The 57,671-nt window shown below is 35.7% G+C and carries 41 protein-coding genes, 1 tRNA gene, 1 other RNA gene and 1 riboswitch (2 of these 44 cut by a window edge); of the genes, 10 read left to right on the forward strand and 33 right to left on the reverse strand.

All coding sequences use genetic code 11. From position 1 onward, the window contains the following. Positions 1–577: the start of a hydroxylamine reductase gene (hcp, locus tag G600_RS0105550; protein ID WP_027431058.1), read on the reverse strand. It extends 1,058 nt beyond the left edge of the window; 577 of the gene's 1,635 nt are visible here — the first part of the coding sequence; its start codon is at positions 575–577; the stop codon falls past the left edge of the window. A 159-nt stretch (positions 578–736) separates the two neighbouring features. Between hcp and G600_RS0105555 the strand changes: the two genes are divergently transcribed. Continuing rightward, on the forward strand, positions 737–1,396 hold the full coding sequence (locus G600_RS0105555) for a Crp/Fnr family transcriptional regulator (RefSeq protein ID WP_027431059.1): 660 nt from the start codon (positions 737–739) through the stop codon (positions 1,394–1,396). A gap of 126 nt (positions 1,397–1,522) precedes the next feature. On the opposite strand, the gene G600_RS0105560 is transcribed toward G600_RS0105555, so the two are convergent. The 6 genes from G600_RS0105560 to G600_RS0105585 form a co-directional block, all read right to left on the reverse strand. Further along, positions 1,523–2,365: an SDR family oxidoreductase gene (locus tag G600_RS0105560; RefSeq protein WP_034245687.1), complete on the reverse strand. Its 843-nt coding sequence runs from the start codon at positions 2,363–2,365 to the stop codon at positions 1,523–1,525. 29 nt (positions 2,366–2,394) lie between these two features. Beyond that, the gene (gene uxuA, locus G600_RS0105565) at positions 2,395–3,444 is read right to left on the reverse strand and encodes a mannonate dehydratase (protein ID WP_027431061.1); all 1,050 of its coding nucleotides are present in this window, start codon (positions 3,442–3,444) and stop codon (positions 2,395–2,397) included. Between the two features lie 41 nt (positions 3,445–3,485). Continuing rightward, complete coding sequence (locus tag G600_RS0105570; protein WP_027431062.1) at positions 3,486–4,322, reverse strand: HAD family hydrolase; 837 nt, start codon at positions 4,320–4,322, stop codon at positions 3,486–3,488. Positions 4,323–4,343: 21 nt separating this feature from the next. Next, positions 4,344–6,086, reverse strand: a complete 1,743-nt coding sequence (locus tag G600_RS0105575; protein ID WP_027431063.1) for a glycoside hydrolase family 3 protein — start codon at positions 6,084–6,086, stop codon at positions 4,344–4,346. 75 nt (positions 6,087–6,161) lie between these two features. Continuing rightward, a complete protein-coding gene (locus G600_RS13860) occupies positions 6,162–6,548 on the reverse strand; it encodes an NINE protein (RefSeq protein ID WP_034245690.1) in 387 nt (128 codons plus the stop codon). A 21-nt stretch (positions 6,549–6,569) separates the two neighbouring features. Next, positions 6,570–8,039 carry an MFS transporter gene (locus tag G600_RS0105585; RefSeq protein WP_027431064.1) on the reverse strand — a complete coding sequence of 490 codons (1,470 nt, stop codon included), beginning with the start codon at positions 8,037–8,039 and terminating at the stop codon, positions 6,570–6,572. Between the two features lie 202 nt (positions 8,040–8,241). Between G600_RS0105585 and G600_RS0105590 the strand changes: the two genes are divergently transcribed. Further along, positions 8,242–9,468, forward strand: coding sequence for an AraC family transcriptional regulator (locus G600_RS0105590; protein WP_027431065.1), 1,227 nt, complete (start codon positions 8,242–8,244; stop codon positions 9,466–9,468). A gap of 111 nt (positions 9,469–9,579) precedes the next feature. Here G600_RS0105590 and G600_RS0105595 read toward each other — a convergent pair whose 3' ends face one another. Together G600_RS0105595 and G600_RS0105600 are read right to left on the reverse strand one after the other, a co-directional pair. After that, positions 9,580–10,392, reverse strand: coding sequence for a class I SAM-dependent methyltransferase (locus G600_RS0105595; RefSeq protein WP_027431066.1), 813 nt, complete (start codon positions 10,390–10,392; stop codon positions 9,580–9,582). Positions 10,393–10,518: 126 nt separating this feature from the next. Then, positions 10,519–11,727, reverse strand: coding sequence for an iron-containing alcohol dehydrogenase (locus G600_RS0105600; RefSeq protein WP_027431067.1), 1,209 nt, complete (start codon positions 11,725–11,727; stop codon positions 10,519–10,521). A gap of 292 nt (positions 11,728–12,019) precedes the next feature. On the opposite strand from G600_RS0105600, the gene G600_RS15010 reads away from it, so the two are divergent. Further along, positions 12,020–14,143, forward strand: a complete 2,124-nt coding sequence (locus tag G600_RS15010; protein ID WP_051195382.1) for a glycosyltransferase family protein — start codon at positions 12,020–12,022, stop codon at positions 14,141–14,143. A 64-nt stretch (positions 14,144–14,207) separates the two neighbouring features. Here the strand turns inward: G600_RS15010 and tkt are convergent, their stop codons facing one another. The 9 genes from tkt to ffs all read right to left on the reverse strand — a co-directional run bounded on the left by tkt (position 14,208) and on the right by ffs (position 29,035). Next, positions 14,208–16,202, reverse strand: a complete 1,995-nt coding sequence (tkt, locus tag G600_RS0105610; protein WP_027431068.1) for a transketolase — start codon at positions 16,200–16,202, stop codon at positions 14,208–14,210. A gap of 184 nt (positions 16,203–16,386) precedes the next feature. Next, on the reverse strand, positions 16,387–19,047 hold the full coding sequence (locus G600_RS0105615) for a hypothetical protein (RefSeq protein WP_027431069.1): 2,661 nt from the start codon (positions 19,045–19,047) through the stop codon (positions 16,387–16,389). Positions 19,048–19,229: 182 nt separating this feature from the next. Continuing rightward, a complete protein-coding gene (locus tag G600_RS0105620; protein ID WP_027431070.1) occupies positions 19,230–23,666 on the reverse strand; it encodes a coiled-coil domain-containing protein in 4,437 nt (1,478 codons plus the stop codon). Positions 23,667–23,669: 3 nt separating this feature from the next. After that, positions 23,670–24,374, reverse strand: a complete 705-nt coding sequence (locus G600_RS0105625) for a DUF6063 family protein (protein WP_027431071.1) — start codon at positions 24,372–24,374, stop codon at positions 23,670–23,672. Positions 24,375–24,402: 28 nt separating this feature from the next. Continuing rightward, the gene (locus tag G600_RS0105630) at positions 24,403–25,917 is read right to left on the reverse strand and encodes a hypothetical protein (RefSeq protein ID WP_027431072.1); all 1,515 of its coding nucleotides are present in this window, start codon (positions 25,915–25,917) and stop codon (positions 24,403–24,405) included. Positions 25,918–26,040: 123 nt separating this feature from the next. Next, positions 26,041–26,637: a recombination mediator RecR gene (recR, locus tag G600_RS0105635; protein ID WP_027431073.1), complete on the reverse strand. Its 597-nt coding sequence runs from the start codon at positions 26,635–26,637 to the stop codon at positions 26,041–26,043. Then, positions 26,637–26,987, reverse strand: a complete 351-nt coding sequence (locus G600_RS0105640; protein ID WP_027431074.1) for a YbaB/EbfC family nucleoid-associated protein — start codon at positions 26,985–26,987, stop codon at positions 26,637–26,639. Before G600_RS0105640 ends, recR begins: the two co-directional genes overlap by 1 nt. Then, positions 26,987–28,603, reverse strand: coding sequence for a DNA polymerase III subunit gamma/tau (dnaX, locus tag G600_RS0105645; protein ID WP_027431075.1), 1,617 nt, complete (start codon positions 28,601–28,603; stop codon positions 26,987–26,989). The genes G600_RS0105640 and dnaX overlap by 1 nt, the downstream gene beginning before the upstream one ends. Positions 28,604–28,770: 167 nt before the next feature. Further along, an RNA gene (gene ffs / locus G600_RS15420) (signal recognition particle sRNA large type) lies at positions 28,771–29,035 on the reverse strand. A 92-nt stretch (positions 29,036–29,127) separates the two neighbouring features. Between ffs and tadA the strand changes: the two genes are divergently transcribed. From tadA to rsmA, 3 genes are all read left to right on the forward strand, one after another. After that, entirely contained in the window at positions 29,128–29,643 is a 516-nt protein-coding gene (gene tadA / locus G600_RS0105650; protein ID WP_034245693.1) for a tRNA adenosine(34) deaminase TadA, read from the forward strand. Further along, complete coding sequence (locus G600_RS0105655; protein WP_027431077.1) at positions 29,634–30,179, forward strand: GNAT family N-acetyltransferase; 546 nt, start codon at positions 29,634–29,636, stop codon at positions 30,177–30,179. Before tadA ends, G600_RS0105655 begins: the two co-directional genes overlap by 10 nt. A gap of 74 nt (positions 30,180–30,253) precedes the next feature. Then, positions 30,254–31,132 carry a 16S rRNA (adenine(1518)-N(6)/adenine(1519)-N(6))-dimethyltransferase RsmA gene (gene rsmA, locus G600_RS0105660; protein WP_242826357.1) on the forward strand — a complete coding sequence of 293 codons (879 nt, stop codon included), beginning with the start codon at positions 30,254–30,256 and terminating at the stop codon, positions 31,130–31,132. 134 nt (positions 31,133–31,266) lie between these two features. On the opposite strand, the gene metG is transcribed toward rsmA, so the two are convergent. The 5 genes from metG to G600_RS0105685 all read right to left on the reverse strand — a co-directional run bounded on the left by metG (position 31,267) and on the right by G600_RS0105685 (position 37,501). Then, complete coding sequence (gene metG / locus G600_RS0105665; protein ID WP_027431079.1) at positions 31,267–33,270, reverse strand: methionine--tRNA ligase; 2,004 nt, start codon at positions 33,268–33,270, stop codon at positions 31,267–31,269. A gap of 240 nt (positions 33,271–33,510) precedes the next feature. Beyond that, positions 33,511–35,373 (reverse strand): DUF885 domain-containing protein, encoded by a 1,863-nt coding sequence (locus G600_RS0105670; protein WP_027431080.1) that lies wholly within the window; start codon positions 35,371–35,373, stop codon positions 33,511–33,513. 145 nt (positions 35,374–35,518) lie between these two features. Continuing rightward, a complete protein-coding gene (locus G600_RS13870; protein WP_034245696.1) occupies positions 35,519–36,268 on the reverse strand; it encodes a J domain-containing protein in 750 nt (249 codons plus the stop codon). Between the two features lie 30 nt (positions 36,269–36,298). Further along, on the reverse strand, positions 36,299–37,174 hold the full coding sequence (locus G600_RS0105680; protein WP_027431081.1) for a DUF5685 family protein: 876 nt from the start codon (positions 37,172–37,174) through the stop codon (positions 36,299–36,301). 254 nt (positions 37,175–37,428) lie between these two features. Then, positions 37,429–37,501, reverse strand: a tRNA-Lys gene (locus tag G600_RS0105685). A 491-nt stretch (positions 37,502–37,992) separates the two neighbouring features. On the opposite strand from G600_RS0105685, the gene G600_RS0105690 reads away from it, so the two are divergent. After that, positions 37,993–39,438: an AI-2E family transporter gene (locus G600_RS0105690; protein ID WP_051195383.1), complete on the forward strand. Its 1,446-nt coding sequence runs from the start codon at positions 37,993–37,995 to the stop codon at positions 39,436–39,438. A gap of 113 nt (positions 39,439–39,551) precedes the next feature. On the opposite strand, the gene trmB is transcribed toward G600_RS0105690, so the two are convergent. Then, positions 39,552–40,190, reverse strand: a complete 639-nt coding sequence (gene trmB / locus G600_RS0105695; RefSeq protein WP_027431083.1) for a tRNA (guanosine(46)-N7)-methyltransferase TrmB — start codon at positions 40,188–40,190, stop codon at positions 39,552–39,554. 187 nt (positions 40,191–40,377) lie between these two features. Between trmB and G600_RS13875 the strand changes: the two genes are divergently transcribed. Then, positions 40,378–41,772, forward strand: a complete 1,395-nt coding sequence (locus G600_RS13875) for a D-alanyl-D-alanine carboxypeptidase family protein (RefSeq protein ID WP_051195384.1) — start codon at positions 40,378–40,380, stop codon at positions 41,770–41,772. Between the two features lie 290 nt (positions 41,773–42,062). On the opposite strand, the gene G600_RS0105705 is transcribed toward G600_RS13875, so the two are convergent. The 4 genes from G600_RS0105705 to glgB all read right to left on the reverse strand — a co-directional run bounded on the left by G600_RS0105705 (position 42,063) and on the right by glgB (position 49,481). Next, positions 42,063–42,527 carry a flagellar export chaperone FliS gene (locus G600_RS0105705; protein ID WP_027431084.1) on the reverse strand — a complete coding sequence of 155 codons (465 nt, stop codon included), beginning with the start codon at positions 42,525–42,527 and terminating at the stop codon, positions 42,063–42,065. Positions 42,528–42,572: 45 nt separating this feature from the next. Continuing rightward, on the reverse strand, positions 42,573–44,138 hold the full coding sequence (locus G600_RS0105710; RefSeq protein ID WP_027431085.1) for a flagellin N-terminal helical domain-containing protein: 1,566 nt from the start codon (positions 44,136–44,138) through the stop codon (positions 42,573–42,575). 154 nt (positions 44,139–44,292) lie between these two features. Beyond that, a complete protein-coding gene (locus tag G600_RS0105715; RefSeq protein ID WP_027431086.1) occupies positions 44,293–47,400 on the reverse strand; it encodes a DUF6240 domain-containing protein in 3,108 nt (1,035 codons plus the stop codon). Between the two features lie 80 nt (positions 47,401–47,480). Beyond that, entirely contained in the window at positions 47,481–49,481 is a 2,001-nt protein-coding gene (gene glgB, locus G600_RS0105720; protein WP_081669423.1) for a 1,4-alpha-glucan branching protein GlgB, read from the reverse strand. A gap of 237 nt (positions 49,482–49,718) precedes the next feature. Here glgB and G600_RS0105725 point away from each other — a divergent pair, with 237 nt between their 5' ends. Further along, the gene (locus G600_RS0105725; protein ID WP_027431088.1) at positions 49,719–50,687 is read left to right on the forward strand and encodes an MraY family glycosyltransferase; all 969 of its coding nucleotides are present in this window, start codon (positions 49,719–49,721) and stop codon (positions 50,685–50,687) included. Positions 50,688–50,744: 57 nt separating this feature from the next. Here the strand turns inward: G600_RS0105725 and G600_RS0105730 are convergent, their stop codons facing one another. Beyond that, complete coding sequence (locus tag G600_RS0105730) at positions 50,745–51,725, reverse strand: 3'-5' exonuclease (protein ID WP_027431089.1); 981 nt, start codon at positions 51,723–51,725, stop codon at positions 50,745–50,747. A 126-nt stretch (positions 51,726–51,851) separates the two neighbouring features. After that, a riboswitch (cobalamin riboswitch) is annotated at positions 51,852–52,062 on the forward strand. Positions 52,063–52,141: 79 nt separating this feature from the next. Here G600_RS0105730 and G600_RS0105735 point away from each other — a divergent pair. After that, the gene (locus G600_RS0105735) at positions 52,142–53,383 is read left to right on the forward strand and encodes a hypothetical protein (protein ID WP_027431090.1); all 1,242 of its coding nucleotides are present in this window, start codon (positions 52,142–52,144) and stop codon (positions 53,381–53,383) included. Between the two features lie 128 nt (positions 53,384–53,511). Here G600_RS0105735 and G600_RS0105740 read toward each other — a convergent pair whose 3' ends face one another. The 4 genes in view from G600_RS0105740 to G600_RS0105755 are tightly spaced (at most 12 nt apart) and all read right to left on the reverse strand, a layout consistent with a single transcriptional unit that may run on beyond the window. Continuing rightward, a complete protein-coding gene (locus G600_RS0105740) occupies positions 53,512–54,360 on the reverse strand; it encodes an ECF transporter S component (protein ID WP_034245702.1) in 849 nt (282 codons plus the stop codon). Position 54,361: 1 nt separating this feature from the next. Then, positions 54,362–56,113 (reverse strand): ABC transporter ATP-binding protein, encoded by a 1,752-nt coding sequence (locus G600_RS0105745; protein WP_051195386.1) that lies wholly within the window; start codon positions 56,111–56,113, stop codon positions 54,362–54,364. After that, positions 56,106–56,999, reverse strand: coding sequence for an energy-coupling factor transporter transmembrane component T (locus G600_RS0105750; RefSeq protein WP_027431093.1), 894 nt, complete (start codon positions 56,997–56,999; stop codon positions 56,106–56,108). The genes G600_RS0105745 and G600_RS0105750 overlap by 8 nt, the downstream gene beginning before the upstream one ends. A 12-nt stretch (positions 57,000–57,011) precedes the next feature. Further along, a protein-coding gene (locus tag G600_RS0105755) for a DUF4430 domain-containing protein (RefSeq protein ID WP_027431094.1) crosses the window boundary here: on the reverse strand, positions 57,012–57,671 show its 3' portion. 195 nt of this gene lie beyond the right edge of the window; 660 of the gene's 855 nt are visible here — the last part of the coding sequence; its start codon lies beyond the right edge, outside the window; the stop codon is at positions 57,012–57,014.

Genomic DNA, 57,671 nt, shown 5'->3' on the forward strand with positions numbered 1-57,671 from the left:
CGATTAAATCCTCAAGGCTTAAGCTATCATCAAGTGTCTTTGCAAGAGCGCTTTGTAAAAATGCATCAATCTCCTCATTGTCTCTTAAAAGTGCATTAGCGTGCTTAAGGTAAGCTGCAAGTCCCTTTAAACCGTAAGTAATAAGCTCTCTCATACTTCTAATATCTTCATCCTTTGTTTCAAGGATGCCAACTGTAACCGCCTTAATAGCGTAATCCTTAGGCTCGCCATTCCATCTAGCGGCCCCGAAAAGATTTTCCTTATTATCTAACTTCTTTAAAAGCTCTTCCTTTAATTCAAGAGTATGCTTAATTCTATCTGTTAATGAGTCCTTATCAAAGTTAGCATTAGTAATTGTTGCAAAGAGGTTCTGAGTGATATAGTGATTAACCTCAATATCAACATCCTTGCCTTCCTTTCTTAGACTTGTTGTTACATTAGAAATTCCCTTAGTAACATATATTAGTAAATCCTGCATTGCTGCAACTTCAGGCTTCTTACCACATACACCAGATACTCTACATCCAGTGCCACATGCTGTTTCCTGACACTGATAACAAAACATATTATTGTCCATAATAGACCTCCTTATAATTTCCAAATTCTTTTTCCTTGTTTTTACTATATCACTATAGTAGACTTTAAATTAGAAATATGTGGCTAAAACAACATTTTAAAAAATTCTAAAATTTATCCCTAAATTAATAGGAAACTATTTATTGGAATAGGAGACTTTATGAATATAGAAGAAATTATGAAAACCCCTCTATTTATAAATATGACTAAAGAAGAGGTGGGGGAAGTTTTAAAGGAACTAACTGCCTATCAAAAAGACTACTTAAAAAACGAATACATCATGTGTGCCGGCGACTCTACTAAATTAGTGGGCATTGTTTTAAAGGGCGCCGTAACCATTGAAGCTAACGACGTTTGGGGCAATAAAACCATTCTTAGTCATGTGGGTGAAAATGGAATCTTTGCCGAGACTTACGCTCTTATCCCTAATGAAACTATGCTAGTAGATGTGTGTGCTAATACAGACTCCACAATACTTTTTATTGATATGTCTGGGATACTAAGTAAATCTAATATGACAAGCTGGATGATTAAGCTAATTAAAAACACCCTTAGAATTTCTATGCATAAGAATTTAATTCTATCAAAGCGTAGTTTTCACATTTCCAAAAAGGGTGCTAGGGAGAGGCTTCTGTCCTACCTAAATACTATGTCCCTTCAAAAACACTCTAACGAGTTTGATATTCCCTTTAATAGACAGCAGCTTGCAGACTATCTTAATTTAGAGAGAACCAATATGTCTAAGGAATTAGGAAGGATGCAAAAAGACGGGCTTATAGAATTTAAAAAGAATCACTTCATTTTAAAGACGGTTAATTAAATTAGAAGGATGAAATCTAAAATAAAAAGCAAAAAGATACCGCTAGAAATCTAACGGTATCTTTTTAGCTATATTTAAGGAAATTAAAGATATATTATTATGATGCTTAATTGTCAAGCGACTGAGTTAAACACCAGAATAAGCTGCAAAACCTGCATCGATAGGAAGTACAACGCCTGTAATAGCGCTAGCTGCCTTATCGTCACAGAGGAAGAATACACCACCAAGTAATTCTTCGCTATCTACGAAACGGTTCATTGGTGTACCCTTTAAAATCTTCTCAGAACGAGCTGTTGGAGTACCATCTTCATTGAAAAGAAGAGCTCTGTTCTGGTTAGATACTAAGAAACCTGGAGCAATTGCGTTGCAACGGATTCCTGTACCTGCAAAGTGTGTAGCAAGCCACTGAGTGAAGTTACTAATAGCTGCCTTAGCACCTGAATATGCAGGGATCTTTGTAAGTGGAGTATAAGCATTCATTGATGAAATGTTAAGAATGCTACCAGACTTCTTCTCTACCATATCCTTAGCAAAAATCTGAGTTGGGATTAATGTTCCCTGGAAGTTAAGCTTGAATACGAAGTCTACTCCTGATGCATCAAGATCAAAGAAAGTCTTCTGACCTTCCTTAGCTTCATGCTGGTATTCATTATCTGTTGTTGCTCTTGGATTGTTTCCGCCAGCACCATTTACTAAAATATCACAAGGGCCAAAGTCCTTTAAAACTGCCTGATGTACTTCTTCTAACATTTCTGGTTCAAGTACATTTGCCTTATAACCCTTAGCAATAAAGCCTTCTGCTGTTAATTCTTCAGAAACCTTCTTAACTGCCTCTTCGTTAAGGTCAAGTAAAGCAACCTTAGCTCCAGCCTGTGCAAATGCTCTTGCCATATCACCGCAAAGAACTCCGCCGGCACCTGTAACAACTACTGTTTTTCCTGTAAAATCAATGTTTAAAGGTAAATTCATAATTATACTTCCTTTCTAAAACTACTCGATTATTTTTCTATTGAGCCACCATTAGCTTCAATTAAACCATTAATATATGCTGAACCAAGGGCTCTATCAAAAAGTCCATAGCCTGGTTTACCTGTTTCACCCCAAATCATACGTCCATGATCTGGTCTAAAATATCCATCAAATCCTGTCTCAACTAATGCCTTAACGATAGCATTCATATCAAGACTACCTTCTCTTGTTAAATGTCCAGATTCTTCAAAAGATGTGTCTTCTAAGATCTTTACATTTCTTAAATGCATAAATCCGATTCTCTTCATTTCTGAATACTTTCTAACTAACTTAGGAATATCATTCTTAGGTGAGCAGCCAAGTGAACCTGTACAGAAACAAAGTGTATTTGAAGGGCTGTCAACGATTGAAAGATACCTATCAATATTTTCTTCGCAAGTAATAACTCTTGGAAGACCAAAAATTGGATATGGAGGATCATCTGGATGAAGAGCCATAACTACGCCACATTCCTCTGCAACTGGAATAACTCTCTCAAGGAAATACTTAATATTTTCCCAAAGTCCTTCTTCTCCAATTTCACCATAAGCTCTAATAAGTTCTCTAACCTGGTCCTGTGTATAGCTTGAATCCCAACCTGGAAGATGAATATCATCCTTTAAAGGATCAAGACCCTTTAACTGATCCCAATACATAACAAGACTTGTAGAACCATCTGCTGCCACCTTATCAAGCTGTGTACGTGTCCAGTCAAATACTGGCATGAAGTTATAAGTTACACACTTAACACCATACTTTGCACATCTTCTAATAGACTCGCAATAATTTTCAATGTGTCTATCACGCTCAGGGCTGCCAAGCTTGATTTCCTCTGTTACAGGAATTGATTCAACCACGTCAAATACAAGACCGTTTTCTCTACACTTATCAGCAATGTACTTAATGCTTTCCTCTGGCCAAACTTCACCAGGCTTAACATCATATACTGCAGATACGATAGAACGCATACCTGGAATCTGACGAATGTTTTCTAGTGTGACAGGATCGCTATCACCATACCAACGAAATGAACTCTTCATAGTAATTCTCCAATCTTTAATTTCTAATTTTTGTAAAAATGTTACTTTAAATTATCTAAAAACTCGTTTTCCTTGATTTTTCCATATTCCTTATAATCAAGTCCAATAAACTTATTAATTGCTACATTCATAAATTCTTTCCAAGAATCTGCTTCATGCTTAACTAGAATAGGATAGAAGTTAACATTATTAGTCATGGCAGCTTTTCTGTCTCCAGGGGCATCACCAATCATAAGAATTTTGTCTTCTTCATATCCTAAACTCTTAAGCTTTTCAATACATATCGCCTTAGTTCCAGAATCCTGACAGCAGAGACAATCTACCGTTCCTAATAGATTGCAACGCTCCCATTCTTCTACTACTGCTTCTTTATTGGCACTTGATACAACAGCCACATCAGCGTATTTCTGTGCCATTTCTAGTCCTTCTTTAACCCCATTAAAAGGACATTTTTCATCATCACCTAATTTGTCAATTGACTTATTAACTTCTAATGACCAGTTAAGTGCTTTTGAATAAATCGGACTTCCTGTCTCTTCTATTCTTTTCTCAATTGCTCTATTACTTAACTCTGCTGCAGTGTTAGTCCACTCAACAAAATCAGCGATGCCTTCTATTTCACAGTACTTTTTATCAATTTCTTCAAGGGCCTTTGAAAGTCCTGCAAATCGATTGATTCCTCTAGTCATACTGTATAAATTAATTTGATTCCATCTTTCAAGGATTTCATCTTCCCATTTTGAAAGATTCCATTCCTTAATCATACATGGACCAAAGCACTTAAAGTGCTTTATGTCCATAGTATCCATAGCGCAACCGTCGCTATCTACACATATAAGAAAATCTTTATTTTTCTTGAATTCATCTAAATTAACCATAGTATTTCCTTCCACTAAAAACTAAAGTCTTGTATCCCATCTTCCACAGAATACTGTTTCATCAGCCTTACCTCTAAACTCATCTAAACCTATCATCTTTTCGATTGCAGCTCTAATATGTTCTCTCTTTGGAGAATAAGCATTAATAAATGTATGAAGCTGTGGAACATCAATTAAATGATTTGTGTAATTAAGACTCATACCAATTGTTGGAACCTCTTCGTTATACCAAGGAAGCTCGCAACTGTGGTTAACACTCCAACGAAGTCTTACGTTGTTTTCCTGAGCGTAACCCTTTACATTAATTACAACTAAAGCTAAATCATGATTATCAACGAACTCTTTTCTAGTTTGATGATTTAACATCTTGATAAAGTTCATTGGAGAGACTCCATTTTCAACCTCTAAATCATGGTAGTTAGGGCAAACATCAACTTCAAAGCCTGCTCTTTCTAACTCTTCAATTACAAGGTTCTTTACTGGATCTCCTGTATATCCCTTAGATGTTGGTGTTGAACCTACATAAACAAGGAATAATCTCTTTTTCTTATTAACATCCACTGGAATATTATTTCTTGTATCCTTAACAAGAGTTATACATTCCTTTGCTGCCTTAATAGCAAATTCATGATGTTTTTCACAACCAATAACTGATAAATCCTTTTCAGGAATATTACGATTATTAGTGTCCATATTAAGATGAGCCTTAAGACCTAAGATTCTGTGAAGGGCATCACTTAATCTTTCCTCTGTTAATTTACCTTCTTCATAAGCCTTCTTAACATAAGACATATCTTCTTCTACATCATTTGCAAAAAGGAACATATCGCAACCAGCAATAATAGCTCCTGGAACTGCCTCTGAACGCTTACTTGTTGCACTAAGACCTACCATATGAGACGCATCTGTTATAACAACACCATTAAAGCCCATATCTTCTCTTAAAAGGTCTGTAAGTAATTCCTTAGAAAGAGTTGCTGGCTTAATATCCTCATCCTTAATTCCTGGAACTAACTTTCTAGACATTTCTGGAAGAGCAATATGTCCTACCATAATTGCCTCAAGGCCTTCCTTAATAAGACTTCTATATACATAACCAAAATTATCTTCCCATTCATTTACAGACATATTATTAACACCCATAACAAGATGCTGATCTAACTCTTCAACACCATCTCCTGGGAAATGCTTAGCTGTACATGCCATATTAGGATTAGCTGCCTTAACACCCTTTATATAAGCTCTAGCATTTTCTAATACCTTTTCTGGATCAGAACCAAAGCTTCTTGTATTAACGATTGTATTTCTCCAGTTTTTATAAATATCAACTACAGGATTAAACATCCAGTTACAGCAAAGTGCTGATGCTTCTTTAGCTGCTACGTATCCAAGATTGTAAGCATTTTCATAACCCTCTCCTGCACCACATTCCGCAGCAGTAGCAACAAAAGTTCCTTCTTTACTTACTCCGATACCACCATCATCACAATTAGCAGCAATAAGTAGCGGTGTCTTACTCATTCTTTGGTAAAAGGAATTCTGATGATATACTGTTTCATTATCTCCTCCTTGCCAACGAAGGCCACCTTGATGCGAAAGACTTAAACCCTTCTTAATCTTTTCTTCATCAACGCCCGGTACCGCCTTTAATAAAACAAAAAGCTGACCAATCTTTTCATCTAATGTCATTGAATTAATTGTTTCCTCAACCCAGTTAATCTGTGTTTCATTTAAATTAAAGGGGCTCTTTTTTAAATCTACCATTCTAATACTCCTGTTCTAATTGCTTTTTAAAAATGTTATCTCCTGTTTTCATCAGTAATTTATAAAATTAGTAATCTATAAAGTTATTAAATTACCATCCTTAGTTTCAAGAAAAGCTGCATACCATATATCAAGAACACTTAACGCAAATGAAAGGCCCGTTACGCTAAGTAAAAGATATACAATTCCCATTATCTTTCTTCCTATTAGGAACTGATGAATGCCAAAGAGTCCGCCAAAAAGTGCTGTAAGACAATACTTCTTTTTACTAATCTGTACTGGCTTTCTCTTCTCTTTTAAATCAATATAATAATTAATACATTTTTTCCAAAATGGAGTTCTTTCCTTAATTCCATACTCTCTCTTTAATTGTGAAAGTTCTTCCTCTGCTTTTATTAATTCATTAATATCAATTCTAGATTCGTCCTTTTCTGACTTTCCCTTTGACATTACATTTTCCATAAACAGCTCCTATCTGCTTTATTAAGCAACTTGATTCTTAGCTTTAATTTCTGCAATCTCCTGCTGAATTTCATTCATCTTTTCCTTGTTTAATGGATAGAACTTCATAGCAACAAGGTTGCAAATTAATCCGAATAAAACTAAACCATACATTCCTACCATACCAACTACAAACAACTTAGTGCTATATGGTGTCTGTGCTGTTGGAAGTGCGCTTGCAAATCCAATAATCGCACACATCAAACCAACGATTGTTGATGCTAGAGATGAGATTAACTTATCTACAAAACTAAATAATGTACCAATCATACCTGGAACATATTTACCACTACGATATACTTCATAATCTGCGCAATCCGCTGTCATTGTAATAACAACATTTCCATTAACAGTATTAAATCCGTTAAAGAGAATTGTTAATAATAAGAACAATACTGTAAATACTGACCAACCACTAAATACTCCATCTCCTGGAAGGCTAAGAGTTCTTGGATTACCAATAATAAATAAAGCTATTAATGCTACACAGCTAAGTAATGCTCCCCAAGAGCCAATTACCATTGAACGCTTCTGTCCAAACTTAGCTGAAATCCATCCTGAAATAAAGATGATAAAGATAATGTTTGGAATAATTGTGTAAGCATTTAAGACACCTGATACTGCTGCATTTCCACATACAATACCGTAAACAATAAGAGTAATTGTTGCATCACCCTTAGCCTGTGTTGCGAGCTTATCTGTTGATGCTGAAATGACTAACATCTGAATTGCTCTGTTGTTTTTAATGATTTCAAGGTAGTCCTTAAAAGAAACCTTTGAAACACCGCCAATACCAAAGTATTCTTTTCTATCCTTCTCAATTAAAGAAATAATAACGATTACTGAAAGTATTGCTGAAAATACTACACAGAACATCCAATGCTCTGCAAAGAAAGCACTTGAAAAGCTGTAATTGTGCTTCTTAAGTAAATATGTGTATGAATAATAAGGCATTGCAGCAAAGAAAATTGCATTACCAAGTCCAAGGAAAACCGAAAGAAGTGGTCTTTGCTTTGGATCATTAGTTAAACAAGTCTGTGCTGACTTTGTTACAACACACTGAAGTGTATATCCCACAATATAGATTGCATAGAAGATAATAAATACTACAAATCTTCCTGCCTTTGGTACGCTAGGTACTACAAAGAACATAATTGCACTCATGCAAATCATAATTAACTGACCGATTAATACAAAAGGTCTGTTTTTACCGAAACGTCCTTCTGTCTTATCGACAATAAAACCTATAAAGGGATCAGTCACACCATCCCAAATTCTCATTACAGTTACAAGTGAAGAGGCAATTACTACGCCCACACCTACAAAACCTGTTAAGAAATAGGCGATAAAAGTCATTAACCATAAATACATATTAGTTGCTACATTGTTAAGTGAGAATCCAAAAATCTGCCAAAGTTTTGCACGATGGATTCCATTGTTTTCATTTCCCATAATACATTTCTCCTTACATAGAGTTATTTTCTTGACAATTTGAGTATATCTCTTATAATTCTTATATACCCGCACAATTTTTAGTAAGAATAGCATAATTTTTTAGTTTGCTATTTTTAGCATAAAAATAATGCTATTTTATATGTAAAATGTGCTAGTATTTTGTATACAATTTGTTAAAAATTAAACAGGAGGACTTCTAATGAACGCTGATTTGATTTATACCTACAAGAATATTTTAGAAGCACTTGGAATTCAGTTTCTTCTAATTAATAAAAATCTAGATAACTTAGATGAGCTCGATTACAAATTTAGAAGCTCACTCTATGACAATTTTGATTATGAAACCATCCTAAAGGATGTTATTAAAGAAGAGAAAACTTCTCCAGTGCTTTTCTTTAAGGATGACTTTAATTTAAATTACTGCTTCTTTGAATTACCCTCAATAATTCAGGAAGAATATAAAGCTAAGTATGCAATTCTTGGTCCTGTTATCTACAGATTTATAACCCAAAGGGACCTAGATGAAATCATGGAGGAGCACCATTTTCCTTTATCCATATCAAAGGATTTACTAGAATTCTACAATCGAATTCCTTCGCTTCCTACACACGACTTTTGGATTTCCCTGCTTATGCCACTTTTAAAGCCTTTGTTTGGAAGCAATAACGACTATCACTTTATTGATATTGCCCATGAAATCGTTAATAAAAAGGAGGAAAAAAACTACGACCTTGCAGAGAATCCTGACCACACTTCCTTTCAGGCAGTTGCTGATAGATATAAGGCTGAAGATGCCATGCTTGCTGCAGTTATAAACGGTAACACAGATTTAGCCGTGGAGCTTTATCACAGATTTAGGCAGTTTAACATTTCCCCAAGAACCCCTGATAATCTTAGAAATGTTAAAAACTTCCTGATTATCTTTAACACCAACCTACGTCGTGCCGCCGATACTGCACAGATTCATCCCTACTATATCGACAATCTTTCAAGAGAATTTGCCATTAGGATTGAATCTACCAACAATGTATCGCAGCTTGAAAGCTTGAGTATTACTATGCTTCGTAGATACTGCATGCTAGTGCACAATTACTCTACCAAGAATTATTCTTCAATTATAAAAAAATGTATCGAGAAGATTCGCTTTGAATATAACGAGCACATTACTCTAGATAGTTTGGCTTCTTATCTTGCAATTACACCAAGTTATCTATCGGTGCAATTTAAAAAAGAAACCTCGCAAACTATTACAGATTACATCCAGAATGTCAGACTTGAACATGCAATTTTACTGCTTAATTCCACTTCTGATTCTATTCAAGAAATCGCTAGTTTATGTGGCTTCCCAGACTCAAACTACTTTACTAGAGTATTTAAAAAGAAAAAGGGCCTAACCCCTAAGGAATATAGAAAGCATATTATCTAAGCATAATATTCAATAAAAGTTTTTGTAAAAAAAGGACATGCGGAATTTACTGCATGTCCTTTTAGTTATTTCAAGTTATATCTTTTTTAATTATATCTTAGTCCTGTCTATCTACTTTTGCATAAAGCAATCATATCTTATGGAAGTTCCCTTATAAGAAAATTCCGGAGTTCTATCTCCTAAAGTCTCTGCCTTCATAGGGCGCTTAATTAAAATCTTTTTTGGATTAAGACTTAGGGCTGCATTTACCATTTCCTCACCATTAAAGCAAGGGCGCTCTAGCTTTTGAATTAGCTGGAATTTCTTCTTAATCTTTGAAGACTTCTGTCTTTCAGGAAACATAGGATCAAGATAGATTAAATCTGGCATATCAGCTACTACCTTAGTTTCATCCTTCTTTAATTCAGCCATATTAAGCATAGCCTCAATACTATCGCCCTCCACTAATTTCATGCGCATTACCATGTCCTTAATTTCAGGAATCTTTCTAGCTCTAATTAAACAATCCTTTAAAAGGGCTGCAATTACAGGATCCTTTTCATAAAGCATAACTTCATAGCCTGCCGCTGCAAGAATAAGAGAATCCTCTCCAAAACCTGCTGTAGCATCCATTGCCTTAAGATTAGACTCTCCTTCTTTTATCTTTGCGGCTCTTGCAATTAACTCATGCTGCCACATATCATCCTTTACTCTTGGAAGCATATTATTAAAATCGGCCTGAAGTCTTAATTTGCCACCAACTAAGGATAAACCCTCTTTATCATATAGAAGAACCAAATCATTTTTAGATACTTCTTCTAGTTTTCTAATCTGTTCTACGTTCAAGTGATTAGCTAACTGCTCACCATCCTGCTTATATCTTTTATGGTCTACGCAAACATAAAGTTTTGCCTCTACATTTTCATTAAAATCTTTCTTTGCCATTAAAATACCTAACACTTTCATAATTTAACTAGAACTATTGTAAACAAAAATGTCGCTTCACGCAAATTGTGAAGCGACATTAGGATTTGTATTTATAATCTTTAAAACTAATAAGCTAATCTAAAATTAGAAATCAACTTCTGTATCATAGTAGCAGCACTTAAGAAGCTTTTCCATTTCTTCCTGGCTTGGCTGTCTTGGGTTTGAACCAGTACAAGCATCAAGAATTGCATTAGCAGCAATATCATGTAACTTAGCTAAGAATTCTTCCTCTGGAACGATTGTCTCACCTGGAAGACCACCCTCACCATAGTTATTAATGCTGTGTGGAATATTAAGATCATCATTCATCTTACGAAGATAAGCTATTAAGTTATCAATCTTCTCTGTCTCTGTGTTACCACCAAGGTTAATAAAGTCTGCAATCTTAGCATATCTCTTAGCTGCTGTAGCATCTTTAGAGTTAAACTTAATAACCTTTGGAAGATACATAGCATTAGCTGCACCATGAATAATATGTCCCTTCTCAAATGCAGCACCTGTCTTATGAGCCATTGAATGAACAATACCAAGTAAGGCATTAGAGAATGCCATACCAGCTAAACACTGAGCATTGTGCATTGATGAACGACATGACATATCACCATTATATGACTTAACAAGGTTTTCCTTAATCATTTCAATAGCATGAAGAGCTAATGGATCTGTGTAATCACAGTTAGCTGTTGAAACGTATGCTTCGATAGCATGTGTCATAGCATCCATACCTGTATGAGCTACTAACTTAGCCGGCATTGTTTCTGCTAAATCTGGATCTACAATTGCCACATCTGGTGTAATCTCAAAGTCAGCGATTGGATACTTAATTCCCTTTGAATAATCAGTAATAATTGAAAATGCAGTAACTTCTGTTGCTGTACCTGATGTAGAAGGAATAGCACAGAAATGAGCCTTCTTTCTAAGCTTTGGAAGACCAAATACCTTACACATATCTTCAAATGTTACTTCAGGATATTCGTACTTAATCCACATAGCCTTAGCTGCATCAATTGGAGAGCCACCACCCATAGCTACAATCCAATCTGGTCCAAATTCCTGCATTACACTAGCACCCTTCATAACTGTTTCAACTGAAGGATCTGATTCAATACCTTCGATAAGCTTAACTTCCATACCAGCTTCCTCTAAGTACTTCTGTGCTCTATCTAAGAAGCCCCCACGCTTCATTGAGCCACCACCTACACAAATTACGGCCTTCTTTCCTTCAAGAGTCTTTAGCATCTCTAAAGATCCTTTTCCATGATATAAATCTCTTGGTAAACAAAAACGTGCCATACAAAAACCTCCAATACATTACATATTATATTGACAATTGTTATTCTCTTAACAACTAAATCAATTATACTACATTTGATATTTTTTCTCAATAAAGATTGATAGATTTCTGACAATTTTTATTCCCAAATATGTGAAAGTTAACTAAAAGAAGTGTCTATTTTTTACAAAAGTAGCCTTTTTCTATACAAATGTGTTAAATTCCCTTATGACAAGAAGTAATTCAATAGCAAAAATATAAAAAGTGTGTTATATTAAAAATATAAAATTTTCTAACAAAGGGGGACTGCTAATGACCAACTTAAAAGTTCAAGGCGCAGATACTAAGCGAGTAATTGGCAGTGATTCTGTGTGCCCAAGTATTTGTCTAGCAATTTGCTATTTTGATGCAAATGCTAATCTACTAGATAGCGTCTATTCCGCACTATCACTAGGCCTATCCAACACACATATCCTTGTAATTGATGCAATCTCCACAGCTAAGGCAAGCATAGATAGTGAAATTCATTCTGACTCTGTAGAGCTTTTAGATATAAGTCACATAAACTTTGTAAATCTAGCTCAGCTAAAAAACCATGTAGTAAACTGCATTGAAAGTGAATACATTTGCTTTATTAATGCAGGCTGGAAACTTACAAGAGAAAAGATAACTAATCTTTTTAACTCGCCTATAACAGATTCCATTGAAAGTTTCAAAGATATTCTAACTACAAATGTATCCTCCATCGGGCTTTTAGCCTATAAAACCGACCTTCTAAAAGACTTTAAATTTAACAAGGCTATTTATTCCGGTGAGGATTTCGAGCTGATTCTTCGCCTACTTGTGGCGGACATGAAATCAAGTGAGGGCATAATTAACGAAGACATTTTTTATCTTGAAAGCGAGGATTACAACTTTAATCCAAGCATTAGCTTTTTTGACACCTTGGCCTACTGCCTTGGAAAATATAGTAACATCCTAAACTCTCTTTCAATCTATGAGGAGATTAGCGACTACTACACTGAAATTGCTAAGGCCAACAACTACCAAAGTGAGTTTGAAGAAAAGCTTTGCAACTACTTAACTCTAGAGAATAACTACGAGTTAGGAGAAAACATTTTCCTTGCAGCCTCGGCTTATTACTACAACAACGAAACAGCTAAGGCTACAAACCTTTTGACAAAATATTTCTGGCATGAGAATGAAATCACAAGAACTGCCTCTCTTACTGAGAAAAACATGCTTCTATACATCATGGCAGAAATCGCAAGTATATTTACAAGCGAGGAACTAAAGACGGCATTTCTTAATAAATACCCAACTCTAAGGAGCTTTAAAAAGGACTATCTCCTTGTGAAATTCGCCCTTAGACGAATCTGGTTTAAAAAAGATTGTCTTGATAAGGACTATCTTCTAAGGCTTCTTATAACTAGGGACATCCCAGTAGAGATGCTTACAGTTATAGCAAAGTATGCTAGCAGCCAAAACTATTCTTTAGAGCTTTTTGAAAATGTAGCAAAACAGCTGGGCTCATCAAAACTAGACAGGCTTTACTTTAATAAGTTTGACTGCTTTAAAACTATTCTAGAAAAGGATTTAAAGGAGAGGCAAATTTCTCAATATAGCATAAAGGAAAGACTTGATAATCAGACTGATTCTAGTATTAATTCTCGTATCTTTTACACAGAACTTGATTTAACTAGGGATAGTTTTACACAATCAGGCCCTGATTCTTCCACAAGCACTTTACAACTTCATCCAAAAAAGGATCTAGACTTAGAAAAGATTGCCATTATCTTTTGTACTAACAATGAAGTTTACAAGGAAGAATGCCTATTTTATCTAAAGGATTTAAAACTGCCAGAAGGTTTTAGCCTTGAAATAATTGCTATTAAAAATGCAAGCTCCATGACTGAAGGTTACAACTTCGCCATGAGTCACACCAACGCTAAGTTTAAACTCTATATTCATCACGATACATTTTTAATAGATAGGGACATTTTAATAAAGCTAGTCACTGCCTTTAAAAAGGATTCTAATATTGGAATGCTTGGAGTCTTTGGTTCTGCAAGTCTTGATGGTTCTTGCAAATGGTACAAGAGCCCTATAGATGACAACTACTTTAATCTATATCAAGATGAAATTCTTGATGTGTTAACTTCAGTAAAAAGACCAGAAGAGGGTAAGATAGCTGAAGCTCTAGCAATTGATGGAGTATTTATGGCAACCTCCTTGGATATTCCTTGGGATAAGGAGTGCTTTAATGACTGGCATTTCTATGATATTGCCCAATGTTTTAAGATGAGAGAAGCTGGGCTTAAGATAGGATTTTTAGGTACGGATAGCATTTGCCTACTACATGAAAATAGCCTTAATAAAGACCCTGACTTTAAGTATGAGCTCTACGCTTCACTTTTTAAGAATACTTATTATTAATCTATATAAAAAAACCCCAGCTAATTAAAGCTGGGGTTAATTATAATCACTAATCTATGATTAATTATCTATTAACTACTTTCTTTACTGTATTAACAACGTTCTCTGTTGTAAATCCGAAGTGTTCGAAAAGTGTCTTAGCTGGACCTGAAGCACCAAAGCCCTTCATTGAAACAACTTCACCGTCAAGACCAACATACTTATACCAACCAAAGTCAGATAATGCTTCAACTGCAACTCTGTTACGAACTGCCTTTGGAAGAACTGATTCCTTATATTCATCAGACTGAGCATCGAATACGTCCATAGATGGCATACTTACTACTCTTACATCAATTCCATCTGCTGCAAGACTTGCCTTAGCTTCAACTGCAAGTGAAACTTCTGAACCTGAAGCAATGATGATTGCATCTGGTGTTTCCTTTGTAGAATCTTCTAATACATAACCACCCTTAAGAGCTTCCTTGCTTGAACCAGCAAGCTGTGGAAGATTCTGTCTTGTAAGAACAAGAGCTGTTGGCTCGTTAGTTGAGCTTACTGCATGCATCCAAGCTGCAGCTGTTTCTGTTCTATCAGCTGGTCTAAATACTGAGATTCCTGGCATTGAACGGAATGCAGCTAACTGCTCGATTGGCTCATGTGTAGGACCATCTTCACCAACACCGATTGAATCATGTGTAAATACGAATGTAAGTGGTAACTTCATAAGTGATGTAAGTCTAGCCATTGGCTTTACATAATCACTAAATACGAAGAATGTAGCAACAAATGCCTTAAGTCCACCGTGAAGAGCTAAACCGTTACCGATTGCAGCCATTGCCTGCTCACGTACACCAAAGTGTAAGTTAGAACCTGCGTAGTTCTCCTTAGAGAAATCGCCAGCGTCCTTCATGTTTGTCTTATTAGATGGAGCTAAGTCAGCTGAACCACCAATTAAGTTAGGCATCTTAGTCTTAATAAGGTTAAGGATTGAACCAGATGTAGCTCTTGTAGCTTCTGCCTTCTCACCCTTAGCCCAGTATTCTTCTGAGTCAAATAATTCTGAAAGATCAGCACCGTTAAAGTACTTATCCCATAATTCCTTCATTTCTGGATACTTAGCGCAGTAGTCTGCAAATAACTTGTTCCAAGCATCTTCAGCTTCTGCCTTCTTAGCACCAATCTTCTTGTAGTTATCATAAACTTCTTCTGGTACGAAGAAATCTTCCTTAGATGGCCAGTTGATGTTCTCCTTAAGTGCTGCAACATTATCAACACCAAGAGGCTCACCATGAGCACTAGCCTTACCCTGCTTAGCTGGGCAACCAAAACCGATAAGAGTATTAACCTTAATAAGTGTAGGTCTTGTTGTATCAGCCTTAGCTTCTTCAATTGCCTTACCAATTGCCTTAAGGTCTGTTCCGTCTTCAACTTCAAGAGTCTGGAAACCAAAAGCCTTAAATCTAGTTACAACGTCTTCTGTGAAAGCAATATCTGTGCTACCTTCAATAGAAATGTTGTTTGAATCATAAAATACGATTAACTTGTTTAATCCTAATGTACCTGCAAGTGAGAAACATTCTGATGAAATACCTTCCATCATACATCCGTCTCCACCAAGTACGTATGTGTAGTGATCAACTACCTTGTAATCATCCTTATTAAATACTGAAGCTAAATGTGCTTCTGCCATTGCCATACCAACAGCCATAGCCATACCCTGGCCTAAAGGACCTGTTGTAGCTTCAACACCTACAGTGTGACCATATTCTGGATGTCCTGCTGTAAGTGAACCGAACTGACGGAAATTTTTTATGTCATCAAGTGAGAGATTTCCAATTCCGAAAAGATGTAATAATGAATATAAAAGCATAGATCCGTGTCCACCTGAAAGGATGAATCTATCTCTATCAACCCAATCTGGATTAGCTGGGTTAAACTTCATATGGTTAGCCCATAATTCATAAGCCATTGGAGCAGCGCCAAGTGGTAAACCTGGATGACCAGAATTTGCCTTCTGGATAGCATCTGCTGATAAAACTCTTATTGCATTTACTGACATCTCATCAATATTGTTCATTGTTATAATCTCCTATATCTATCATAATAATGTTAATGTAATCTTTATCACAAAATGTGACCTTGGCAAGCATACCATGTAAAACAAAATATTGCAAGGAAACCGAAGGAATCCTTGCAATTATTTTTATGTTTTTTATACTTTTAGTAATACCCTTGCAATGCCTTTTAAAAAAGCTTATTTATCAATCTTTAAAATCTGCCTCTGTAAGGTAAATCATATTACCATCGTCAGACTTCTTTTTCTTTAAAGCACCAAAGAATCTTCTTGATGCCCTTCTTTCTGAATTAAGGATTGCGCTATTAATAATCTCCTTAATATCATCAAGCTTAATATTATCATTTACATTCTTAAGCTTATCAATCTTTAAATATAATTCAAGCAATGCATCATCATGAACTTCATACTGTCTCTTCTTAGCAAATCTCTTTGCCATTTCAACAAGTTCATTAACGTTATACTGCTTAAGAACAATTCTGTGGTTGAAAGTATTAGTAAGTTCTGGATTAAAATTAACTAATACATTCATCTCTGCATCAGAGTCTTCTAAGATAACAATCATTCTTCCTGTATCCTGCTCTAAGCAGTTAAGAATTTCATTAATTCTCTTTGGCTGAATTGTACCAGCACCTTCAATAATAAGTACTGTACCACGAAGCTTAGGCATTGCTCTAGTAATTCCTCTTGCATTAATACTCTCACCAGTAGTCTTAGCAATCTTCTTAGGACTTTCTGGATAAAGATAATTAATAGCTCTAACAATTGCTCTAGCTAAATCCGTCTTATCGGAACTTGTATTTCCTGATAAAAGAATATTACCCTTTACTGAATTAGTCATATTCATCTCTTTCTTTAATTCATCAAAAAGAGTTACTAACTGATCTTCAATACCTGGCATATCCTTGTACTTTCTAAAGATCTTAGCAAGATCAGGATCTAACTTTTTGCCATTCTCTTCTTCATACTCTAACTCATCGATAGATTTCTTCATCTCTTCAATGATGTCAGGTCTTTCTGTCTCTTCCTTATCAGAGCTTACAAAATTAACTGTTGATGCTGTCTTAGCTTCCTTAACCTCTACAGCCTCCTTAACAGGAGTATCTGTGTTAGCAGCTTCTTCTGCTTCTAATCTTGCTGCTTCAGCTAAAATTGCCTCAGTATCTAAGAAAACTGTATTACCTGATGCGTATTCTTCTTCGGGCTCTGCTTCAGCTTCTGACTTTGATTCTTCCACACTTGCCTCTTTAATAGGCTCAGCTACTGTTTCTACTTTTTCTTCATTCTCCATATTTTTATTCTCAACCTCTTTTGCTTCTTTATTAGCAAATTTCTCTTCCTTAATTGACTCTATCCAATCCATAAGACTTAACTGACCTTCAATCTGGTCATCGTCTTCGCTTACTTCTTCCTCTTCTCTTTCCTTAGCTGCTAAATTGATTTCTTCCGGATCTAACTCCCCAGTCTTCATAAAATCTTCCGGTGTAAAATCTTTATCTTCCTCAGTGATGTAATTGCCAAGACCCTTAGCAATTTCAGCTTGAAGGTTCTGAGTATTATTAATGTCATAATCTGGCACTACTGTATCAAATTCCTCTACTCTCTCATCGATACGAGCCTGTGCTTCCTTACGCTCTTCCTCTTCATCTTCTTTATTAATCTGATCTATATTGTCCTCGATCTGCTTCTTAGCATTCTCGATTAATTCCTTTAATGAAAGATTTGCCTTGTCGATGCTGCTTTCCATTGATGCTGCACCTTCCTTGCTAGCTTCCATACTAACTTCTGGCTTGCTAACCTGTGGGCTTTCCTTGTCATCTCTAAGAACTTCGCTAGGTTTTTCTTCCTCAACCTTGTCCTTATCCTTTTCAAGAGCTCTCATAACAAATTCTTTGATTTCTTCATTACTGTTTGTATCAATTAAATCTGTGTTTGGACCGTCCTGTCCTGGAGCCTTAAGTGTTGGTAACTCATCGGCTTCCTTAGCAACTGGTGTTCCATGAAGAGAAACTAAATCTTCTACCTTCTTAGTAGCTTCTAATGAAATCTTCTCTTCATTAGCTTTCTGCTCTTCCATTTCTTCGCTCTTAATTATATTAGCAACAGCCTTATCAAGGGCTGCTTCCTTCTCATCAGCCTCTAATACTTCAGCTACATCATCCTTCTTAACCTTAACTAATTCCTTAGTCTCCTCAAATTCCTTTAAACGATTAAGTTCAGGATCCTTCTTCTTAGCAATTGCTGCATCAAGAATCTTCTTCTGAGTATTAGTAAGTTCAGCACCAAGCTGAGACTTTAACTGAACGGCGCATTCTACATAATCGCCATCCTGGAACCATAACACGATGTTGTCACAAGTCTTAATACATTCATCTTTTCTGTCTGTCTTAAAGTATAGCTTAGCTAATTCATACATATACTTCTCGTCAATTTCGTGTTCCTTGTATTCCTCAAGGATCTCAACAAGCTCATTATCGTTTGCCTTCTGAGCAAGTCTTAATTCATATAAAAGAATGAATCTATCTACATCCCTATGCGCTACATGTGCATATTCCTCATATAATTCTTCTGCCTCTTCGTAGTCTTCAAGCTTAATATTTAACTCTACTAATTTATAAATAAGCTTCTTTCCACCAAGATTTCTATTATAGGCAAGTATTGCCATATCTCTCGCTTCATCATAATCACCAGCAGTTTCATGCACATTAATTGCTGTTGCAAGTGCCTGCCAGTCTTTACATTTTAGCCAATTAAGTTCCTTCGCAAGTCTTGACGCTTCTTCGTACTCTTTTTTGGCCGCAAGTTTTCTAACCTGCTCCATCTTTATATTAAACTCGTATTTATCCATAACCTCTTTTAATTCCAACCTTTCGTTACAGCACATAATGTTACTAAACATTTACAGCTTTGTTACATTTTTGCACACGTACAAATTTTAGCACAATACAAAAGCATTGTAAACCAATACACAAGCTTCTATACTGTGCTAATTGTTAAATTTCTGTGTCTTTTGGAAACTAAATTTAAAAACTAGTTTACAAAATCAAAGCTAGCCTGCTCGTAATCTAAACGAGTATACTCTAATTCCGTTTCCGTTGTATTGCTGTAGTAGTCTACCACTACGGTCTGCTGCCTGTTGTCTACAAGCTTCTGACCTAAAATGTAATTCACATCAAATCTGCCAACTATAGCAGGAGTTGCACCTCTTGCAGGTACAATAAGCTGTACATGATTTGTAGCAAGCAACTTAAAGATTGGCTCCCAAATATAAATATCCTTAGCCGCACCAAATGGGTTATCAATAAAGATTGTCTTTCCTGTAACGCCCTCTTTTGCCACATCATTCATATTAGAAATGTAATTAATAATGGCAATTAAGAACTGGATGTAAATACCCTGTGACTGACCTGTTGAACCAACGGCCTCTTCATAACGAAGATATCTAGACTGATCCTTAATTCTTTCTCTCTTATAAAGATTAACTCTAATTGAGTTCATATCTGTAACAATTACAGAGAACAATCTCTTCCAACTAAGTCTATTTCTAATGTATTTTAATCTTTCAGAAATATCCTTAAAGGACTCCGCCATAACAACCGTCTCGTCAATGTAGTCTGACATTCTCTCCTTATAGAAGTCCTCCTTAACATAAGGAATATCAAGACTAATAATACTAATCTGTTCTCCATCAAGATTAATATTAGATAACTTAGGAAGTCTATCAAGTTCCGTCTTAATATTAGAACATGTCTGGATGCATCTATTTTCAAAATTATCCTTAATTCTTTCCATGTCCTCAATACCCTTGTGGATTCTATCCTTTTCAAGTTCCACAAGACTATTAGTCTCAGTTAAGGCATTAATCATATTGTCTGCCTTCTCATAAGAATCAGGAATATTAATAGATAACTTAATCTCAGCTGCAAGTTCCTCAGCATTAAAGCCATTTAATAAATCCACGAGATTTTGCTTTTGCTTTGCAAACTCATCCACCTTCTTGTATTCAAGCTTTGTGATGTTATTGTATTCCTTTGCAACATTTTCATAATCCGCAAGGTCAAGGTCAATGGCTGCAACGTCTTCTCTTGAAACCTCTACTGGAAGTTCCATAGCTGCATCCTTCACAATTCTTTCTAAGTCTTTTTGAATTATTGTGATATCCTTTAAATTGCTCTCTAAGCTCTTAATCTCGGCTTCTCTTTCCTTAAGATCAGCTTTCAGCTTTAAGATTAAGTCCTTGTGCTGCTTCATAAAGCCTTCAGGGTCCTTACATTCAAAGGCCTTAAACTCACCATACTTAGTCTCAATCTGATTAATACCATGTGCTATTGAACCATCAAGTCTGTTATAAAGAGCTTCTTGTGCTTCAAGTTCAAGAACTGTATTTTTATGTTCCTTCTTGGCCTCAGTTAAATGTCCTTTTATTTCAAAAAGCTTCTTCTGATTTGTCTTTGTAATATTCTTTTCATCATACTTAAGCTTGATCTGGTCTAGGCTGTAGCCCCTATAGCTAATCTGCTCCACGCACTTATCAATGGAAGCCTTAAGATGAGACATTAAAGTTTCCTTATCCTTAACGTCTACATTTTTACTATTTAGAGCAGTCTTTAAACCAAGGAAGCGGCTTTCAAGCCCCTTAATGTCCTTTTCGTATATTGCAAATGTTTCGCTAACATCAAGGCCTTCCTCAAAGTATTTACTATACTCTTCATCCCAGATTGCATTAAGACTCTTAATCTTTTTATCATAGGATAAGTTAACTTCTCTAGCACTATCTAGCTGACTAGTAATCTTAGCTAAATTATCTTCTGATAAGCTAACTCTTTCTCTAGCCTCAGTTATTTTCTTTTCAAGTTCTTCTACTTCCTTGTAGACATCTGCAATCTGCTTATTAAAGTTAATAATAGTCTTTAGGCTTTGAGACTTATGTCTCATTTTTTCAATTTTTTCTTCTAATTCTAACTTAAACTTTTCCTGATCTGTCAACTTAGATGTTACAGTCTTTAAGTTGGCTTCAAGTGTTTCTAGCTTAGTAGTGTTTGTCTCAATTTCAGACTTAATCTCAGCAATAGTCTTTTGACTATCCTGATTTTCTGCTAATATCTTATAGCCAAAGGCAAATGTATAATCGTTCCAAACAAGCTCTTTTCTATCCTTTAGGGTATCAAGCTTATGTCCGATTTCTTCAAATTCGTCATTGGCAAGTTTTAATTCTCTTTCAATATCCGCTGGGTCTCTAAGGAAGTTCATGTCTTTAAGGGCAAAGACGATTAAGTCCTTATTAATCTCAAGCTTTGTATCAATTAGAATCTGCTCACTTATTACTGGGAAAATGACACCACCCCTGCCAAAGTTAGCAAGAGTCTCATCGTTTTTTACCCTTTCAAAATCATTCTTTATAATAAAGCCATACTCTACAAAAGGAGTTCTCTTTATTACATCTCTTCTCTGACCTACAGGAAGGGCATCAAACCATTCATGACCTTCTACCACATCATCTCCGTACTGAGAAATAAGATAACTCTTTAACTTGTTTCTCATAGGGTCATCGCAAATGTAGGTTCTCTTTTTTACATTTTCAATAAACTTTAAAAGTGCATTAGATTCTGCATTTAACTTATCGTAGTCTTTTACAATGGCATTGTAAGTCTCTAAAATCAGCTCACATAAGCCATCCTTTAAATCCTTACCATAAATCTCACAGATGCTCTTAATTCTTTCTTCATCTTTCTGATTTGAATTTTCCTTATCTTCTAGTTCTGCTGCCTGACTATTAAGAAGTGTATTTAATGCCTTAAGAGCGTTAATTTCTTCCTTTAAACTAGCAGATTTAGAGGCATTTCCATTGTAGTTTTTAGTTACTTCTTCAAGATTCTCATTTAAATTAGTTAGCTGTGAGTCAGTAGAAATAAGGTCTGTGTCTGCATTTTCAGCAACTAAAAGCCCCACTTCCTCCATCATAGTCTTAAGGCGCTTGTTAGCTCCCTCAATACCGTCCTTGTTATGCTTAATCAAGCTAGTAAAACCAGCTAATTCCTTATCCGCTTCTCTAAGAGCAGTCTTTGCATCCTCATACTTTGCCTGAAGGCCCTTCTCGTCTCTATCAGAAAGATTCTTCTTCTCCTCTAAATCCTTAAGAGACTTCTTATAAAGCTTATTATAAGCCCCTGCAAGCTGCTTTAACTCAGCCACAAGGTCCGTATCCTCTCTTAATCTTCCATCAAGAGAAACCTTAACCTCTGAGTAGTTGTTCTGATATTCAAGATAGTCCTCGTAATCCTTTAGGGCCTCATAAAGACTTAAGCTTTTTTCAAGCTCGTCAATATTGTCCTGTTCCTTTTGAGACTTAGTCTTAAATTCCTCCACCAATCTCTCAAGAGAGTTTAGAGAATTTTGTTCCTCAATAACCTCTGCTATGGCGATATTCTTATTTTCTAAATCAAGAGATTCTTTTAAGTCTTCAATTCCATGTCGTTTTTCTTCAATAGTTTCTTCTGCGTTTTTAACCTCATACTTAGCGGTTAATGCTAGGTTATAGAGGTCTGTAGATGTCTTATTTTTTCTATTGTAAAAATCTTTATAGCTCTCAAGATATTCCTTAAAGCCATCAATTGCTGACATCTGACTATCATAAGCACTAATCTGTGCATGCTTTTTAGAGAGTTCCACAAGCTTATCCTTTATATCAAGTAAAGTTTCCGCCATCTTACCCTCGTCGCTTTCCACAGAAAGTCTATTGTTAAAGGACTTCTGAATAATCTCTTCAATAAGCAAGTCCTCAATTACTTTACGGCTAGTTTTATAATTTGTTTCAAAGTAAGTTCTTACATGACCTTCCGTCTTATTAATACCGCGAACAATTTCCCAGGCGCTTTCATAAATACCGTACTTTGTAATAAAGCTCTGGTATTCACCCTTCTTATCGAAAATGTATACCTCATACTTAAAGTCATTTTTATTCAAATCTCTAAGATAGCTTTTTAGGCCATTATAAGTGACTCTCTCTCCATTACTTGTAAGAGGTAAATTTTTAATATCATTGTCGCCAAACTCACGATAGAAGATGCAGTAGTTAAAGTACTCCACAGTAGCACTGCTTGATGCTGCTGCCACACTTTCCTCTCCCTCTTCTTCGTTTGCCTTACCCTTTCTAGCACAGAAGCCTGTTGTCATATATTTAAAACCATCTTTAATATAGGCACTATCAAGCTTCCACTCCACAAGAGAATGAATACAAGTATTTTGTCCACCCTGTCTAAAAAGCTTCTCAATTGGCTGCTTCTCATCAAGAGTACAATTTGGAATCATGTTTTGTAGGAGTAAAAGCATAAGTAAACTCTTACCACCACCATTGGCTAGATCATAAATTGTATTCTTGCAGTTAAAACGCATAATAAAGTCATCATAATACTGAGTGGCGAAGTTATATTTTACGTTATTAACACGAATTCTATTAATTTGTGGCATTTTCTATTCCTCCCCATTCATTATTTCAGAAAATCTTCCTCTATACTCATCAAAGTAGTTTTCAATCAGGCTCTTAAATCTATCTGTTGGATAATATCTGTCCTGACTTTCCACTAAAAGCTCCTGGCTTATTAGGAAGTTTACAACTATCTTTACAAAACCTGCCTTAGAGTTTCTTGCAGCTCTAAGTCCAGACTGATCCTCAATAGTTGCTGCTGGTAATTCATCCCAGCTGAGAGCAATCTGCTTAAATGAGTTTTCTTCGATTTCATCCATAATTAAACCCGCTGACTTATCAATGATTGAAAGGCTGGTCTTTTCTACATTTGCAATAATATCCTCTAATCTTACAAACTCTGCATAAGTCGAACTTACTGTGTCTGTGTAAAATAGAGTGATAACGTTATAGATTACAAAATAAGCTAAGTACAATTCCTTATTAAGCTTGAGGCCCATCTTAGCTCTAAGCTCTTCATTGCTGTAACCAAAGACCCTATTATTCTCCTTTGGTCCCACAAATAAAGCGTTATTATATTCATAAATATTTAGATTAAACTTCTTAAGAGACATATGCACAATGTCATAAACTTCAGCATTTGTGTTGTACTCCTGATAAAGTGTGGCATTAGCGCCCTTCTCTGATACATTTTCCCCTTGTATAAGCTTAGATACTATGTCTAAGGCCTTATCTAAATTTCGATTCTCCATAAAACTCCTTATCTAAATTAGCTTTTATCTAACTTACCTTCTTAATCAGAATATCACTTACCTCTAAATTATCCCCGATTTCAAGCATCTGTGCCTGCTGCTTTTCTAACTCAAATTTTAAGATGTCCTTACCTTCGTAGGCTTCCTTTAGGATTCCATCTAAAAATGTTTCGTTGTCCATTTCATTACCACCTAAATTATATTTCTCTTTTTGACAAAGATTTACAAAGAAGGAATAGTAATCAGCATTCTTTAAAATCCTCTCATCGTAGGCTTTTTCCATGTATTCGTTGAATTCCTTTAAAGTCAAACTGTCCTTTTTAGATAGAAGCGCAATAATATTATTCATTATGAAAATGTAATTAAACCTGATTCTTGCATCTTCCACCTCATCTGCAAAGACGATATCTTTTAGTTCTTCATTAGTTACCTTTTCCTTAAACTCGTACTTAGCCGGTTTAACAGTTAAGGCATCGTCAATTGCTGTAATATTAAAGTTCTTCTTTATGTTTGGCTTAAAAAGCGGATTAAGTAGAATTTCTAAGGCATCCGCCTTGTCTCTTTTTATCAAAGCATTCAGTGTTGCTGTAAAATCCATGTGAGATCTAAGTCTTGATAACTTAGCCTTTCTTACAGCATCATCTGTCATTTTCTGCATTAAAGTACAATCTCTTAAAAGCTCCGCATGTCGATTCATGGCAAGCTTAAGCTGATTTTCAAGATTATAAATTTCATTAACCGTTCTATAATAGCTCTCGCTTTTTACTGAAGTCTGGCCTGCATTAAGCTTTTCAATGGCCTTTGAGATTAATTCCTGATTCTTTTTAAAGAGCTTTTCCTCATCTTCAAACCATTTCATACCAGTCTCTACAAAGTCCTCATAAGCCTCAATACCTGCATAGACATCTGTTGATAATATGACTAAAACCTCATTTTTCTTCTGCTTTAGTCTATTAACTTCTTCATTTATACGCTCAACAACCTCAATACCACCTCTGAAATTCTCAGAGTTAATCATCTTTTCAAGTAAGAGCTGAGATACATTTATCCTACTCTCATCCCTAATTTCCTTGGTATCAAGGTAAAACTCTACAGCGTCAGCACTAATAGAGTACCATACCGTATTGTTACGAATAGTACTCTCAATTATCTTCATTCTGGAAATATATCTTTTTTTATCAACTGGATCAAAATAAGAAAATTCAAATGGTCTGCCGTCATTCTTGATCTTATCAAAAATGTAATCAGAGATTTCCTTAGCTTCCTCCTCAGAAAGCTTAAGGCCAAAGTCTCTATTTAACAGAGCAGTTGTAAATTCTAGATATTCAATATAAGTAACATCCTTTTCTTTAAAATTATTCTCTTCAATAAAGAATCGAAGAATGGCCATAAGAATATATCCCATATCAAGAATCTCATACTTGCCATCCTTGAACTGAGAAAAGTTTGTATCAATAAGTTTAAAGAAAGGATAGTACTTCTTTAGATTTAACATTCTTTCGCGGTGATCTGAGATAATATCACCCATCATATTTTCTGCCATGTATTCTCCCTTTTAGGCACTAGGCCTGCTTCCCCAAAATCATCTACTCACTACACTTCCCTTTTTGAAAATGTATTGCATGTCGTATTTTTACAAAACGACTTATGTCGCTTTCTTTCAAAACTATAAGGTAGTTCTTCCTTCTAAAGCTCTAAGTAGTGTTACCTCATCAATATATTCAAGGTCCCCACCTACAGGAACACCACTAGCAATTCTAGTAACCTTAATGCCTGTTGGCTTAATCATCTTACTAATATACATTGCTGTTGTTTCACCCTCAAGATTAGAATTAGTGGCAATAATTACCTCATCTACATCGCCCTCTAATCTCTTTATAAGTTCCTTAAGCTTTATATCAGATGGTCCAATTCCAAGCATTGGACTAATTGCTCCATGAAGCACGTGATAAACGCCTTCATACTTACCTGTCTTTTCATAGGCTGCCAAATCCTGTGTCTGCTCCACAACCATAATTGTCTTATGGTCTCTTTTGGCATCTCTACAAATTGGGCACTCCTCTTCATCTGTTAAAGTAAAGCAAGTCTTGCAGTAATGAATGTGGCCTCTAGCCTCTACCATTGTGCTAGCAAGATGTTTTACTTCCTCTTCAGGCATATTAATAATATGAAATGCCAGGCGTTGGGCACTTTTTGTTCCAACACCTGGTAATCTTGATAGTTCTTCTATTAGCTTATTTATATGTCCACTATAGATGTCCATTAAAATAATCCTCCGCCAAGTCCTGAAAGACCGCCAGTAATCTTAGACATAGAAGCTGCAGATTCTTCTTCACACTTTCTAAGTGCTTCGTTAGTTGCTGCAACGATTAAGTCCTGAAGCATCTCAACATCATCTGGATCAACTGCTTCTGGATCAATCTTAACCTTAGTAACTTCTCTCTTACCTGTTACAGTTACTTCTACAACACCACCACCTGCTGTTGCACTAAACTCCTTGCTTTCTAATTCAGCCTGCTGCTCTTCCATCTGTCTTTGCATTCTCTGAGCCTGCTTCATTAAGTTATTCATATTACCAGGCATACCACCTGGGAAACCGCCTCTCTTAGCCATTAAATCATTTCCTCCGTATCATCAATTTCTATATCGATTCCCACTAATTCTTTCAAGTCAACATATCGTCTGTGGAAATCATCATTATCGTCTATCTTAGTTACAAGAAGATTAACCTTAATTCCGGTTCTTTCTTCAATTAACTCTACCAATTCAGCCTTTCTTTCTTCTCGGCTTAAATCGTTATAGCTACTTAGAGATTGTACCATAATCTCAAGACTAATTCCATCATCAGCTAAAGTAACATGTTCATTTTCAAGCATGGCTCTAAGTAGGCCATTATCAATGCTTGACACAATGCTATTCCATGATGCTGCAATCTTTTTTATGTCCTCTGGAACTGCCTTATAGACTCTTTTTTCAACAGGAGCTGCCTCTTCTTTTGTAGGGCTACTCTCCTCATCTCTTATGGCAATTCTTGGAACACCATTTTTTATTTTAGCTAGAGCTTCTTCAAGCTCTGTCTCTAATTTTGATACCCTTGCTGAGAGCTCCCCAACATCGTTAGTTTTCTCCATAGCAGGTTTCATCATCTTAATTAAGCTAACCTCTAACTTAATTCTCTTCTGACTAGCAAGCTTTAAATCTGCCTCTAATTCTGAAAGAACTCTAATATATCTCATTAGAGTATCAGTATCTATATCCTTACTTTGTTCTGCTATCTCATTCATATTATCCCTAGATAATTCAACAACATCCTCCACCGCATCTAGGCTTGGACTTGTCTTAATAAGTAACATATTTCTAAGATACCAAACAAAGTCAGTAACAAACTGTACTAGGTCACGACCAGAAATAACAATTTCCTCAATGAGATTCATACATCCGGCCACATCACCCTTTAAAATAATAGATAACATTTTCTTAAAAACATCTGTATCTACGGCGCCAAGTACATCCAACACGTTCTCGTACTTAAGGTCTTTACCAAGATAAAAGGCGATACACTGATCAAGTAGGGATAGGGCATCTCTCATGGAGCCATCTCCTGCCTTAGCCACGTATCTTAGGGCCTTCTCTTCAGCATTAATGTGCTCGGCCTCCATAAGTTCCTTTAATCTATCAGTAATTGTATCAATGGTGATTCTATGAAAATCGTATCTCTGCACACGAGATAAAACCGTAATCGGAATCTTTGCAACCTCAGTTGTGGCAAGGATAAATATTACATAAGCTGGGGGTTCTTCTAGAGTCTTTAATAGTGCGTTAAAGGCACTGATTGAAAGCATATGAACCTCATCGATTATGTAAACCTTGTATTTACCCTCAGTTGGGGAATACTGCACCTCGTCTCTGATTTCACGGATGTTGTCTACACCGTTGTTGGAAGCAGCATCAATTTCAATAACATTCATAGAAGTTCCTGCTGCAATTGCCTTACAAGTTGGGCACTCACCACAAGGGTTGCCATCCACTGGATGCTCGCAGTTTACGGCCTTTGCCATAATCTTTGCAATACTTGTCTTACCTGTACCTCTAGTACCTGTAAAAAGGTAGGCATGACCGATTCTATCAGATTTTATTTGGTTTTTAAGTGTTGTTACAATGTGATCTTGACCCTTAACATCGTTGAAATTATCGGGTCTCCATTTTCTATACAAAGCCTGATATGCCATATTCTTATCTCTCTTCTTTTATTTTGGAAAATCCTAAATTAAATTATAAATCAAATGTCAAACATTTAAAAGACATCTTTACAAGTCTATTAGGATAACAATTGCCACACCAAGGATCACCCTCAGTGTGGCATTTATAAAAGATAAATTATTCCAATGTTTTAAAACCGCGCGCTCTGGCCTCGAACAATCATCCACAGACGTTACCGGTCTAGTTAGCTCGGCCCAGGCAACCTCTCGGCACACAGAAGCTTCTACTTAATGCTGCTTCGTTCCCGACCTGACATGATTCGTAGATTTCTATTGCGAGAGACCCAAACGTCATCACCACTTTTACTGGGCTGCTCCATAAAATCAAGCCCTCAACCAAAGCATCACCCCTGCTATAGCAGATTTCAGGTACAGGGTCCTGCTACCACCCCGGCTGCACGGTAAGTTAAATTATACTTAGCTTTTACTGCTTTTGTCAACCTCAATATAATATGATAAAATCTAATTAGTTTATAAGAAATAAGGTAAATACTATGAATGAAGAGAATTTAAGTAAAGAAGAATTAAATTTACATAAAAAATATATGCGACAGGCCATCACTCAGGCAAAGAAGGCCTATAAATTAGACGAGGTACCTATTGGCTGCGTAATTGTCTATGAGGGCAAGGTTATTGGTAGAGGTTATAACAGACGAAACACTGATAAAACCACTCTTGGCCACGCAGAAATCACAGCCATTAAAAAGGCTAGTAAGTATATGGGTGACTGGAGACTTGAGGATTGTAGCATTTACATAACCCTTGAACCCTGTCAGATGTGCGCTGGCGCCATTGTTCAGGCTCGTATTCCAAATGTAATCATTGGCTCTATGAACCCAAAGGCCGGATGCGCAGGTTCCATAATAAACCTACTTAATATGGCGGAATTTAACCACCAATGTAAGGTAATTCGTGGTGTTTTAAAGGAAGATTGTTCTAACATGCTAACAGAATTTTTTAAGGAGCTTAGATCTAAGAAAAAAGCTAGAAAGGAAGAGTCATGCAATTAGAATATAGCATCGACAACTATATATTAAAGGTCTTAGACGAGGGCCATGCAGATATTGTTCTTGATTTCTATAAAAGAAACAAAGAGAGCTTTAATCCTTACGAAACTGCAAAGCCTGAGAATTTTTATAGCACCGAATATATAGCCCTTATGTTAAATACAGAATATAACGCAATCATCAAAGGTAAGTATGTGAGGTTTTATCTTTTTGAGAAGGATAAACCAGACTACGTAATTGCTACATTTTCATTCTCAAACATAATCCTTGGCTATACGAAATCCTGCAATATTGGCTACAAAGTGGATATTGCCTATCAAAACAGAGGCATTGCCACTAAGTTTATACCAATCTGTGTGGACCTTGTAATTGCTGATAAAAATATACATCGCTTTAACAGCTATGTCTTAACCACAAATTATCCCTCCCTTAAGGTCATGGAAAAACTAAATTGGATAGACGAGGGAATTGCCCATAAATATGCCTATTTAGACCACGACTGGAGAGACCACAAGCATTTTGTCTACATAAATAACTAGACAAGCTTTAGTATTTGTAGATATAATATCTAGACGCCTAATTATGAATTAATTAGATTTGAAAGGAATTAACTATGACAGATTATGATAATATAATGCATCTTGCCAATCCGACTAATACAATTGCTGTACTTAACAGATACGGCTTTAATTTTCAAAAGAAGTTTGGTCAGAACTTCCTTATTGATGAGAATATTGTAGAGAAGATTGTTAGAGAAGCGGGAGTAACAAAGGATGACTTCGTCCTTGAAATCGGCCCTGGTATTGGTACCATGACACAGATTCTTTGTGAAAATGCTAGAGAGGTCGTAGCTGTAGAAATCGACACTAAGCTTATCCCTATTTTAAAAGAGGATACCCTTAGATACTACGACAACGTAACAGTTATTAACGAAGATATCTTAAAGCTTGATATTAACAAGATTGTTGAGGAGAAGAACAACGGCAAGCCAATTAAGGTAGTTGCTAACCTCCCTTACTATATTACAACCCCAATTATTATGGGACTTTTTGAAAATCATGTAGCTCTCGATAGCATTACAATCATGGTTCAAAAAGAAGTTGCCGATAGAATGCAGGTAGGACCTGGTACTAAGGACTATGGTGCTCTTTCCCTTGCAGTTCAGTATTATGCAAAGCCTGAAATTGTACTTAATGTACCTGCAAGCTGCTTTATGCCACGTCCTAACGTAGATTCAGCAGTTATTAGACTTAATAGATACCAGACACCAGCTTACAATGTTAAGAATGAAAAATTATTATTTAACCTTATTAAGGCATCTTTCCTTCAGAGAAGAAAGACAATGCTTAATAGCGTATCTAATGGTCTTGGTAATGTAACAAAGGAAGATTTAGCTAATGCCCTTGAAAGCATGGGCCTTCCAAAGACAGTAAGAGGAGAAGCCCTTACTTTAGAGCAGTTTGTAGAGCTTTCTAACTTACTTGCTAAATAAACCATTAAGACAAGCGTGTCGCTTTTATACAAAATTATCAGTGGCAATTTATGTCGCTTTTATACAAAAAGAGGAGTTCTATTAAGAACTCCTCTTTTCTTATTCCTATTAATTAGTAATCCACTAATTATTTATTACTTAATCTCGCTACCAGCAATAATATCCTTATCAACTGTAAGGACTGATAAGTTACCTTCATCATCACTTGCTGCAAGAATCATACCCTGTGATTCAACACCACATAACTTAACTGGCTTTAAGTTAGTAATAACTGCTACCTTCTTACCTACCATTTCTTCTGGCTTGTAGAACTGAGCAATACCAGATACAATCTGTCTTACCTCATCACCAACTCTAATCTGTGAGCAAAGTAACTTCTTAGCCTTCTTAACTGGCTCGCACTTTAAAACTTCGCCAACTCTAATCTGAATCTTATCGAAATCATCGATTGAGATTTCTTCCTTAGCTTCAACTTCTGGATACTTAACTCCGCCAGCTGCTGCCTTCTGTGCTGCCTGAATCTCTTCAACCTTAGCTAAAACTTCTTCAATATCAAGTCTTGCAAAGAGAATTTCTGGCTTTTCTGTTACCTTAAGGCCTGACTCTCTTAAACCAAACTTATCTAAGTCATCAAAGTCACGAAGACCTGCTTCCATATTATCTGGATAAAGCTGAGCTAAAACTCTCTCAGTTGTTTCTGGCATGAAAGCCTTAAGTAGGTTAGCACCAATTGTGATACCCTCAACTAAGTTATATAAAACTTCTTCAAGTCTTTCCTTCTTAGCTTCGTCCTTAGCAAGTGCCCAAGGCATTGTCTCATCGATGTACTTATTACATCTCTTAAATAATGTAAATACTTCTGTAATAGCATCAGCAACATGAAGTGTAGCCATCTTATCTTCTACCTTCTTAACTGTTCCTGTAACTACTGCCTTAAGATCAGCATCGTAATCTGCGCTATTACCTTCAGCATCAACTGCACCATCTGTATTAACACCTGTCTTATTAACAACTCCGCCAAAATACTTATTAGACATTGAGATTGTTCTGTTAACAAGGTTACCAAGTGTATTAGCAAGTTCAGAGTTCATTCTCTCAACTAATAATTCCCAAGAAATTACACCATCATTTTCAAATGGCATCTCGTGTAATACGAAATATCTAACGGCATCTACACCAAACATATCTACTAAATCATCAGCATAGATAACATTTCCCTTAGACTTACTCATCTTACCATCTGCCTGGATAAGCCATGGATGACCAAATACCTGCTTTGGAAGTGGTAAATCAAGAGCCATAAGGAAAATAGGCCAATAAATTGTATGGAATCTAATGATATCCTTACCGATTAAGTGAAGATCTGCTGGCCAGTTAGCCTTGAATAAATCAGATGATTCACCATCGCAATTATAACCAATACCAGTGATATAGTTTGTAAGAGCATCAAGCCATACATAAACTACATGCTTAGGATCAAAGTCTACTGGAATACCCCACTTAAATGAAGTTCTAGATACACATAAATCCTGAAGACCTGGTAATAAGAAGTTATTCATCATTTCATTCTTTCTTGAAACTGGCTGAATAAATTCTGGATGTTCATTAATATAATCAATTAATCTATCAGCATACTTGCTCATCTTAAAGAAATAAGCCTCTTCCTTAGCTGGCTTAACTTCACGTCCACAGTCAGGACACTTTCCATCAACTAACTGAGACTCTGTCCAGAAAGATTCACAAGGAGTACAGTAAAGACCCTCGTAAGCACCCTTGTAAATATCTCCCTGATCATATAACTTCTTAAAGATTCTCTGAACCTGCTTCTCGTGGTCCTCATCTGTAGTTCTTATAAACTTATCATAAGAAGTATTCATTAAATCCCAGATTCTCTTAATTTCTGTAGAAACCTCATCTACAAATTCCTTTGGAGATACACCAGCTGCTGCTGCCTTCTCCTCGATCTTCTGACCATGTTCGTCACTACCTGTCTGGAAGAATACGTTATATCCTTGCTGTCTTCTAAATCTTGCAATACTATCTGCAAGTACGATTTCGTATGTATTACCAATATGAGGCTTGCCTGATGTATAGGCAATAGCTGTTGTCATATAGTAATTTCCTCTATTCTTTGGCATTGATCTTCCTCCTATCATTTATTAGCATTAATCCACCAATTGGCAGAAATCAACTCATTATTAATTGCGTATTGAAAATGTATCTATAAAAAACATATACCAGTACACATATTCTTAAATGATAGTTAATTTAATTAGCTATGTCAAGCCCCGTAAATCTCTAGACTTTCCACTAAATATCAAGAAACTACGGGGCTTTTACACATTTTCCTATAAAGTTTTCTACATCTAAGCTAATTATTAACTAATGCTTTTACACCAAGCATCTAAATTATCAAAAAGAATATCAAACTGGGCTGGGCCCATATCTAAAATGTACTTATGAAACTCATAAATATCAAACTTATCTCCTAATTCGTCCTCTGCCTCAGACTTCAATTCCTCAATTGCCACCATACCAAAGGCATACTGACAGTAGTTACCAGGATTTGCCACAAAAGCATCATACATTGTCTTAACAGCATCAGAACCCACATTAAAGTAATCCGTAACAAAGTCTGATAACTCATCTAAATCCCAGCCATAATAATTAACCCCAATATCTCCAAGGGCATATATTATTAAAGTCGTTTCATAATTTAGGCCCATAAGCTTATTTAAATCCTCATTACCAGTACTTGCAAAGTTATAAGAGTAAACCTCTACATAAGAAGCCCAACCTTCCACATAACCACCAGGAGCTAAGATATATCTTATCCAGTCAGGATTTTGGGAAGCAAAGTACTGAGTCTGATAAAGATGACCAGGATAAGCCTCATGAGCAAGGGTTGGATAAATCTCTTTCTCACCTGAACCATCATTAATATAGATAGAATTAATATCTAGGTTATCAATTTGTGGTAGGAAATACATGGCAGGACTAGCATAATCCTCAAGTGCCTCGCATACATATTTAACCTCATAACTTGTATCCCCAATAGCTGGGAAATCCTCCACAATCTGCTTTTGCAAATCCTCTAATATAGCTTCAGGATCTGACATATTAAAGCTAAAGTTTGACATGCCATTATAAACCGAAAGATTGCCATACATAAGAGTACTCATCTGATTAAGTAAATCCTCTACATAATCCTCACCCAGTTCATAATAATCATCCACTGACATATCAATGCCAAGTCTCTTATTCATTAAATATTCGAAGTAGCGCTTGCCATCTGGATAGTTACAAATTCCACCACTATACTTAGAGCTTCCCTTTAGCTCTTCAACGCCCTTAGCTAGGGCCTCATAGGCTGGCACTACATTTTCATTAATAGCAGTTACATTCTCCGACTTATAGCTAGTCTTCTCTTCCTCTGTAAGTCCTTCAAACTCCTCAAGTCTTTCATTAAAACTAGAGATTAAAACTCCGTCCTCGCTTTTTGCAGTCTCTAAAAATGAATTGCAGGTATCAATCACCTCGTCTGCTAGGTCATCCTCAAGAAAATATCCCGCGTCAGCCCTAAGCTTTTCGTATTTTAAAATATCCGCGAAGTACTCATCTAAATCACATAGAAGTGTTAAATACTCTTCAATGTCCTTTTTTTCCACAAAACTATATTCCGCAAGAAGAATAGGAATCTGGACTTGCACACCCGTTGTTGGGGCAATATCTGTATTAAGCAAGTAAAGGTCTGCATAGTTTTTCTCATTTTTCATCATAAGATAAAGCTCTTCATAAGTTATTTGCTGACTCTTTGTAAGTTCTGATTTTTCAAACTCATCAAGCTTTTCTAAAACTTCATCATAAAAGGAAGTATCTCCTAAATTATCAAAATCCGTTCTTCCAAAACTTTTCTCATAGTCTTCAATTCCATAATTTTCAGGATGTTCAAGATAGGCATGCAAGCTAACTAAATCGCTATCTCCCATAACCTCTGCAAACAAATCCTCAACGAAGCTGTTAAACCTCTCACTTTCACTTTCATTTACCTGCTCTTCTTCTATCTCATTAGAAGAAGCTGTGTCACTATCTAGCTCTCCATCTTGGCCATCCTCTATAAGGCCCACTAAATAGGACTCTCCCGCCTCTTTTCCAAACCACTCACTATAGCCGCATGCAGTTGTAGAAAGCATTACTAAGCTAAGAATAATAGATAAGGCTAGTCTCAATCTTCTCTTCATAAATACCCCCATTTTTCTACCCTAAAGCTTGTTATCTAACTCTTAATCAAATATTATTTTCTTTAATAACGCAAAACACATCTAGCCAATTCTAACTAGATGTGTTTGTATTCTCTTAGTAAATATTATATCATTTATAAAATTTTTAACAACAGAAATTGCAAAGCAACCAAGTACCAAGACAAGTCATGCAGGATGTAGCACCATTAGCTGGGCTATAAGACTGCTGTCTTGCATTGTACCAACTGCCACCACTTGCTAGATTCTGATAGAAATTTCTATATTGGAAATTATCTGGGTCCATAGAAACCGCCTTCTTAGCATATTCCATAGCTGCTGCCTGATTGCCCTTTCCAGCATAGGCATTAGCTGCTAAGAAATACCATCTAGCATCTCTATCCTCTAAATCATTAAGAATATTAATAGCCTCATCAAAACCACCATTATTAATGTAGTTAGCTGCTGCTCTAAGTCTCTGTGAAGTCTGGTCGTCCCCATTCATATTAGCCTGATTAGAGCGACCTCCCTGATAGCCTCCGTAATAACCGCCAAAGCCAAAAGGACCAAAACCAAAGAAGCTTCCAAAGTCCTCAAAGTCTTGATACTGGCCACCTCTAGAATTCTGGTAATCACCATCATAACCGTAACTACTAGATCTACCTGTGCCGTATCTATTCTGACTATAAGAGCCGCCTGTAAAGCCACCTTCTCTTTCCTTCATAATCTGATTATAAGCCTGCTGAATAGTCTTAAACATCTCCTCAGCCTGCTCCTTATTAGGATTATTGACGTTAGCATCAGGATGATACTTTCTACTTAATTTTCTATATGCTTTTTTTATTTCATCATCTGAGGCATCTCTTGATACCCCAAGAATTTGATATGGATCCGACATTATAACCTCCAAAATAAATCCTATCTAGATTCATTTTTTACTTTTCGATTCATTTTTAATATCATTATTAATTTTATTTTTTCTTTCGGCCCTGCGCTTTTTCACTTCTTCAAACTTAATGAAAACCCCTGAGTATATTATGTTTCTAAGTATCTCAGCATTTTCTAGTATAGGAAGAAATTCAAACTCACGGGCAACTACTGTCATATGAGCCTTAAGAATATTTTCTACAAATATATCAAAATCTTCTTCTTTTTCATAGCCCTTTAGGACATTATAGTTTCCAGTTTTCTTATCCTTCTCTAGATCATCATAAGCATCCATAATATAGATAAACTGTCCCAAGGCCATTCCAAGATTATGCAAATTAGTTTTCCACTCATCATCTTTATAAGTTAAAACTTCAGCCAATACCTTACCAAAGCTTTGTGAAACTTTTATGATGCTATCTTCATTTGCTTGCTCGTAGATTGAAAGCTCATTAAGGCCCGCCTCAATAGCTGCTGCCTTTTGAGGATAACGCTTCTTTATACTACTAACATTCTTTGATAGTAAGCTAGCATATGCCTTGCTTTGAATCTTTCTCTCATCTTTCCAATCGTCTACTAGATGATAATAAGACATAAGCACGTTCATATCTGCCACATAATTAGTAATAATGCTTTCACTCATTGCCTGCTTTTTTATTGGGTGTGCTTTGCAGGTCCTTCTTGTCCTTGTAACCTCAGGCTCATAAAGAGCTGTCAATAAAAGCACTGCCATAGTCAAGTCATAACTTAAAGTCATCTGGGCTTTAAATCCATATTCACTTCTTAAGGTATGGCATAAACCGCAATAATAAGATCGATATTCATCAAACTCTCTTATTTTAAGTTCAGGCTTATTAACAATAACATATCCAAACATGTCATATCACTCCTTACATTTTCAAGAATAACACAACAATTTTCTCAATACCATTATAATAGAATTAGAGCTTTATTAAAAATTTCTTAACTTAGATAATAATTTTTAATTGGAAGATAAATTATAGGAAATTATATAAAGAAGAATAATTATGAAAATGTATCGAGCGAGCGAGTCTTGACAACTTGCTCCGTCAGAATAAAAAAATAAAAGCCTTACAACCTAGGTTATTCCTAAATCATAAGACCTTCCAGTGCACCGCCAGGGGTTCGAACCCTGGACACCCTGATTAAGAGTCAGGTGCTCTACCAACTGAGCTAGCGGTGCTTATTTTGTTTTTCAGTTCTTAGCTCTGTAAGAACCTTATTCATTATACATCAGAAGTTTTTGTTTGTCAAGCACTTTTTTTATTTTTTTTAGTGGCTTGAAAACTTCTTGATGAAGTGTGTTGCTTGTCTTAACAAATTTCTTTATAATCTATTAAGAAGACCGGTTCGTAAGAACTTGTGTCCCAACGAGATGTAATTATAGTAGATGATTATCTTTTTGGCAAGCCCTTTTTTCGTTTTTTTGCGAATTTTTTTAATTTACAATGAATAGTATAGATATTTTAAGGCTTCAAACCCGCACAAACGCTGAATTCTATTCTTTCAAACTTTAGAACTAGGGTCGAATTTTTACAAATAATTTTTCGCAAAATTATAAAAAAATCCCTTGATTTATAAAAAGCAAATTAAAAAATAAACTTTTTACCCAATTATTATTTCAAATATGATAATCTCTATGAATAACAAATATATATAACTTGGAGGCAGTAAATGGCTAAATTTTCTTTTTTTTCATCCACAAAGAAAAAAAATAATACTGAGACCGATAAAGAAGTCACAACAAAAAACAGTATTGAAAGGCTAAATGAGAGCATCGATAAAATATCTGATATTGAAGATGGCTACTCAAAAAAGAAAAGTAAGAATTTTGTCCCTGACAATTCTAAGGACGCAACTTATAAGAAAGAAGATAATAAAGAGACCAGGGACTACGAAAAGGATCATGTTTATGATACAGAGGATTCTAATAAGTTTCACTTTATAAAGAGCGATAAATATTTCTCTATATTAATATATGCCCTTGCCTTTGTATTATGCTCTATTTTGATTTTTAAGCTTATTGGTAACCTAGCTATTACCTTTAAGGTAATTTCACAACTCTTTAAGCTTATTGGACCTTTTATTACTGGCGGATTTATTGCATTGGTTTTATATCCACTTGTAAAGACTCTCTATAATAAAGTATTTACAGAAACCTTTCATATAAAATCAGCTAAGCTAAAAAAAGTTTTAGCCATAATTATTGCTTACTTAATAGCTATTGGATTCGTTGTAATTTTACTTGGCTTTGTAATTCCACAGATTTATTTAAGTTTACAGGAAATTATAGACAAACTTCCTATATGGTATGACAATGCCTATAACTACATCATTACCTTTGAGAACAATCACTCTTACTGGACTTTTGTAGATTTCAAGGAAGTTAATGATTACATTCAAAGTCTCTATCCAAGAATATTAGACTACTTATCTAATATCGTAACTAACATGGTGCCATACATTTTCAATACATCCATGCTTATTGTTAAGGGACTTGTAAATTTCATTATTGCTATTATCGTTTCGGTTTATATGATTTCAGATCACAGAAACCTCTTCTATCAGTCAAAGAGAGTTCTTTACGGAATTCTTCCTAAGAAGAGTGCAGATTCAGTTCGTGTAATCGTTAGAAACAGCGTATCCATTTTCCTTGACTTTATCTTTGGTAAAGCGCTTGATTCCTTAATTATTGGTATTCTTTGTTTCATCATAATGACAATCTTTAGAATGCCATATTCAGTTTTAATAAGCGTTATTGTTGGTGTAACTAACATGATTCCTTACTTTGGACCATACATTGGCGGAGTTATTGGTGGTTTATTCATTATAATCACTAACATCTTCCTAGTAATTCCATACGCAATTATGATTTTAGTTATCCAGCAGCTTGATGGCCTTGTTATTGGACCTAAGATTATTGGCGATAGCATTGGTTTAAAGCCACTTTGGGTTATCTTTGGTATTACTGTTGGCGGAAGCCTCTGGGGCGTTGCTGGAATGTTCCTTGGAGTTCCAATCGTTGCAGTGCTTGGCTACATCATCGACCTTATAGTTCAGCACTTCCTTAATAAGAAGGACGTCAATGTAAAGCCTTACGATTCCTTTGATGAGATTTAAGCCGAATTACATTTTTATGAAAATGTATCTAGATAATAAAAATAAAGCTAGTTAGGAAATTCCTAGCTAGCTTTTTTTGTATCTATTCTAAATTATCTAATGAAGTTATCTAATTATCTGTTGGCAATCAACTTACAGATGGCATTACCTGCCTCTGAAAACTTCTTCTCATATTCTGTCATAACATTGCCTTCATTCATTCTTGGCTCGTGATGAAGGTCTCTAGTGTAATCTACTAAATTCCACTTAGCCTCTCCAACTTCCTCTAACGAGAAATCAAAAAGGTCTACATTATCTGTCTTAAATTCAACTCTGCCTTCCTTTTTAAGGATTTCATTGTATCTTGCAAAAAACTGTCTTGATGTAAGTCTTCTCTTAGCATGTCTATCCTTTGGCCATGGATCTGAGAAGTTAAGATAGATTCTATCTACTTCATCCTTAGCAAATACTTCTGTAATTGCCTCAGCATCCATTCTAATAAAACGAAGATTAGGAAGCTGTAATTCATCCTGCTTTTCTACAGCTCTAAGTAAAACTGAAGAATACTTTTCAATTCCAACATAGTTAATATCTGGGTTTAAGCCTGCAAGTGTTGTAATAAATGTTCCCTTACCCATTCCAATTTCAATATGGATTGGATTATTATTTCCAAAAACTTCTGCCCATGTTCCCTTCATTCCAATTGGTTCTGTAAAAACATAATTATTCTCAACCATGACTTCTCTTGCGCCAGGTACATTTCTTAATCTCATTAATTCCTCCAAAAATAAACGGGCATAGGCCCAACGATTTTTTGTAACTTTCGTATTATATATGATTTTTTCTATTTTGCCAATATAGAGATTTCAGCTACGGTAAGTTGCACCTTTTTTTGAAAGTTACTATAATAAGAATGATTGCGATAATTTAATCGTTAAAAGAATAAAGGATGGAAATATCATGTTTAGATTCAAAAATTATTTAAAGCGTGCCACAGCTTTACTTGGCGCAGCCGCTCTTTTAGTATCTAGCCCTATACAGACCTTTGCAGCTCTTTCATCCACTGGTAGCGTAGTATCCTCAGTAGATACAAGCTCTACCACATGGCCAAGTGCCCCAGATGTTTCAGCAGGAAGCTGTATTCTTATAGACGCAGATACAGGCTCAATTCTTTACGAAAAAAATGCCTATGAGAAATGTTATCCCGCAAGTACAACTAAGATTCTAACCGGACTTCTTACTATTGAAAATTGCAGCATGTCCGACATTGTTACATTTTCAAAGGAAGCTGTAGAGTCCGTCAATATAACAGAAGATGCCAACCTTGGTACAAAGGAAGGCGAGCAATACACAGTTGAACAGGCCCTATACGGAATGCTTTTATATTCCGCTAATGAAATTGCCTATGGCCTTGCAGAACACGTAGCAGGCGATTTAGAGAGCTTTGTGGACATGATGAATGCCAAAGCCTCTGAAGTTGGCGCCCTTAATACACATTTTGCCAATGCCAGTGGACTTTTTGATCAGAATCACTACACAACAGCCTATGATATGGCAATGATAGCAAGAGCTTGTTACAACAACGCTACTTTCGTTAGCATCGATTCGACTTACACAACTTATACAATTCCAGCAACTAATAAGACGGACACAGCTAGAACCTTCAAGCACCGTCACAAGATGCTCTATGGTAGGGAATATTACTATGAATACTGCAAGGGCGGTAAGACTGGATTTACAGACGAATCACAATATACTCTTGTAACATTTGCAGAAAAAGACGGAATGCGACTAATCTGTGTAACCTTCCAGGAGCCAGATGATGCAAGCCGATTTGTGGATACTAAGGCCCTTTTTGAATGGGGTTTTGAGAACTTCACAAAGACAACTACTTCAAGCAGTAACATAAGCTCGCTTCTAACAAACGATACAATCTACACATCAGATGTATTTACAAGCAGAGCTCTAAACTATAACTTAACAGCTTCATTTATTACAATTCCTAACTCTGGTTCTTCATCAGACGTTACGGTTGCAATTGATGATAACTATGACTTAGCTAACGACAACGGAGATTTAACGGTGCATTTAAAGTATCTGTTTGGTGAAAATGTAGTAGGTACCACAACCCTAACGATTTCCTCAAACGATTCCACAAACACCAGTCTCTTGCCTTATTTAGAGGAGTCTGACTCAAGCTCAAACTACACGGCAAAGAAATGCCTAAGAATTAATCTTTGGATTTTACTCGGTGTCATTGCATTTGCAATAATTCTTGCCTTTGTAATTAAGAATTATAATTCTAATAGCAGGCGTAGAAGACGACATGCCTCAAAGAGAAAATTAAGATTCTAAATAACTAATTAGAAATTAAATAAATTATAAATTTAAATAAACCATAAATTTGAATGCCCCCGGCCAGGAATAAATCCTGACCAGGGGTTTTTATAATGAGGGGGACTGGAAAGCAAAAATAAATTTGGGCGACTTTAACTAAGGTGTCTAAATCACCCTTTCCAAAAATATATATAAAGTTGTTCTATAAAGAGATTCTCTAGGTGGGAGTTCCCTCTCCCACCTAAGGAGAGTCTATGGTATAGCACATCAAAAGCATTTTTAAAGACATCTTGTCTTTTGGAACATTTCTAAACTATGTAGCCTCGGTTTGCATTGTTTGTAACCGATTCGCAAGCTCCGAGTCTAGAATAGGTCAAACCAGCGTATACATTTTGCGTATTCTTCATAAGTGGTGCTGATTCGTCCGCTTTACTAACCTCATAAAAACTCTTTCTTAATTTGCTAAGTAAAGCTATAACCCTTTCTAATTCACCGTTGTCTAGCTTTACAGAGGCTGAAATTAAGCTTCTTTTTATGTGGTTATATATAATAAACAAATTTTGTGATAAATCAAATTCCATGTTAAGACCAACTATTAATTGATCAATAGCTCTTCCTGCATTTACAATATTATGTCGTTTTTCTTCAACTTTTTCTAACTGGCAGGCTTCCTTTAAATAGTCAATTGCCAAGTCATAAATAACTACAACTAATTGAGATCTATTCGCCTGTGATATTCTATATGAATAGGTTCTAATTAAATCATTATTCATAACTGTCCTTCCCTTAATATGTCCATATTTTACAAAGTTGTTTCTTTACTGATTTAAAATCTGTAATACCTCAGCAGGTCTTTGATTAGCCTGTGAAAGAATTGAAGTTGCTGCCTGAGTCATTACTGTGTAGCTTGTGTATTCTGTCATCTCCTCAGCCATGTCAGTATCTGTCATAACTGAAAGTGCCTTTGTAAGATTTTCTGAAGATACGTCTAAGTTGTTTTCTGTGTGCTCGAATCTATTTTCATAAGCACCAAGCTGAGAACGAACTTTGTTTAGCTTAGTAATGGCGTCATCTACAATGTCAATTGAGAGCTGAGCTGTGTAGCCAGTCATGACATTGATATGTTCTGTCTTTAATGTATAAGTTGAGATTTCAGGTACATTTATAATAATAACCTGATCCTGATTAGCTCCTATATGAACACTTAATGTTCCAACATCAGTTACTTCCTGATTGATTTCTTCTGCTGAACCTGCAATTAAAACCTGTGACTTGCCGCTATTTCTAGTCTTATCGTTAAATACTGTACCTGATACATTTCCTGGAACATCTAAGACAAATTCCTTGTTATTTACATCTGTAATAGTGATTATTGTTCCCTTTGTAGACATTACTGCTGAGTTTTCAAAGCCTACTCTAGAGGTAACTCCTGACTCTGTAACCGTTGAAAATTCTGCAGTTACATCAGTTCCTTCTGCGATTACCTCATCGTTATAAGCTGCCGGCATACCGAGTAAATTTGCAAGCTCTTGGTTATCACAAGTTATATTTAATTTCTGATCTGAACCATACTGATTTGTCATCATTACAAGGTATGTAGAATTATAAGTTGTTGCTGGCACATATCCTGCATACTCAGTACCGTTAGTCTTTGTGTCGTTGGAATAAGGGTCAACTATTGTAAATGCACTGCCACCGGCATTATTCATGCCTGTAACAATTTTTCCCATAACAGTATCTAGAGTATCTCCTGCCTCAATGTCTACAATATAGCCATTGATGTTAATACCCCCTGCCTGTCCTTCTCCAATTACTTGTGTGTCTGTCATTGTGATTGTTGAACTTGCCACTGCAACTGCCTGTCTTGCATCGCTAGTTACAGTAATGCCATAGATACCAGCTACGAAGTTATCAGTACATTCTAACTGATTAACTCCCTGGTAGTCGGAATAAACTCGACGAGTTAAATTTCCGTTAATTAAAGATTGAGTATTAAACTCTGTTTGATCTGAAATTCTATCTATTTCTGAATTGATATTATTAATTTCTTCCTGAATAGATCTACGTTCATTATCAGAGTTAACATCGTTGGCTGCCTGAACTGTTAGTTCCTTAAGTCTTGTAAGCATAGACTGAATCTCTGCCATTGCACCTTCAGCTGTGTTAAGTACTGATACGCCATCAGAGGCATTATTATTAGCCTGATTAAGGCCTCTAATCTGCATTCTCATTTTCTCTGAAATGGCACATCCAGCCGGATCATCTAGGGAACTATTTAATTTATAACCAGATGATAATCTCTCAATTGAGGTAGATAAAGCGTTCTGCGCTTTTTGCAAAGCGTTATTAGAAACGATGGCTGATATATTAGTATTAATTCTCATAGTAAAACCTCACTTTTTGTCCTCCACCGCCCTGTGAAAAATCTCAAGTATTAACTTCCTTGTACTTTATATATCGGACTTATTTCCCATTTCTTAACGTGACTAGTGCATTTTTATCCTTGTATTGTTTGAATAATCCTTGATGAAAATGCATCTAAACCATTACAGTTACCATATCCCTAGCAATTTCATATAAGCTTTCAGTTGGAATTTGTGTCGCTTTTTTTCTATTTTCATTTTGAAAAATTTCATTAAAAGTTACTTCAGTAAATCCATGCTGATTTCTTAATACAGCCTCTAGATCAGACTTTAAAGTTTCTAATGCCCGGTCGCTGTTTTCAATGCTAAGAGATAAATTTACAGATAAGTCATTAACTTCTAAATTAAGCTCACTGCAGCCATAAGTTTTGCTGTTTAATTTAATTGCAAGACTAGATACTTCCTCCTCACTAACAAGGCTCACATTCATAATTCCTAGGCCTTCTTCAGTCATATAGGGGATTTTGTAGTCTCTTTCTTTAGCTCTATTAGCAATATAATTAAACTGTCTTGTGGACTTTCTATACATATCAAACAACTGGTAATCAAGATCATCAATAGTTGAATCTTCTGCCAAATTACGCATAGAATCAGAAGCATCAATTGGATTGTTTATATCTGTTAATCTTCCTTCTATTAAAGCTTCAAGTTCTTCCTTACTAGCATCTACAAGTTCAGAAATATAATTTGATAAGTCTGGCTCATGTCCGATTTTTTCAATAACATTTTCAAGATTATCAATTTTATTATTCTTATCAAACTTGTAGTTCTCATAAGTTGCCAAACTAATATTAGAAGACTGCATAAACTCACTGACAGCTTTTATGTTACCAATATTTACTGCCATGTCGTTTTCTTTCAATTCTTCATAAAGCCTATCTTCTGCACTTCCATCCTCTAAATTAGTGGCATCTGTTAACTCCCTTACATATCGGTAATCTAGCTGTCTTTCTAGTTCTGGGTCATACTCACTATTTAAGTCATTAACAAAATCCTCCACCCCTTCACTTAAGATTCCATACTTATCATCTACCTTCTTAAGAGTATTAGGAGTAATTAGTTTCTCGCTATTCATAAATAGAGAAGTGTAATAATTTACCTCACCAGAAACCTCTGCCAAGCCAGTATCCTCACTAATAAGTTCGTCAATACCTGCATGCTTCCTGCTTTCATAAGCTGTCATTAAATTAGACATGGTTACAGAGCTACCCTGCTTAATTAACCTGCCCACAGATTCACCTGCATCACGAGTAAAAATGTTCATCATCTGATAAATACCTATAAACATCTTTCTCTCGGACTTTGTAATATTATCTGTCTGGTCTAATTTATACAAAAACTTAGAAAACTTCTCTTCATTTAATAGACTTGCCCCGTCATTCTCTAAAATTAAGAACTTATTAAGGTCATTAATATCCGCATCCATTGGATTAATGCCCTCTCTAATCATCTTTAGGACAGTCTCTGGCTTCATATTGTTAATAAGATTTTTAAGGGTCTCGTTGACCTCCTTAATCTTGTCTACATTTTCCTTAGTCTCCTCCATACCATTAAGGGCAAGGATTCTAATAGCGTCTTTGTTAGCCTGATTATAATCTAGGCCAAGGCTATCCATAAGGCTCTCGGCACTATTATTAACCGCCTTAACTATAGAGTCTCCAAGATCAGCCCTAATCTGTGTTCCCACAGTTTCCACTGTGTTATTGTATCTGTCAAAGCTCTTCTTTAGCTGGCCCGCAAGACTTGCAGTGTAAGAAAGAGTCATGGTCTGAATCTGACTATTAGTATTAAGCATCTTATTGAAAATGTATATCGGAGATTCCTTTATCTCTTCTAAGGCCATTTCTGTTTCCACTAAGCTAGTCAAACTCTCCCTATCAAGGTCTGTAGCAAGTATGTTATTGCTTGCTGTTGTGACATTTTTATAGAGCTCTTCATTTAATTTAGAAATAGGTGTAGTCATAATCTTAGCCGCATTGTTAATAAGGAAAGACCTTGCACTAACACTCATAAGAATTCTAGTTTCAAGTAAAGTTACATATGCCTTATTTGTCTCATTTGTTCTAAAATCTATTTCATCTTCTAGCTGGAAATCAGCTAGAACTTCTAAATCCTTCTCATAGTTATCTTCTGGCTCAGTATCTATATAAGAATTTCTACTAATCTCCTGCTTAAGGTTTTCAATAGTTAATTCTCTATTTCTAGATAGCAAGCTTTCAACTTCACTATAACTAGCGTCATTTACCACTTCAAAGCTTTCAGCTACAGTTTCTAATTTTGAAGATTTACTAGTTAAATCTATCTCACCTAAGTCCCTTGAAATCAGCTTATTTTCTAGCATTTTATCAATTACTGAGGCCTTTCCTAGCATAGATTTCATGTCTGAAATATTCAAAGAATCTAAAGCCTCTAACTTTTCAAGGTTTTCTGAAGTTACGGCAATGTCACTGCGTAAAAGTGTCTTTGCATTTTCAAAAGCCGCTGATAAATCATCACAGCCAGACTCCTGTACTAGGCGCACTAACTGTGGTTTCATGCTATCTAAATCCGCTTCACTTATCTGACTTTGTCTATTAGCGCTTGTGCTTGTGGCAAACTCTGCTGTATATAAATCCTTAATAGATGCAGATAGATTATTCTCTACAATATAGAGTTTTGCAGAACTTGATAGTTCTTCTAATTTGTCCAATTTATTCAAATTTTCCTGGATTGTGTTTAGATCCTCTTCCTCTAATTGCACACCAAGACCTTGTAATTTATCTTCGATTTTATTGGCTAAGACCTTCGAGCCTGTAGCATTTTCAATAGCCTCCTTACTAACTCCATTGCCATATGCCCTATAGTTTTTACAATGCATAGAAAGCTCAACTCTAATCTTATCAATTATGCTTAGCATCTCTTCTTTAGAGCTATCTGTAAGATTATAACCATCCTCTCCAAGCTCTACTGCTTCACTTCCTGATAGCTTCTTCATAAGGGCATTTAGGCCAATCTTAGCATCTGTAGCACTTTGCATAATCTGAGACTTTACATCATCAGCTTCCTTTAATAAGTCATCATAGGAACTTGAAATCTTCTTCTCCCCCTTAGACACGACAACAGCGGCAAATGTGTCTTTCACACCTGCCGTGTTATCTAGGGTTTTATTTAATATATTTATAGAAGGACTGTTTTCCTTAATTTCGTTTTTTACAAAATTGCTTCCATCAATATTTAATGCCATAAAAAACTCCTTACTTGCCAACATAATCATCTCTATGATTATTATCGGAAGTAAGGAGTTAAAATATAAGTTAATGTTTTTTACTTAATTTTTGTTGGTAAACAACGGCTAACATCACCATCAAATTCATAAACGTTAATGCCGTATTTATCAAGGTCTACAAGGAGTGAGTTATCATATCCATCACAATTTCCCTCAACTGAAGAAATTGTTTTTTTCATGTTTTCCTCATCATTGCCAAGAACTAATTTATACTTGCCAGCAATTGGTGTGCCCACTCTAAAGGATGGACGCTCAATTGGTGTAAAGTTAAGTACGAAGAGTAAATTTTTCTTCTTATTAGGACTAACTCTAATGAAGGATAAAACACTATTGTCCTTGTCGTTAGCATTAATCCATCTAAAGCCCTTATCATCGTAGTCAGTCTCGTAAAGGGCTGGATATTTCTTATATAGGTTCATACATTTTGCTGTAAATTCCTGCATATCCTTGTGAGACTCATCATCAAGCAAGTACCAATCAAGGGACTTCTTCTCGCTCCACTCATTCCACTGGCCAAATTCCTGACCCATGAAAAGTAGCTTCTTTCCTGGATGTCCAGCCATATAAGCGTAAGCAAGCTTAAGATTTGCAAACTTGTCTTCCCTATCTCCTGGCATCTTTCCAAGCATTGAGCACTTAAGGTGCACTACCTCGTCGTGAGACAATACTAATATGAAGTTCTCGCTATATGCATACATTAATGAAAATGTAATTCTGCCGTGATTAAACTTTCTAAAGTAAGGATCAAGCTTCATATACTCTGTGAAATCATGCATCCAACCCATGTTCCACTTAAATGTAAAGCCTAAGCACTCACCATTATCTGGATCACCTGAAACCATTGGCCAAGCTGTAGACTCCTCAGCAATAGAAATTGCCTGTGGGAATCTCTTTCTAAGCATGCTATTAAAGTGCTTTAAGAAGCTCATAGCTTCAAGGTTTCCGTTATCACCATATTTATTAGGAATCCAATTTCCATCTGTTCTACCATAATCAAGGTATAACATAGAAGCAACGGCATCAACTCTAAGTCCATCCACGTGGAACTTATCAACCCAGTAAAGGCCATTAGCTATAAGGAAGTTAGAGACTTCATTTTTCTCATAATCAAAAACTAATGTACCCCAGTCAGGATGCTCTCCCTTTCTTGGATCAGCATACTCGTAAACGCAGCTGCCATCAAACTTTGCAAGGCCATGGGCATCTTTTGGAAAATGTGCTGGAACCCAGTCAAGGATTACACCAATCTTCTTTTTATGCATGTAATCTACAAAATACATAAAGTCTTCAGGATCGCCGTATCTTGCTGTTGGTGCATAGTAACCAGTTACCTGATAACCCCATGAACCATCAAAAGGATACTCAGCAATACCCATAAGCTCAATGTGAGTATAGCCCATGCTTGATACATATTCTGCAAGTTCAGGTGCAATCTCTCTATAATTAAAGAAACCATCATCTGAATCTTCTACCTTCTTCTTCCATGAACCAATATGACACTCATAGATTGACATAGGAACCTTTAAATGGTCTTCCTTCTTCTTCTCTTCAATCCACTTGCTATCTTTCCATGTGAAATTGTTTAAATTGGTAATCTTAGATGCTGTTGCAGGTCTTAATTCTGCTGCATTAGCGTATGGATCAGCCTTATAAAGAGCCTTTCCTTCTTGAGTTATAATTAAGAACTTATATAATTGATTTTCCTTAGCGCCTTCAATAAATAATTCGTAAACGCCTCCGTCAGATATCTTCTTCATATCATAACCGTAAGCATCCCAATTATTGAAATCGCCTACAACATAGACTTCTCTAGCTCTTGGAGCCCAAACAACAAAATAAACGCCCTCTTTTCCATCTTTAGTACAAAGATGAGCGCCCATCTTATTATAAATTTCATAATGTGTTCCATTTCCAAAAAGATAAGCATCTACCTCAGTAAATTCTAAGTCCTTGAAATCTGGAGTTGTACTCGTTTTAATAACAGTCTTGCTATTATTCTTACCATTATTCTTGCTATTAGTATTTCTAGCCTTACTCATTTTCCTAAACACCTCTTAATTTCTATCCGTAATTAACCATTTTTCTCTATAGTTAATTACATAATTCCCCTGTGTAAATAACTAAACGTTTTTACTTTTTTTAGTTTACCATATTTTAATTATAATTACTAATTATTTTTGACTTTAGGTCATTATTTTTTTGCCCTTTTTCTAGCTTTGTGATATACTTACGCGTGAAAAAATTTTAACCAGTTAGAAAACTTATGGGAGGCCATTATGTTTATATATTTATTAGGCGATGACTACTTTAAGTGGATTACACTTTTAGGCGTTATTTTCGCATTTGCATTAACATTTGTTTCAATTTCACTTGCAAAGAGAGTCCTACCTCGAGATGCTGGTAGAGCCTTTGCTATAAATGGTTCAAAGTCTGTTGGTAAGCCACGAGGCGCAGGTCTTGTATTTATTCTTACCTTCACAATTTCGACTTTGTTTTTCGTTAAGGTAAATACTGAGCTTTGCATTTACTTAGTATTAATTATTTTAGAGATGCTTTCAGGTTATTTTGATGATGCTTCATCAAAGCCTTGGGGTGAATTAAAGAAGGGCCTTATTGATTTAGCTATTTCAATTGTAGCTGCAGTAACTTTCCTACACTTTAACCCTAACACTTTTAACCTTGCATTATTTGATAAGACAATTACACTTAATCCAATTGTCTATGGCATCTTAATTATTATTTTAATCTGGGCAAGTATTAATGTTACTAACTGCTCTGATGGTGTAGATGGTTTATGTGCTTCACTTTCAATCATTACACTTACAACAACTTATGTCTTATTCCACGAAATAGCTAGTTTAGAAGTGCAGTACAGACATATCGTTATGCTTATGGTAGTTTGCTTACTTGCTTACCTTTGGTTTAATGCATCTCCAAGTCAGTTACTTATGGGGGATGCCGGTTCAAGAGCCATTGGTATCTTTATTGCCATTACATTCTTAAAGCTACACAGTCCATTCTTATTTATCTTAATGGCACTTATGCTTATTATTGATGGCGGCCTTGGTCTTGTTAAACTTACAATCATGAGAGTATTTAAGACTAAGAACTTTATGAAGAATATTAGAACACCAATCCATGACCATATGAGAAAAAACAAGGAATGGTCAGATACACAGGTGGTTATTAGATTTGTAATTATTCAGTTAATCATTGGACTTGCAGTAATCTATGCCCTTGTTTAAGATTTGTTTTTGTAAAAATGTGACATTTAATCTAAATAAAAAAGCTGAGAATTAATATTAATTCTCAGCTTTTTTTCTAGCATTTCTTCTTTCAGCTTGTCTTTTTAAACGCTTATGTTCACGTTCTTTTGTTTGTTTATCTTTAATTTTTTGTGCCCCAACTGTGTCCGTTTTTTTCATAATTCTAATAGCAAAATACTGACCATTATCTGCTTGCTTTATTCTAAAACGTCCCTTTATAAGACCATGATCTGGGCATTCAAAAAGTCCATAATAAACCTTTGAATTAGTAGCAAACCACTTAATCTTACGGCGCATATGCTTACCGCAATAAATGCAGTTACAAGCTCTTACAATTCTATCATCAGCCGCACGTTCCCTAGTATCAAAACCTCTAGAGATATATTTTTCATATTCACCATAATTCTGATAAATCTCTTCACGACGTGTGTTAGGAATGAAGTAAGTATCAATACTTGTGTAGTGACCTACTTTATTTAAATCGATTCTTTGCAAGACCTTCGCTGTATAATGGGCATCTGATAATGCAGAATGATATTCTTCTGTCTCTCTAATCTTTAATTCTTGAATGGCACTCTTTAAATTCACCTTGTCTTTTCCGTTCAAAAACATGTAGCTATAAAGCTTTTGAACATCTAGGTAAATAAAGGGCCTTGGAAAATTAATCGGAACTTCGTAGTGTTTCATGTTTCTTTGAAGCTCTGTTAAATCCATACTTCCCCAAATAGCAAAACTATAATCATCACCGCACCAATCTAAAAATTCTGTGATAGCATTTTCAAATAAATCACCTTTAGCTAAATCGCCTTCAGTCAAGTGAATTACTTTTCTTACTGCGGATTGAAGCTTAGTATATACTCTTGGTTTTATAACTCTATGCCATTCACCCTTGTATCTAAGCTTGGAATCTAGCTTTACAGCGCCAATCTCTATGATTTCAAAGGGCATATGGGCTAAAGAATTAACCTTTCCGGAAGCGCTTTGGTTCCATTCAAGGTCCAATACTATATAATTCATAAAATATTAATGCTCCTCTTGGTCTATTCTAACCTAATGGTATTATATCTAATATTTAGAATATAATAAAGCGTTTTTCTAATTGACTTGCTAGAACTATATCTGTAAACTTAGATTGCGCGCAAGGAATACGGTAAGAATCCGTAACAGCTCACTCTACTGTATTTTGATACATTTAGTTTATGATTATTACTAGTTTTTCTTACTTGCAAAAGCCACTGATATCTAGGTCAGGTAAATTAGTCCTCTTAATTTACTTAAAAGATATATAGGGATATCTAATAGGACCTTTTTATTGGGAAGGCAAAACTAAGTGGTTAAGCATTAAGTCAGGATATTTGCCCGCAAATTTTATTTTTTGTCACCTGGTGAGAGGATTTGACATATGATGATTATTCATCGGGAGGAAAATTAATATGAAAAAAATGAAACGTAGCCTTTCATTTATCGCTGGACTTGTATTAGTTCTTGGCCTTGTATTTAACCAGGCTAATACTACATTTGCAGCAATCAATGAAAGCCAACCAAGTCTATCAGAAGTAACTAGTTTAGCTAAAGAAACCGCTAGCTACGTACTTTCAGAAGATAGCGCACTTTTAACTAATGTTTCAAGTTCTTCGGAATTTAGAACAATTTCTAGAGACTTAATTCTTGCAAACCAAGTTGGTTTAGATGTAACAAGTCAGATTTCTACTTTCCTTGAAACTGCTAAAACTTTGTTTGGCGAGAGTAGTTTACTTAACCCAGCCTCTAACACAAGTGGTTACTATGCTGCCAATTATGCAGAACTTATTGAACTTGTAAATATTACAAATCAGGATGCAAGTAACTTTAATGGAGTTAACCTCTACGCTGCATTTAATGATTCTTTAAAGGATGTTACAGTTGCTAATCTTTCAGACAGTAACTATTTTAATCCATACTTAATTAGTGAAATACATGCTTGTCTTTCAAGTTATAGCGCTAATTTAACTGATTATGAAACTATTAACGCCAATTTAAACGAAGCTGTTATGGCTATTACAGATGCTAACGGTGTTGTTTACTGGGGTTATTCTGCTGATAATGATGGTAATGTTTTATCCGGATTTACAGATTTTTATAACTCAAACTCTGAATTTGCTGCAATTATTGATTCACTTGTAGCAAAACACACATCTACAACAGCAACAAGCGATGGAACAGTTTATACAGATCCAGAAACTGGTGCCGTTTATTCATGGGGTGCCCTAAATCCAGATTCAACAGCTCTTTCTTTAGCATTCCTTTCAGAATATGGGGATGCAACTGCAGCAGCTATTAAGTATAACGCTCTTGTAGAAAACTTTAAGTCTACTACAACAGCAGGTGCTTTTACATATTATGGAGATGACAGCATTTACTCTTCAAGAGATGCCTTAACTGGTCTTGCTGCATATCTTCAGTATGGCAATTTAGTTGATGCAACTGTAGATACTAACACAGAAACTGAAACTGCTACAGCTAATACAGTAGAAGCTAGCCAAGTTGCAGCTAATCAAGATACGGTTTCTACATCAGAAACTAGTGCTTCAGATGTAAAAGCAGCTGATAATTCTATGGCAAATGTTTTCGTAATTCTTATGGCAGCTTCAGCAGTACTTTTAGTTGTTACAGCTAAGAAAAACGCAGTTAAGTAAAATTACTATGATTTAAACTTAATTGATTTAAACTTGAATAGATAAAATAAAAGAGATAGATGAAATTTACTAATCCTTGTACTTATAATTAATGTCATCTATCTCTTATTTTTTGTGAAATTACGGCATCAATACATACCGTACTTTATCTTTATTCTTTCTAGTTTCTGAGTTATACCATCACACATTAAAAAGGAGCAAATACTTGCTGCAAAGGCATGGCTTAAATCATAGGGAATGCCAGTAATATACATAAGTTTCAGGCTCTCAAGGGAAATATAAGATTTGCCCCCACTTATGAAAGTTGAACTAGTAATTAATGCTGCAAAATTCATGATTCCGCCATAAATCACAAAAACCACCACAAAGGTAAATATACTTACGGTCACCACATTTGTAGGAATCTTTCTTTTATGAATTATGATATAGATTAGAATCCCAATTAGTCCAAAGACATAAAGTCTAAAGCCAAAGAAACCCTCCCCTTCATCTCTTGTAAACAAATAGATTATAAAGCCTATTAATTCAGAAAAGATTATTATTACAAGAGGTTCTAGACTTGCTCTTAAACCCGTATTAATATTGCTTTTTAGCAGTTCCTTTTTATCTGTAAAATGTCCGATTAATTCAACTTTTGAGAAAGCAATTCCTGATATGGCGCCAATAAGGCCCCATGCCAACATTTGCCAAGGTGTCCACACACCCTGTCCCATAAAGAAATTACATACAAATCTTGCAAGGGTACCAACTAGGAAGCCTGCCTCTGCTCCAAGTCCTATTCCAGATAGAATTACTAGGGAGGTTCCTGCGTGCAGTGGGATTGTATAAGCTGATATTAAATTTGCCACAACGCTTAGTGCTGACATCATAGCGATTAAAACCACTTCTCTCGCCTTTAGCTTTTTTCTTTTATAGTGAATTGCCAAAGGAATCATGGATAAAATCAGCACAAAACTCGATATTAACCAATAACTCATATTACCAGTCCTTTGAAAGATTATTTATTTTATCAACGTCTGATAGCTTGATGCAATTTTTGAATAAATCAGACATAATTCTATTAACGCTTGTTGTAAAAAACATATTACCAGAGAAGAATTTTCTTACTTTATCTCTACTTGCAATGTTCTTATCAAAGAGTAAAGCGCAGCTATTAGCGTGATTAGCCGCCCATTCAAGGTCATGTGTCACTAGTAAAATAGTCATCTTTTCACTTTTAACTAGTCCCTCTAATCTCTTTGCTAATTCTTCCTTAAAAAATACATCTAGGCCTTTAGTTGGCTCATCTAATAATAAAATGTCTGGCTTCATAAGAAGCACCTTTGCTAGGGCAAGTTTTTGAGCCTCGCCACCACTTAAATCGTAGGGATGCATTTTCCTTGCAAATAAAAGTCCCATACTTTTAAGACTGTCCTCTACAATTTGCTTCTTCTCCTCAAGACTTAATCCCTTATAAAGAGCCGGATTAGACATTATTGCCTCTGCTAACTCCTCTTCTAGACTAACTTCTGTAAAGATGGTTAGAGGGTTTTGTGGTAAGGCAATAAGGCGCTTATCCTTCATGTATTTAATCTTACCAGTCTTTGCTTTATAAACCTTTGTAATAAGCTTTAAAAGTGTGGATTTACCCGCTGCATTACCTCCAAGTATAGCTGTAATCTCCCCTTCATTGATATCTAAATTAAGATTTGAAATTACATCCTTATTGGAATCTTTGTAAGAAAAGGACAAATTCTTAATTGAAATAATCGGACATTTCTTATCTGCTTTATTCTCTGTATTTTTGAGAGTATTATCTGCCTCTGCTTCAGAATCTTCTAGTAACTTTTCCACATTTTTTCTAATATTATCTGGCATATCAACAAATTCATTGTTTATCCACCTTCTAACTTGTGGAATAGTAATTTTATCTGTCTTACCTGAGAGTTTTTCATAAACTAAAACAGGCTTTGGAAGAGACATCTTTAGCTCACTATTTAATTCATTAAGTCTTGTTATTAATCCATCTTTATTGCCTGCATAAATAAGCTTTGAAGAATCTAATGCAAACACAGTATCTGCCCATTCGAATACATTTTCCAAATTATGCTCAATCATAATAATGCTTGTGCCAAGGTCCCTGTTTAGTGACACAATCTGGTCTAGGAATCGCTTTGATGCCACTGGATCAAGCTGGGCTGTAGGTTCATCAAGGAGTAAAACTTTAGGTCTTGTAACCATAACTGAAGCTAGATTTACTAGCTGCTTTTGGCCTCCTGATAGTGTATTAGTCTTTTTCTCATACCAACTAGAAATGCCAAAATACTCAGCCATCTCAGCCACTCTACTTCTAATGCTACTGTTATCTAGACCAAGGTTTTCAAGGCCAAAGGCAAGTTCATGCCAAACTGTATCTGTAACAATCTGATTATCTGGATTCTGGCTTACAAAGCCTATATTTTCCGTCTGACTTCTTAAGTCCATCTGGCTTATTTCCTGGCCTTTAAAGCTTACGGTTCCGCTATATTTACCTGCTGGCATAAGGCTTGTTTTTAGCATCTTAAGTAAGCTAGTTTTTCCAGAACCTGACTTTCCAATCACAAGGTTTATTGTGCCTTCAAACACCTTTAAATTAATGTCTTCAAGGGCTAGTCTATCGCTGCCGCTATATGAGAAGCTAAAGTTTTTAAATTCGATAATATTATTCTCGTCATTATTTCTATTAATTTCTGTATTAAAATTATCAGTCATTATTCATCGCCTCCCATATCTTATAGATAATTTCCTGAATAATTGGCAATAGGGCAAAACTAGCAAAAACTATAAGCCCTAATATATTGAAAATGTCCCATTTATTCAAAATTATCACAGGTAAATAATATACTCTAAAGCCCTTAGTTACTAACACTGCAATCATGTAGACTAGGGCTAAACTTTCTAAGATTATAAGCCCTATATCTAGGCCTTTAAAATTGAATCTATTGTAACTTGTTCTGCCTTTTAGGCCATAGCCTCTGCTCTCCATGGAATTAGCCGTCTCTATGGAGCTTTCTAGGGACCATCCCACAAGAATTGAGACTTCCTTAAGCCTATTTCTAATAGTGGCTATATGGCCCGCATTTGGCCCTATACGGCCCATTGAAATCTCACCCTCATGTATTTGCTCTAATCGTTCTCTCATAAGGGGAATGAAGCGTAAAATCATTGTAAAAAATAGACCTAGAGTTGGAGATAACTTTCCGAATAGATAGTATATTTTCTCAGAATCAAGTAGTTCTCTTAAAACCATGCACCAAACCACTCCTGCGATTAACATAAGGCTTACAATGCCGCCATAGATGTAGTTTTCCTTATAGACCGCGGATTCATTTACATAAAAAAGAACAGTCTGGCCTGTGTGATAGAAAAGGGGCTGAATTAAAATCATAAATATAAGAATTGGTATGCTAAAAAATATGATATGAACTAGCTTAGCCTTCCTTCCCTTTAGGAATACTAAAACTGCAATGCCTGAAATCAGGGAAAGGGAAAGTAGTAGAGGATTAAGGCTACTCATAGTTACAATTAGTATGCCAAGAATGTATATTAATAGCACCAAAGGATGCATCTTTGTAAAAAATGGACATCTACTATTCATCTTGCCTCTCCTTTAATATCCTTTATAGTCTCCCCAATTAGTGGTATACCACCAACAAATATAATCACCGTCTGTTAGTTTTTTTGCGCCTGCTCCTGAATTTATCAATTTAGTATCGTGATTTAAATAATAGGTCCAGCCACTGAAATCTGCCGAGCCTCCAAAAATCTTTTCACCAAAACCGGCAATTTGAGAAATATAACCGCTTTTATTAGTAATCGAGATTCCATTTTTATTAGTTACTGCCACAAGGGCATCAAGTACTGTTGAACCCTCTTCAAGATAAAGAGTTTCATAGGCAATATCACCATTAGATGGGATGCTCGCCTTAACTGTATCTGATAATCTGCTGTAATTGCTTTCTTCAAGAAGCACAGCTACTGTAATTCTAATAGTCACTTTAATGTAGTTCTTGCCTGAATTAGTTGAGCTAGAACTAGTTGTATTAGAACTGCCACCAGATGTACTTTCTGAGGAGTTTCCTGAACTTCCTGAAGCACTAGCTGCGTTATCAGTTGTAGTTATACTAGAACTTTCATTAGCGCTATTTCCACTTTCAGTTCCTTCACTAGTTTCTTGGCTCTCTATGTCCGTTTTATTCAAATCTGAAGAGCTTGTGGATTCCCCTTGTTCATCTGTCACTGCTCCAATATCACTAGCTATTTCTTCTAA

Source organism: Lachnospira multipara ATCC 19207 (assembly GCF_000424105.1).
In the GTDB taxonomy this organism is placed as follows: domain Bacteria; phylum Bacillota; class Clostridia; order Lachnospirales; family Lachnospiraceae; genus Lachnospira; species Lachnospira multipara.

Coding starts and splice junctions, on each gene's coding strand:
- G600_RS0105640 (WP_027431074.1), bottom strand. CDS start 26,987: ATGGCTAAGAGAGGCGGTTTCCCAGGTGGTATGCCTGGTAATATGAAT.
- trmB (WP_027431083.1), bottom strand. CDS start 40,190: ATGAGATTAAGAAATGTACCTGGCGCAAGAGAAGTCATGGTTGAGAAT.
- G600_RS0105745 (WP_051195386.1), bottom strand. CDS start 56,113: ATGACTGATAATTTTAATACAGAAATTAATAGAAATAATGACGAGAAT.
- tkt (WP_027431068.1), bottom strand. CDS start 16,202: ATGAACAATATTGATGAGATGTCAGTAAATGCAATAAGAGTTTTATCA.
- G600_RS0105670 (WP_027431080.1), bottom strand. CDS start 35,373: ATGAAGAGAAGATTGAGACTAGCCTTATCTATTATTCTTAGCTTAGTA.
- G600_RS0105710 (WP_027431085.1), bottom strand. CDS start 44,138: ATGAGAATTAATACTAATATATCAGCCATCGTTTCTAATAACGCTTTG.
- G600_RS0105600 (WP_027431067.1), bottom strand. CDS start 11,727: ATGGCACGTTTTTGTTTACCAAGAGATTTATATCATGGAAAAGGATCT.
- G600_RS0105735 (WP_027431090.1), top strand. CDS start 52,142: ATGAAAAAAATGAAACGTAGCCTTTCATTTATCGCTGGACTTGTATTA.
- G600_RS13875 (WP_051195384.1), top strand. CDS start 40,378: ATGTTTAGATTCAAAAATTATTTAAAGCGTGCCACAGCTTTACTTGGC.
- G600_RS0105615 (WP_027431069.1), bottom strand. CDS start 19,047: ATGGATAAATACGAGTTTAATATAAAGATGGAGCAGGTTAGAAAACTT.
- G600_RS0105655 (WP_027431077.1), top strand. CDS start 29,634: ATGCAATTAGAATATAGCATCGACAACTATATATTAAAGGTCTTAGAC.
- G600_RS0105690 (WP_051195383.1), top strand. CDS start 37,993: ATGGCTAAATTTTCTTTTTTTTCATCCACAAAGAAAAAAAATAATACT.
- G600_RS0105630 (WP_027431072.1), bottom strand. CDS start 25,917: ATGGCAGAAAATATGATGGGTGATATTATCTCAGATCACCGCGAAAGA.
- G600_RS0105725 (WP_027431088.1), top strand. CDS start 49,719: ATGTTTATATATTTATTAGGCGATGACTACTTTAAGTGGATTACACTT.
- G600_RS0105595 (WP_027431066.1), bottom strand. CDS start 10,392: ATGGCAAAGAAAGATTTTAATGAAAATGTAGAGGCAAAACTTTATGTT.
- G600_RS0105570 (WP_027431062.1), bottom strand. CDS start 4,322: ATGGTTAATTTAGATGAATTCAAGAAAAATAAAGATTTTCTTATATGT.
- dnaX (WP_027431075.1), bottom strand. CDS start 28,603: ATGGCATATCAGGCTTTGTATAGAAAATGGAGACCCGATAATTTCAAC.
- G600_RS0105680 (WP_027431081.1), bottom strand. CDS start 37,174: ATGTTTGGATATGTTATTGTTAATAAGCCTGAACTTAAAATAAGAGAG.
- G600_RS0105590 (WP_027431065.1), top strand. CDS start 8,242: ATGAACGCTGATTTGATTTATACCTACAAGAATATTTTAGAAGCACTT.
- G600_RS0105715 (WP_027431086.1), bottom strand. CDS start 47,400: ATGGCATTAAATATTGATGGAAGCAATTTTGTAAAAAACGAAATTAAG.
- G600_RS0105625 (WP_027431071.1), bottom strand. CDS start 24,374: ATGGAGAATCGAAATTTAGATAAGGCCTTAGACATAGTATCTAAGCTT.
- G600_RS0105560 (WP_034245687.1), bottom strand. CDS start 2,365: ATGAATTTACCTTTAAACATTGATTTTACAGGAAAAACAGTAGTTGTT.
- G600_RS0105740 (WP_034245702.1), bottom strand. CDS start 54,360: ATGAGTTATTGGTTAATATCGAGTTTTGTGCTGATTTTATCCATGATT.
- G600_RS0105620 (WP_027431070.1), bottom strand. CDS start 23,666: ATGCCACAAATTAATAGAATTCGTGTTAATAACGTAAAATATAACTTC.
- recR (WP_027431073.1), bottom strand. CDS start 26,637: ATGGACATCTATAGTGGACATATAAATAAGCTAATAGAAGAACTATCA.
- G600_RS13870 (WP_034245696.1), bottom strand. CDS start 36,268: ATGTCGGATCCATATCAAATTCTTGGGGTATCAAGAGATGCCTCAGAT.
- G600_RS0105705 (WP_027431084.1), bottom strand. CDS start 42,527: ATGAATAATGATTTAATTAGAACCTATTCATATAGAATATCACAGGCG.
- G600_RS13860 (WP_034245690.1), bottom strand. CDS start 6,548: ATGGAAAATGTAATGTCAAAGGGAAAGTCAGAAAAGGACGAATCTAGA.
- glgB (WP_081669423.1), bottom strand. CDS start 49,481: ATGAGTAAGGCTAGAAATACTAATAGCAAGAATAATGGTAAGAATAAT.
- G600_RS0105555 (WP_027431059.1), top strand. CDS start 737: ATGAATATAGAAGAAATTATGAAAACCCCTCTATTTATAAATATGACT.
- G600_RS0105750 (WP_027431093.1), bottom strand. CDS start 56,999: ATGAATAGTAGATGTCCATTTTTTACAAAGATGCATCCTTTGGTGCTA.
- G600_RS0105730 (WP_027431089.1), bottom strand. CDS start 51,725: ATGAATTATATAGTATTGGACCTTGAATGGAACCAAAGCGCTTCCGGA.
- tadA (WP_034245693.1), top strand. CDS start 29,128: ATGAATGAAGAGAATTTAAGTAAAGAAGAATTAAATTTACATAAAAAA.
- rsmA (WP_242826357.1), top strand. CDS start 30,254: ATGACAGATTATGATAATATAATGCATCTTGCCAATCCGACTAATACA.
- G600_RS0105575 (WP_027431063.1), bottom strand. CDS start 6,086: ATGGTAGATTTAAAAAAGAGCCCCTTTAATTTAAATGAAACACAGATT.
- metG (WP_027431079.1), bottom strand. CDS start 33,270: ATGCCAAAGAATAGAGGAAATTACTATATGACAACAGCTATTGCCTAT.
- G600_RS0105585 (WP_027431064.1), bottom strand. CDS start 8,039: ATGGGAAATGAAAACAATGGAATCCATCGTGCAAAACTTTGGCAGATT.
- G600_RS15010 (WP_051195382.1), top strand. CDS start 12,020: ATGACCAACTTAAAAGTTCAAGGCGCAGATACTAAGCGAGTAATTGGC.
- uxuA (WP_027431061.1), bottom strand. CDS start 3,444: ATGAAGAGTTCATTTCGTTGGTATGGTGATAGCGATCCTGTCACACTA.